Annotated in this window: 59 protein-coding genes, 2 tRNA genes, 13 pseudogenes and 2 other annotated features (1 of these 76 only partly in view); of the genes and pseudogenes, 1 reads left to right on the top strand and 73 read right to left on the bottom strand. The window is 43.3% G+C overall.

The genetic code is table 11. From position 1 onward, the window contains the following. Positions 1–429, top strand: the 3' portion of a protein-coding gene (locus tag JCM19038_RS16020; protein WP_042419950.1) for a hypothetical protein. It extends 198 nt beyond the left edge of the window; only the last 429 of its 627 coding nucleotides appear in the window; its start codon lies off the left edge, out of view; its stop codon occupies positions 427–429. Between the two features lie 130 nt (positions 430–559). Here JCM19038_RS16020 and rpsI read toward each other — a convergent pair whose 3' ends face one another. From rpsI to JCM19038_RS15665, 73 genes and pseudogenes are all read right to left on the bottom strand, one after another. Beyond that, positions 560–952, bottom strand: coding sequence for a 30S ribosomal protein S9 (gene rpsI / locus JCM19038_RS16015; RefSeq protein ID WP_042419947.1), 393 nt, complete (start codon positions 950–952; stop codon positions 560–562). A gap of 18 nt (positions 953–970) precedes the next feature. Continuing rightward, positions 971–1,408 carry a 50S ribosomal protein L13 gene (gene rplM, locus JCM19038_RS16010; protein WP_042360803.1) on the bottom strand — a complete coding sequence of 146 codons (438 nt, stop codon included), beginning with the start codon at positions 1,406–1,408 and terminating at the stop codon, positions 971–973. A gap of 193 nt (positions 1,409–1,601) precedes the next feature. Beyond that, positions 1,602–2,606 carry a phosphotriesterase gene (locus tag JCM19038_RS16005; protein ID WP_042419944.1) on the bottom strand — a complete coding sequence of 335 codons (1,005 nt, stop codon included), beginning with the start codon at positions 2,604–2,606 and terminating at the stop codon, positions 1,602–1,604. Between the two features lie 18 nt (positions 2,607–2,624). Continuing rightward, entirely contained in the window at positions 2,625–4,289 is a 1,665-nt protein-coding gene (locus JCM19038_RS16000) for a long-chain fatty acid--CoA ligase (RefSeq protein WP_042419942.1), read from the bottom strand. Between the two features lie 36 nt (positions 4,290–4,325). After that, complete coding sequence (locus tag JCM19038_RS15995; protein ID WP_042419939.1) at positions 4,326–5,096, bottom strand: SDR family NAD(P)-dependent oxidoreductase; 771 nt, start codon at positions 5,094–5,096, stop codon at positions 4,326–4,328. Between the two features lie 143 nt (positions 5,097–5,239). Continuing rightward, complete coding sequence (gene truA, locus JCM19038_RS15990; RefSeq protein ID WP_042419936.1) at positions 5,240–5,989, bottom strand: tRNA pseudouridine(38-40) synthase TruA; 750 nt, start codon at positions 5,987–5,989, stop codon at positions 5,240–5,242. Positions 5,990–6,003: 14 nt separating this feature from the next. Beyond that, the gene (locus JCM19038_RS15985; protein ID WP_042419935.1) at positions 6,004–6,804 is read right to left on the bottom strand and encodes an energy-coupling factor transporter transmembrane protein EcfT; all 801 of its coding nucleotides are present in this window, start codon (positions 6,802–6,804) and stop codon (positions 6,004–6,006) included. A gap of 1 nt (position 6,805) precedes the next feature. After that, positions 6,806–7,672: an energy-coupling factor transporter ATPase gene (locus JCM19038_RS15980; RefSeq protein WP_042419934.1), complete on the bottom strand. Its 867-nt coding sequence runs from the start codon at positions 7,670–7,672 to the stop codon at positions 6,806–6,808. Further along, positions 7,648–8,478: an energy-coupling factor transporter ATPase gene (locus JCM19038_RS15975; protein ID WP_042419932.1), complete on the bottom strand. Its 831-nt coding sequence runs from the start codon at positions 8,476–8,478 to the stop codon at positions 7,648–7,650. The genes JCM19038_RS15980 and JCM19038_RS15975 overlap by 25 nt, the downstream gene beginning before the upstream one ends. Before the next feature lie 128 nt (positions 8,479–8,606). Continuing rightward, the gene (gene rplQ / locus JCM19038_RS15970; protein WP_042360801.1) at positions 8,607–8,972 is read right to left on the bottom strand and encodes a 50S ribosomal protein L17; all 366 of its coding nucleotides are present in this window, start codon (positions 8,970–8,972) and stop codon (positions 8,607–8,609) included. A 94-nt stretch (positions 8,973–9,066) separates the two neighbouring features. Next, complete coding sequence (locus tag JCM19038_RS15965; RefSeq protein WP_042419931.1) at positions 9,067–10,011, bottom strand: DNA-directed RNA polymerase subunit alpha; 945 nt, start codon at positions 10,009–10,011, stop codon at positions 9,067–9,069. 158 nt (positions 10,012–10,169) lie between these two features. Then, complete coding sequence (gene rpsK, locus JCM19038_RS15960) at positions 10,170–10,562, bottom strand: 30S ribosomal protein S11 (protein ID WP_042360800.1); 393 nt, start codon at positions 10,560–10,562, stop codon at positions 10,170–10,172. A gap of 21 nt (positions 10,563–10,583) precedes the next feature. After that, positions 10,584–10,949, bottom strand: a complete 366-nt coding sequence (gene rpsM / locus JCM19038_RS15955) for a 30S ribosomal protein S13 (protein ID WP_042360799.1) — start codon at positions 10,947–10,949, stop codon at positions 10,584–10,586. Positions 10,950–10,970: 21 nt separating this feature from the next. After that, positions 10,971–11,084: a 50S ribosomal protein L36 gene (gene rpmJ / locus JCM19038_RS22000; RefSeq protein WP_081831858.1), complete on the bottom strand. Its 114-nt coding sequence runs from the start codon at positions 11,082–11,084 to the stop codon at positions 10,971–10,973. 62 nt (positions 11,085–11,146) lie between these two features. Further along, positions 11,147–11,365 carry a translation initiation factor IF-1 gene (gene infA, locus JCM19038_RS15950; RefSeq protein WP_042360798.1) on the bottom strand — a complete coding sequence of 73 codons (219 nt, stop codon included), beginning with the start codon at positions 11,363–11,365 and terminating at the stop codon, positions 11,147–11,149. Positions 11,366–11,368: 3 nt separating this feature from the next. Further along, complete coding sequence (locus JCM19038_RS15945; protein WP_081831857.1) at positions 11,369–11,671, bottom strand: KOW domain-containing RNA-binding protein; 303 nt, start codon at positions 11,669–11,671, stop codon at positions 11,369–11,371. A 14-nt stretch (positions 11,672–11,685) separates the two neighbouring features. Continuing rightward, a pseudogene (map, locus tag JCM19038_RS15940) lies at positions 11,686–12,431 on the bottom strand (type I methionyl aminopeptidase). Continuing rightward, positions 12,428–13,080: pseudogene (locus JCM19038_RS15935) on the bottom strand (adenylate kinase). Before JCM19038_RS15935 ends, map begins: the two co-directional pseudogenes overlap by 4 nt. Before the next feature lie 32 nt (positions 13,081–13,112). Next, positions 13,113–14,282 (bottom strand): annotated as a pseudogene (secY, locus tag JCM19038_RS15930) (preprotein translocase subunit SecY). Between the two features lie 124 nt (positions 14,283–14,406). Continuing rightward, a complete protein-coding gene (gene rplO / locus JCM19038_RS15925) occupies positions 14,407–14,847 on the bottom strand; it encodes a 50S ribosomal protein L15 (protein ID WP_042360794.1) in 441 nt (146 codons plus the stop codon). 32 nt (positions 14,848–14,879) lie between these two features. After that, positions 14,880–15,068, bottom strand: coding sequence for a 50S ribosomal protein L30 (gene rpmD, locus JCM19038_RS15920; protein ID WP_042360793.1), 189 nt, complete (start codon positions 15,066–15,068; stop codon positions 14,880–14,882). Between the two features lie 13 nt (positions 15,069–15,081). Next, positions 15,082–15,576 carry a 30S ribosomal protein S5 gene (gene rpsE, locus JCM19038_RS15915; RefSeq protein ID WP_042360792.1) on the bottom strand — a complete coding sequence of 165 codons (495 nt, stop codon included), beginning with the start codon at positions 15,574–15,576 and terminating at the stop codon, positions 15,082–15,084. Positions 15,577–15,597: 21 nt separating this feature from the next. Then, positions 15,598–15,957 carry a 50S ribosomal protein L18 gene (rplR, locus tag JCM19038_RS15910; protein WP_042419929.1) on the bottom strand — a complete coding sequence of 120 codons (360 nt, stop codon included), beginning with the start codon at positions 15,955–15,957 and terminating at the stop codon, positions 15,598–15,600. A 78-nt stretch (positions 15,958–16,035) separates the two neighbouring features. Continuing rightward, positions 16,036–16,572, bottom strand: a complete 537-nt coding sequence (rplF, locus tag JCM19038_RS15905; RefSeq protein ID WP_042419928.1) for a 50S ribosomal protein L6 — start codon at positions 16,570–16,572, stop codon at positions 16,036–16,038. Positions 16,573–16,603: 31 nt separating this feature from the next. Next, positions 16,604–17,002, bottom strand: a complete 399-nt coding sequence (rpsH, locus tag JCM19038_RS15900; protein WP_042360790.1) for a 30S ribosomal protein S8 — start codon at positions 17,000–17,002, stop codon at positions 16,604–16,606. 31 nt (positions 17,003–17,033) lie between these two features. Further along, positions 17,034–17,219, bottom strand: a complete 186-nt coding sequence (locus JCM19038_RS15895) for a type Z 30S ribosomal protein S14 (protein ID WP_042419926.1) — start codon at positions 17,217–17,219, stop codon at positions 17,034–17,036. A 39-nt stretch (positions 17,220–17,258) separates the two neighbouring features. After that, on the bottom strand, positions 17,259–17,798 hold the full coding sequence (gene rplE / locus JCM19038_RS15890) for a 50S ribosomal protein L5 (RefSeq protein WP_042419923.1): 540 nt from the start codon (positions 17,796–17,798) through the stop codon (positions 17,259–17,261). A 26-nt stretch (positions 17,799–17,824) separates the two neighbouring features. Then, positions 17,825–18,136, bottom strand: coding sequence for a 50S ribosomal protein L24 (gene rplX, locus JCM19038_RS15885; protein ID WP_042420094.1), 312 nt, complete (start codon positions 18,134–18,136; stop codon positions 17,825–17,827). Between the two features lie 53 nt (positions 18,137–18,189). Continuing rightward, positions 18,190–18,558 carry a 50S ribosomal protein L14 gene (rplN, locus tag JCM19038_RS15880; protein ID WP_042360787.1) on the bottom strand — a complete coding sequence of 123 codons (369 nt, stop codon included), beginning with the start codon at positions 18,556–18,558 and terminating at the stop codon, positions 18,190–18,192. Between the two features lie 32 nt (positions 18,559–18,590). Beyond that, the gene (gene rpsQ / locus JCM19038_RS15875; protein ID WP_042360786.1) at positions 18,591–18,854 is read right to left on the bottom strand and encodes a 30S ribosomal protein S17; all 264 of its coding nucleotides are present in this window, start codon (positions 18,852–18,854) and stop codon (positions 18,591–18,593) included. A gap of 19 nt (positions 18,855–18,873) precedes the next feature. Then, complete coding sequence (rpmC, locus tag JCM19038_RS15870; protein ID WP_042360785.1) at positions 18,874–19,077, bottom strand: 50S ribosomal protein L29; 204 nt, start codon at positions 19,075–19,077, stop codon at positions 18,874–18,876. After that, on the bottom strand, positions 19,067–19,501 hold the full coding sequence (gene rplP / locus JCM19038_RS15865) for a 50S ribosomal protein L16 (protein ID WP_042360784.1): 435 nt from the start codon (positions 19,499–19,501) through the stop codon (positions 19,067–19,069). Before rplP ends, rpmC begins: the two co-directional genes overlap by 11 nt. 2 nt (positions 19,502–19,503) lie before the next feature. Beyond that, positions 19,504–20,163, bottom strand: coding sequence for a 30S ribosomal protein S3 (rpsC, locus tag JCM19038_RS15860; protein ID WP_042360783.1), 660 nt, complete (start codon positions 20,161–20,163; stop codon positions 19,504–19,506). A 3-nt stretch (positions 20,164–20,166) separates the two neighbouring features. Then, on the bottom strand, positions 20,167–20,508 hold the full coding sequence (gene rplV, locus JCM19038_RS15855; protein ID WP_042360782.1) for a 50S ribosomal protein L22: 342 nt from the start codon (positions 20,506–20,508) through the stop codon (positions 20,167–20,169). Positions 20,509–20,527: 19 nt separating this feature from the next. Beyond that, positions 20,528–20,806 (bottom strand): 30S ribosomal protein S19, encoded by a 279-nt coding sequence (gene rpsS, locus JCM19038_RS15850; RefSeq protein WP_042419920.1) that lies wholly within the window; start codon positions 20,804–20,806, stop codon positions 20,528–20,530. Positions 20,807–20,906: 100 nt separating this feature from the next. Further along, a complete protein-coding gene (gene rplB, locus JCM19038_RS15845; protein WP_042419917.1) occupies positions 20,907–21,746 on the bottom strand; it encodes a 50S ribosomal protein L2 in 840 nt (279 codons plus the stop codon). Between the two features lie 28 nt (positions 21,747–21,774). Next, the gene (gene rplW, locus JCM19038_RS15840; protein ID WP_042419914.1) at positions 21,775–22,062 is read right to left on the bottom strand and encodes a 50S ribosomal protein L23; all 288 of its coding nucleotides are present in this window, start codon (positions 22,060–22,062) and stop codon (positions 21,775–21,777) included. Then, positions 22,062–22,681 (bottom strand): annotated as a pseudogene (gene rplD / locus JCM19038_RS15835) (50S ribosomal protein L4). The gene rplW and the pseudogene rplD overlap by 1 nt, the downstream one beginning before the upstream one ends. 27 nt (positions 22,682–22,708) lie before the next feature. Then, a complete protein-coding gene (gene rplC / locus JCM19038_RS15830; protein ID WP_042360779.1) occupies positions 22,709–23,338 on the bottom strand; it encodes a 50S ribosomal protein L3 in 630 nt (209 codons plus the stop codon). Positions 23,339–23,409: 71 nt separating this feature from the next. Continuing rightward, a complete protein-coding gene (rpsJ, locus tag JCM19038_RS15825; protein WP_042360778.1) occupies positions 23,410–23,718 on the bottom strand; it encodes a 30S ribosomal protein S10 in 309 nt (102 codons plus the stop codon). A 326-nt stretch (positions 23,719–24,044) separates the two neighbouring features. Then, positions 24,045–24,203, bottom strand: a complete 159-nt coding sequence (locus JCM19038_RS22970; RefSeq protein WP_193745157.1) for a hypothetical protein — start codon at positions 24,201–24,203, stop codon at positions 24,045–24,047. A gap of 130 nt (positions 24,204–24,333) precedes the next feature. Then, complete coding sequence (gene tuf, locus JCM19038_RS15820) at positions 24,334–25,524, bottom strand: elongation factor Tu (RefSeq protein WP_042419912.1); 1,191 nt, start codon at positions 25,522–25,524, stop codon at positions 24,334–24,336. A gap of 104 nt (positions 25,525–25,628) precedes the next feature. Continuing rightward, positions 25,629–27,707 (bottom strand): elongation factor G, encoded by a 2,079-nt coding sequence (fusA, locus tag JCM19038_RS15815; RefSeq protein ID WP_042419910.1) that lies wholly within the window; start codon positions 27,705–27,707, stop codon positions 25,629–25,631. A 45-nt stretch (positions 27,708–27,752) separates the two neighbouring features. Next, a complete protein-coding gene (rpsG, locus tag JCM19038_RS15810; protein WP_042419908.1) occupies positions 27,753–28,223 on the bottom strand; it encodes a 30S ribosomal protein S7 in 471 nt (156 codons plus the stop codon). A gap of 52 nt (positions 28,224–28,275) precedes the next feature. Continuing rightward, positions 28,276–28,689 (bottom strand): 30S ribosomal protein S12, encoded by a 414-nt coding sequence (gene rpsL, locus JCM19038_RS15805; RefSeq protein WP_042419905.1) that lies wholly within the window; start codon positions 28,687–28,689, stop codon positions 28,276–28,278. 154 nt (positions 28,690–28,843) lie between these two features. Then, on the bottom strand, positions 28,844–29,092 hold the full coding sequence (locus tag JCM19038_RS15800; RefSeq protein ID WP_042419903.1) for a ribosomal L7Ae/L30e/S12e/Gadd45 family protein: 249 nt from the start codon (positions 29,090–29,092) through the stop codon (positions 28,844–28,846). 79 nt (positions 29,093–29,171) lie between these two features. Beyond that, complete coding sequence (gene rpoC / locus JCM19038_RS15795) at positions 29,172–32,783, bottom strand: DNA-directed RNA polymerase subunit beta' (protein WP_042419900.1); 3,612 nt, start codon at positions 32,781–32,783, stop codon at positions 29,172–29,174. A 112-nt stretch (positions 32,784–32,895) separates the two neighbouring features. Then, positions 32,896–36,433 (bottom strand): annotated as a pseudogene (gene rpoB, locus JCM19038_RS15790) (DNA-directed RNA polymerase subunit beta). A 334-nt stretch (positions 36,434–36,767) separates the two neighbouring features. Further along, positions 36,768–37,369, bottom strand: a pseudogene (locus JCM19038_RS15785) (class I SAM-dependent methyltransferase). Between the two features lie 120 nt (positions 37,370–37,489). Beyond that, entirely contained in the window at positions 37,490–37,852 is a 363-nt protein-coding gene (rplL, locus tag JCM19038_RS15780) for a 50S ribosomal protein L7/L12 (RefSeq protein WP_042360774.1), read from the bottom strand. A 38-nt stretch (positions 37,853–37,890) separates the two neighbouring features. Next, positions 37,891–38,387 (bottom strand): annotated as a pseudogene (rplJ, locus tag JCM19038_RS15775) (50S ribosomal protein L10). A gap of 28 nt (positions 38,388–38,415) precedes the next feature. Further along, positions 38,416–38,562 (bottom strand) — a sequence feature (ribosomal protein L10 leader region). 49 nt (positions 38,563–38,611) lie between these two features. Next, positions 38,612–39,310 (bottom strand): 50S ribosomal protein L1, encoded by a 699-nt coding sequence (gene rplA / locus JCM19038_RS15770; RefSeq protein ID WP_042419895.1) that lies wholly within the window; start codon positions 39,308–39,310, stop codon positions 38,612–38,614. Positions 39,311–39,480: 170 nt separating this feature from the next. Then, positions 39,481–39,906 carry a 50S ribosomal protein L11 gene (gene rplK / locus JCM19038_RS15765; protein WP_042419892.1) on the bottom strand — a complete coding sequence of 142 codons (426 nt, stop codon included), beginning with the start codon at positions 39,904–39,906 and terminating at the stop codon, positions 39,481–39,483. Positions 39,907–40,046: 140 nt separating this feature from the next. Further along, entirely contained in the window at positions 40,047–40,583 is a 537-nt protein-coding gene (gene nusG, locus JCM19038_RS15760; RefSeq protein WP_042360771.1) for a transcription termination/antitermination protein NusG, read from the bottom strand. Positions 40,584–40,636: 53 nt separating this feature from the next. Next, positions 40,637–40,816 carry a preprotein translocase subunit SecE gene (gene secE / locus JCM19038_RS15755; protein WP_042360770.1) on the bottom strand — a complete coding sequence of 60 codons (180 nt, stop codon included), beginning with the start codon at positions 40,814–40,816 and terminating at the stop codon, positions 40,637–40,639. Between the two features lie 260 nt (positions 40,817–41,076). Further along, positions 41,077–41,744: pseudogene (gene sigH / locus JCM19038_RS15750) on the bottom strand (RNA polymerase sporulation sigma factor SigH). Positions 41,745–41,815: 71 nt separating this feature from the next. After that, complete coding sequence (locus JCM19038_RS15745; RefSeq protein ID WP_042420091.1) at positions 41,816–42,328, bottom strand: NYN domain-containing protein; 513 nt, start codon at positions 42,326–42,328, stop codon at positions 41,816–41,818. A 13-nt stretch (positions 42,329–42,341) separates the two neighbouring features. After that, the gene (gene rlmB, locus JCM19038_RS15740) at positions 42,342–43,085 is read right to left on the bottom strand and encodes a 23S rRNA (guanosine(2251)-2'-O)-methyltransferase RlmB (protein ID WP_042419889.1); all 744 of its coding nucleotides are present in this window, start codon (positions 43,083–43,085) and stop codon (positions 42,342–42,344) included. Next, positions 43,085–43,486, bottom strand: a complete 402-nt coding sequence (locus JCM19038_RS15735) for a Mini-ribonuclease 3 (protein WP_042360768.1) — start codon at positions 43,484–43,486, stop codon at positions 43,085–43,087. Before JCM19038_RS15735 ends, rlmB begins: the two co-directional genes overlap by 1 nt. Positions 43,487–43,489: 3 nt before the next feature. Then, positions 43,490–44,884 (bottom strand): annotated as a pseudogene (gene cysS, locus JCM19038_RS15730) (cysteine--tRNA ligase). Positions 44,885–44,889: 5 nt separating this feature from the next. After that, positions 44,890–45,539 (bottom strand): annotated as a pseudogene (cysE, locus tag JCM19038_RS15725) (serine O-acetyltransferase). 171 nt (positions 45,540–45,710) lie between these two features. Then, positions 45,711–45,932 (bottom strand) — a binding site (T-box leader). A 6-nt stretch (positions 45,933–45,938) separates the two neighbouring features. Next, a complete protein-coding gene (gltX, locus tag JCM19038_RS15720; protein ID WP_042419886.1) occupies positions 45,939–47,399 on the bottom strand; it encodes a glutamate--tRNA ligase in 1,461 nt (486 codons plus the stop codon). A gap of 63 nt (positions 47,400–47,462) precedes the next feature. Next, positions 47,463–47,936: a 2-C-methyl-D-erythritol 2,4-cyclodiphosphate synthase gene (gene ispF, locus JCM19038_RS15715; RefSeq protein WP_042360766.1), complete on the bottom strand. Its 474-nt coding sequence runs from the start codon at positions 47,934–47,936 to the stop codon at positions 47,463–47,465. Beyond that, positions 47,933–48,637, bottom strand: coding sequence for a 2-C-methyl-D-erythritol 4-phosphate cytidylyltransferase (gene ispD, locus JCM19038_RS15710; RefSeq protein ID WP_042419884.1), 705 nt, complete (start codon positions 48,635–48,637; stop codon positions 47,933–47,935). The genes ispF and ispD overlap by 4 nt, the downstream gene beginning before the upstream one ends. A gap of 129 nt (positions 48,638–48,766) precedes the next feature. Then, positions 48,767–49,869, bottom strand: a pseudogene (locus tag JCM19038_RS15705) (PIN/TRAM domain-containing protein). Positions 49,870–50,003: 134 nt separating this feature from the next. Beyond that, positions 50,004–51,072: pseudogene (disA, locus tag JCM19038_RS15700) on the bottom strand (DNA integrity scanning diadenylate cyclase DisA). Positions 51,073–51,091: 19 nt separating this feature from the next. Continuing rightward, positions 51,092–52,483, bottom strand: a complete 1,392-nt coding sequence (radA, locus tag JCM19038_RS15695; RefSeq protein WP_042419881.1) for a DNA repair protein RadA — start codon at positions 52,481–52,483, stop codon at positions 51,092–51,094. Positions 52,484–52,568: 85 nt separating this feature from the next. Beyond that, positions 52,569–55,026 (bottom strand): annotated as a pseudogene (clpC, locus tag JCM19038_RS15690) (ATP-dependent protease ATP-binding subunit ClpC). Between the two features lie 2 nt (positions 55,027–55,028). Then, the gene (locus JCM19038_RS15685) at positions 55,029–56,111 is read right to left on the bottom strand and encodes a protein arginine kinase (RefSeq protein WP_042420088.1); all 1,083 of its coding nucleotides are present in this window, start codon (positions 56,109–56,111) and stop codon (positions 55,029–55,031) included. Further along, positions 56,111–56,653: a UvrB/UvrC motif-containing protein gene (locus JCM19038_RS15680; protein WP_042419878.1), complete on the bottom strand. Its 543-nt coding sequence runs from the start codon at positions 56,651–56,653 to the stop codon at positions 56,111–56,113. The genes JCM19038_RS15685 and JCM19038_RS15680 overlap by 1 nt, the downstream gene beginning before the upstream one ends. Positions 56,654–56,670: 17 nt before the next feature. Continuing rightward, positions 56,671–57,141 carry a CtsR family transcriptional regulator gene (locus tag JCM19038_RS15675; protein WP_042419875.1) on the bottom strand — a complete coding sequence of 157 codons (471 nt, stop codon included), beginning with the start codon at positions 57,139–57,141 and terminating at the stop codon, positions 56,671–56,673. A gap of 136 nt (positions 57,142–57,277) precedes the next feature. After that, a tRNA-Ala gene (locus JCM19038_RS15670) sits at positions 57,278–57,353 on the bottom strand. Between the two features lie 19 nt (positions 57,354–57,372). Then, a tRNA-Ile gene (locus JCM19038_RS15665) sits at positions 57,373–57,449 on the bottom strand. Positions 57,450–57,546: the final 97 nt, after the last annotated feature.

The following is a 57,546-nucleotide window of genomic DNA, read 5'->3' as shown; positions in this document are numbered from 1 at the left end:
AATTACGAACATGGTTTGTTTGATCAGAACCTATACAAAAGATGGCAAGGTATGAAGACGAGGTGCTACAACTCTAAAACAAGTCAGTACAAAGACTATGGAGGTCGCGGAATTATTATTTGCGATGAATGGTTGAATGATTTCAAGTCCTTTTATAGATGGGCCATAGACAACGGATATAAGGAGAATTTACAAATAGACAGGATAGATAATGACGGAAACTATGAACCATCAAACTGTCGATGGGTTACCCTCAAGCAAAACTCTAATAAAAGAAGATCATCGCATTATGTGACAATTGATAACGAAACTAAAACTATAGCTGATTGGTGTTTGATTTACAAGATAAGTAATAACGTTGTTCGCGTAAGGATTTCGAGGGGTTGGAATGAAGAAAAAGCGATTACCACGCCAGTAAAGAAAAACTGATATAATCTTGCATACTACTCGTATACTACCTGTATACTACGCACCTAAATTTTGACCCATTTTAAAAGACTCGCATGCATAACAAAACCCCCAACCATAGTGGTTTGGGGGCTTTTGTAAAGGTAGTATCTTAACGCTTCGAGAATTGTGGTGCACGACGTGCAGCTTTAAGACCGTATTTCTTACGCTCTTTCATTCTTGAATCACGAGTTAAGAAGCCTTTTTCTTTAAGTGTTTTGCGGTATTCAGGATCAACTTCAAGAAGTGCGCGTGAAAGACCGAGTTGGATCGCTCCCGCTTGACCTGTGAATCCACCACCATGAACATTAACTTTAATGTCATATTGGTTCTCTGTTCCTGTTTCAACAAATGGTGCGCGAACAACCATCTTGAGTGTTTCGTAATCGAAGTACTCATCCATGTCACGCTTGTTGATCGTTACTTTACCGCTGCCCGGTGTGACGAATACACGAGCAGTTGAGTTCTTACGACGGCCTGTACCGTAATATTGCAAAGCTGTCAATTCAAACCCTCCTCTTAATTATCCACGTAGCTCGTAAGCTTCTGGTTTTTGTGCTTCGTGCTTATGCTCTGGTCCTGCGTATACGTGAAGCTTCTTGATCGTTTGACGACCGAGTGCGTTCTTTGGAAGCATTCCGTGTACTGCAAGTTCAATAATCTTCTCTGGCTTGCTTTGACGCATGTCGATCGCGCGAGTCGATTTAATCCCTCCGCGATAGCCACTGTGACGATAGTAAACTTTGTCTGTCCACTTCTTACCTGTAAGTTCAATTTTCTCAGCATTGATGATGATGACATTGTCACCTGTGTCAACGTGTGGAGTGAACTCAGGTTTGTTTTTACCGCGTAGGATTGAAGCAACTTCACTAGCCAAACGTCCGAGAGTTTGACCTGCAGCATCAATCACGTACCATTTACGTTCGATTTCATTTGCTTTAGCCATATAAGTTGTACGCATGGTGGAACCTCCTCGTTCAAGATCATTCATTTATTTAACAATCAGTTTGTTGTTCTCGTTTATTTCATTCTCCGGGGCAGTGGAGTTTGAAATGCCAACTAACATCATATAATAGTTCTAGCCCAAAGTCAATTAATATAAGCAAAATTGATAAAGAAAAGCCACCTCCTATGAGATGGCTCGAAACCCGCTTCTATAAAGGCTTCACGCTGATCGCCTTACCCATAAAAACGCGACTTGGGTTTCCTGTAAAGATCTGGTTTAACGTCCTGTCTGTAACACCGGACTGTTGTAACTCTGGTATGACCTTCTCAAATAGATGACCGACATGCCACTTCTGCAAAATCCTCTTCATGAAATCGCTTTCAGGCAAAGGTCTACCTCGCCAATAATTAACGGTATCATGGGAGAGAATGATCTGTTCTTCATAGCCCATCGCAAGTAACCCTAAGAGAGTCGATTTTCTTTCCTCATCACGAGGTGTACCTACTAGTCCTTCCAAGCCAAAACGGTCAAACCCAATCGTCACGCCACGCTCTAATACGCTCAGGTGATCACGAATGTTCGTCGTACCGTCCATATGACCGATCACAACCTTCGCAGGATCCGCTCCGTGCGCAAGAAGAAGCTCGATTTGCTCGATGCCCATTGTTCCTTCTTGCGTATGAGTCATAATCGGAATGCCCGTTTCCTTTTGGATCCGTGCGGCTTGCCTAAAAAACATCTGTTCATATTCTGTAATCACACCTCGACTGGAACCTACTTTAATAACTCCTGGCTTAATACCAGTCCCAGCGATGCCATCTGTGACTTCCTTATAGAACATCTCGTAAATCTCTTCTTCAGCATTGCTTAATCCCACTCGTGCTTTGAAGTAGGCTGGCGCCCCTTCACCTTCATAATAATAACCACTTGCACAGATGATGTTCATTCCTGTGCGCAGAGAAATTTCTTTAAGCATCTCTGGATCACGCCCACAATCGTTTGGCGTCGGATCCACCACGGTGTTCACCCCAAATTGTTGCAACTTCTCACATACCTCAATACCAACTCGTAATGCCTCTTCACGGTCGTAACACCCGAGCGTCACGTCACCCTCAAAGCCTGGGTAGCCAAAGATGAAATGTTCATGCATCATCGTTTTACCTAGATCTTCAATTGCCAATCGACCTGTGACCGTTTCTACATGTGAATTCATCACTACTCCCCTTTTCGATTACGACTTTGATTTTTGAAGTTCAGCGTCTTGCAGTTTTCTCCAAAGAATCTTTCCGCTTCCAGAAACGGGCAGTTCTTTTGTGAATTCAATGACTCGAGGGTACTTATAGGCTGCCATCTTTTCCTTCGCCCAATCAATGATCTCTTGCTCGGTCGTTGATTCATAACCGTCATTTAAGATAATGACCGCTTTCACGGTTTCTCCTCGTCTTGCGTCAGGTGTGCTGATGATGCAACATTGTTGCACCGCTGGATGAGCGTACATTTTGGACTCTACTTCTGCAGGCCACACTTTAAATCCCGAAGAATTAATCATTCGCTTTACACGATCAACAATATAGAAGTACCCATCTTCATCGTACGTCACAATGTCACCTGTTCTAAAAAATGTCTTGCCATCAAGTTCGACAAAGACTTGAGCGGTATCTTCTGGTCGATTCCAATACCCTTTAAACACTTGAGGGCCATTAACGAGAAGTTCGCCTTCTTGCCCTGGACCTAACTCTTGTAATGTAAGTGGTTCGACCACTCGACTATCGACATCAAAGCTCGGAATGCCGAGGCATTGTAACTTCGCTTTACCGATCGGATTCGAATGCGTCGTTGAGATTGTTTCAGTTAGACCATACCCTTCAGCATAACGTAACCCTGTTACTTCAAAGAGCTTCTCACCGACAGCTTTCGGAAGCGCTGCACCGCCTCCATTTACTGCTAACAAACTACTTAAGTTATAATTTGATAAGTTGGGATTGGCTAAAAAATCAACGACCATCGTCGAGATATTCGTCCAGTTTGTACACTCGTGTTTCTCAATTAACCTCCCAGCAACGTCTCGGTTCCAACGCGTCATCAACACGACTGTTCCTCCTAAATGAATCGGAACAAACATACAATGAACGAGTCCTGTTACGTGGAACAACGGTAGTCCACCCAGTGCCACTGCCTCTGGTGATCCATTGCCCCAATGGCTACCTGACATGACATTTGCTTGTACGGTTTTGTGTGTATGCTTACAGCCTTTTGGCAATCCCGTCGTTCCCGACGTATAAGGGAGTACTGTCAAATCATCTGCTTCACCTTTATATGCAAGAGGCGCTTGATCGTACCTCAGCACTTCTTGCCAAGAAATATGGTTCGAGTCCTTCCCAATCGGTGGTGCTTTTACAATATGAGGTAACTCATACTCGCAAGACTCTGGTAAATACTCAGAATAAGCAGCAAGAATAACATGTTTAAGAGGCGTCATGTTAAGTAATGGTTTAATACGCTCAAACAACTCCTGGCCGACAAATGCAACGGTCGCCTCACTATCTTCAATTGGAAACTTCACTTCTTCTGTTACCATCATCGGATTAATTGGCACTGCAATCGCCTCTGCACGCATAATAGCGTGGATCGCAATGACATATTGCGGGCTATTCTGCATGTAAATTAGAACACGATCACCTTTTTTCACACCGAGCTCGTGTTGCAAATAACCCGCTACTCGCTTTTGCTCTTCATACAACTGTTGATAAGTAATTTCTTGATCGTAGTAAATAATTGCTCGTTTATTCGGGTAACGCCTCGCACTAATAGCTAGATTATCCAAAAGAGTTGTTTCAGGAATGCTCAAGCGCTTTGGTGTACGTTCTGGCCAGTGATCATAGTGTCTAGTAAACATAAAATGAACCACCTCACCCTAAATTAGATTGTAATCTTAAGTAAGTAACCAACCACCATCAACGAGTAAATCGCTACCTGTCATATAAGAAGCTTCACTTGAAGCGGCAAAAGCAATGACATTCGCAATTTCATCAGCCGTTCCGACTCGCGAAAGAGCAGTGTTCTTCTCAATTGCTTTAACAAAGCGATCATTCGTTAACCCTGCACTCGTAAGGTCTGTACGAGCAAAACCTGGAGATACACTGTTCACTCGAATTTGATAAGGAGCGAGTTCATAAGCAAGTGCTCTTGAGAAATTCATGACCGCAGCTTTCGCAGCACTATAGTGTGGAATGTGCGCACCTGCTTTATGACCAGATAAAGACGCCACATTGACGATCGCACGATCTTTCTGATTATCATTGTTCTTCATAAGTTGTCCGATGCTCTTCGATACGAGGAACACACTCTTTAGGTTTACATCTTGGGATTTCACCCAATCGTCTTCACTCATTTCAAAGATGTTCGTCTTGTTTGATGATCCACCTGCATTGTTAACGAGCACATCAACTGAACCATATCGTTCTTGCAGAACGGACGTTAACGCTTCAATGTCTTCTGACTTCGTTACATCTGCTCGATGCACTACGGCACGACCCTCACCTACTTCTTCTCGAATGGCGTTGGCCACGTTCTCAAGCTTAGACTCTGTACGTCCAACTAGTACGACCGTCCCTCCGTCTCTCGCAATAATCTTAGCTAATGCTTCCCCAATTCCACTTCCTGCTCCCGTTATGACTGCAACTTTATGATTAAATCGTGACACACGGACTCTCTCCCTTCCTTGTGAGCGCTTACAATTTTATATTTATATAAGACTAAATATTCTAATATCTAAATTATATACTACAGTTCTCTACTCCACAACAGAGTCAACAAAAAACAGACTGTTCGACAGCCTGTTTTTTGCTATACATCTTTATAGTAAACATCCCATAAATAGAGACCGTGACCTGGTGCTGTCTTTCCAGCAAACCTTCGATCCCGCTCATCACGAATTGTAACCATCTCACCTGCATCTTTTTCACCAGTACCAACGGCTAACACAGTTCCGGTTATAATCCGCACCATGTTATACAAAAACCCATTGCCCCGAAAAACGAACACAAGCTGATCATCTGCAATGCGTTCAACCCTCACCTCGAAGAGGGTACGAACTTTGTCGACGACATTCGTATTGCTCGCGCAAAAAGAAGAGAAATCAAACGTCCCAACTAAATGATCCAATGCTGATTGCATCGCTCTTTCATCAAGCTGTTTGTAAACGTGGTGAGCATAGTGTCGCGAAAATACATCCCGCTCTTGACCACATCGCACAAAATATCGATATTCCTTTGCGGCCGCATCAAAACGCGCGTGAAAACCCGCAGATACCGGAACAGACTCGATGATTTGAATATCATCTGGTAAGTGGGCACCCAATGCTTTTGACCAGCGATCAGCCGGTATTTGTAACGGAGAATCAAAGTGAATGATTTGTCCTTTAGCGTGCACACCGGCATCTGTTCGTCCCGATGCCGTGACGTTCACCTGCTGACCTTGATGAATACGCGCCAATGCACTATTGATTTCCCGTTGAACTGTTCGCTTTTCAGGTTGCACCTGCCATCCAGAGAATTCAGTGCCGTCATAAGCGATTTTCACTTTCCATCTTTGCATCTTTTTCTCACCTCTTACACGTAACGAAGCATACCAAGGGTACACCCGAATAACACTATTAAAACAATGGCAACTGTATCTTTTCCTTGCCATTTGAGAATACGCAGCTTCGTGCGCCCCTCGCCACCTCGATACCCCCGGGCATCCATCGCTGTCGCCATGTCTTCTGCACGTTTGAATGAACGGACAAACAGTGGAATGATAAACGCTGTCATCGTATTTAACCGCGTTTTTAAAGAACCTTTCGTAAAATCTGCTCCTCGAGCAGATTGCGCTTTAAGGATCCGATCCGCTTCTAACAATAACGTCGGAATCAGTCTTATGCTAATCGCCATCATCAATGCGATTTCGTGCGAAGGTACCCCAAACCGTTTGAACGGTCTCAAATAAGCTTCAAAACCATCGGTCAAATCGATGGGAGACGTCGTTAATGTTAACAGTGACGCAATGACGACGAGTGCTCCTATACGAATCGCAATAAATAAACCTTGGATGACTCCCCCGCTATATACAGAAAACCCAAGTACCGTAAAGAGTACCTCTCCTTCATTCGTAAATAACGCATGCAAAATGAATGTAAAAGCTATCAATATGAAAATAGGAAGCATGCCTTTTATGAAAAATCGAAGAGGCACTTTGGATAACAACACGAGCAAACTCACAAATGTAACGAGTATCGCATTTGTCACCACATCATTGGCTAAAAAGACAACAACGGCCATGAGTAGGACCGCTAAAATCTTTGAGCGAGCATCCAACCGATGAATCGGGGACTCAACAGGAACATATTGACCAATTACGATATTTTGGAGCACACTAATGTCCCCCTTTTTCTGGCCAATTTGTCATCAACTGCTCAGCGAGTTGTTCTGACGATTGGTTCGTTACATCTATTGACCAGTTGGAACGGCGAAGCGCCATCCCAATTCGAACAGCAGGTGGTACTGCTAAGTTCATAGCTGTAAGCGATTCAACTTCTCGGAACACATCGATTGGTTTTCCTTTTAACTTTACGCTGCCTTCATTCATGACAATGACGTCATCCGCATAATTCGCTGCATCTTCCATGTCATGGGTAACGAGTACCGTCGTTAATCCGTGTTCCTCATGCCAACTTCTAAACAATTGTAATAACGCTCGGTGACCCGAAGGATCAAGCCCAGCAGCTGGCTCATCTAATATTAATACCTCAGGTTCTGTTGCGAGCACCCCTGCAATGGCTACCCGTCTCATTTGACCACCACTTAATTGAAATGGAGACTCGTGAAGATAATCTTCGTGTAATCCGACTAAGTTTAAGAGCTCGGGAAGTCGCCTTTTTACCCGCTCTACCGACATCCCATGTTGAATGGGACCGAAGAGAATATCCTCTTCAACCGTTGAACCGAACAATTGGTGTTCTGGGTATTGAAATACCATTCCGACTTTTTTTCGTAGCGGCTTAATTACTTTTCGCTTTACTCCTGGTTGCAAGACCGTAGAGCCTACGGTAACTTGTCCGCTCGTTGGGACAAGAAGACCATTGATATGTTGCATTAACGTCGACTTTCCAGATCCTGTGCTACCAACGACCGCAGTAAAGGAGCCTGAAGAAATGGAGACGTCAACGCCATTAAGTGCTCTCTTCTCAAACGGAGAGCCAAGCATATATGTATACGTTACATCCTCGAATTTGATGTGCACAGTGACTTCACCCACTCGTCTTCATCTAACAGATAGTTCGTTTGAAAGCCGTTCTCTACAAGATGCTTTTGAACTTGTAAGAAGTAAGGCAAATGAAAATCACGTTCTACGAGAAATTCTGGCTTTTGAAAGAACTCCTCTGCCTTAGAATCATTGATAATTTTCCCATGTTCCATGAAGACGACCCGGTCCGATTCGAGTGCTTCTTCAAGCTCATGAGTAATCATTAAGATCGTAATACCTCGTTCATGCAACTGCTTCATCGTTGCCATCACTTCTTTACGTCCTTTAGGATCAAGCATCGCAGTTGCTTCATCAAAGATCATAATATCCGGTTGTAAAGCAAGCACACCTGCAATAGCGGCTCGTTGCTTTTGTCCACCTGATAAACGATGAGGTTCCGCGGAAAGCAGTTCATCGACACCTACACGCTCACTAGCCGAGGCAATACGCTTAAGCATTTCATCACGATCAACTCCAGCATTCTCTAAGCCAAAAGCAATGTCATCTCGAACAGTCGCTGCAACAAATTGATGATCCGGATTTTGAAAAACCATACCGGCTTTCTGACGAATATTCCATATTTCACCTTCATCGTCTGTTGATTTACCTGCTACAGTAACCGCCCCTGAGGTAGGAGTTAAGAGAGCATTGATCAACCTAGCTAGCGTTGATTTTCCCGAACCATTCGTCCCTAAAATTGATACCCATTCTCCTTGTTTAATTGTAATGGAGAGATCTTGAATAATCCAATCTTGCTCGTCTGTATATTTGAAATAAACATTCTTACACTCAATTGTAGACAAACATTTCTCCCCCCTTTTGTAATCAATAAAGAAAGTGTATCGATAAAAACGGTGCGAAGCATCATCAGCCCAAAGTAACTAAAAAAAGGCAGTGACGAAGTGGTCCCCGTCCTGCCCCAAAACGAATGTTATACGAGTTCGATGACTGCCATCGGTGCACCGTCACCTTTACGTGGTTCCATCTTAACAATACGAGTGTAACCACCTTGACGATCTTCGTAGCGTGGACCAATTTCGCTGAACAATTTCTGAACTGCGTTTTGGCTATCACTTTCTTCGCTAACGTTCTCATTACGAATGAATGATGCCGCTTGACGACGAGCATGAAGATCTCCGCGTTTACCAAGTGTGATGACTTTCTCTACAATCGGGCGTAAAGCTTTCGCCTTCGATTCAGTCGTAACAATCTTTTCGTTGATGAGCAAATCGGTTGCAAGATCGCGGAAAAGAGCTTTACGAGCAGAGCTGTCACGTCCTAGTTTTGCGTATGCCATAATCGTTTCCCTCCTTCAACTGAGCCTATATCTTCTGTTTAGAAAGAGTTAAGCATTGCCCAATACTTTTACTCATTCTAAACAACGTGGATCCTTAATCTTCGTTACGTAAACCGAGACTAAGTTCACCAAGCTTTTCTTGTACTTCTTCTAGAGACTTACGTCCAAGGTTACGCACTTTCATCATGTCTTCTTCAGACTTCTGAGTGAGCTCTTGAACCGTATTGATGCCAGCACGCTTCAAACAATTGTATGAGCGAACAGACAAATCGAGTTCTTCGATTGTCATTTCTAGCACTTTCTCTTTTTGGTCTTCCTCTTTTTCCACCATAATCTCCGCATTCTGTGCTTGATCGGTCAAGCCAATGAAGATGTTCAGATGCTCGTTCATAATCTTCGCACCTAGAGAAACGGCTTCTTCAGGACGGATGCTACCATCTGTCCAAACATCAAGTGTCAATTTATCGTAGTTGGTAATTTGACCAACACGAGTGTTTTCAACTTGATAGTTTACACGAGATACCGGTGTAAAAATCGAATCAATCGGAAGAACTCCGATTGGTAAATCTTCATGATTGTTTCCTTCAGCAGGAACATAACCGCGTCCGCGTTTCGCTGTCATACGCATATGCAACTGTGCACCCTTTGTTAAAGTAGCAATGTGAAGATCCGAATTTAAGATATCTACGTCGCTGTCATGGTTGATGTCACGTGCAGTGACGACACCTTCTCCATTTGCGTCAATTTCAAGCACTTTTTCTTCATCCGAATGAATGTTCAGAGCTAGTTTTTTCAAGTTCAAAATGATCGTTGTGACATCTTCAACCACGCCCTCAATCGTTGAGAACTCATGAAGAACACTGTCAATTTGAACATTGGTAATCGCAGACCCTGGGAGGGAGGATAATAGGATTCGACGTAAGGAGTTCCCTAATGTCGTACCATAGCCACGTTCCAAAGGCTCCACAACGAATTTGCCGTATTTAGCATCCTCGCTGACTTCGATCGTTTCAATGCTTGGCTTTTCGATTTCAATCATATTATTTCCTCCTTAAAAACGTCGGAATCCGAAAAGGCGTGCATCGCACGTCTCTTCGCTTTTTCCTGAAAAGGCAGTGATTAACACTGTACACCATGCTTGTGGTTCCCACATCTAACCATTATAGTCACATTCCGGTTATTTAAACCTCTATGGTGTTAAACTCTCCGACGTTTCGGGGGACGACAACCGTTATGAGGTACCGGCGTCATATCACGGATGACATTAACTTCAAGTCCAGTTGCTTGTAAAGAACGAATTGCTGCTTCACGCCCAGCTCCAGGTCCTTTAACGGCAACCTCAACACTCTTCATACCGTGCTCCATCGCTGATTTCGCAGCGCTTTCTGCAGCCATTTGTGCAGCAAAAGGTGTTGATTTACGAGAACCTTTGAAACCAAGGTTACCCGCGCTTGCCCAAGAAAGTACATTTCCTTGAAGATCCGCGATCGTTACAATCGTGTTGTTAAATGTTGAACGAATGTGCGCAACTCCAGCATCTACTTGCTTACGTTGACGACGTTTGCGAGATGTTGTCTTAGGTTTAGCCATTTTAGTTTACCTCCTTATCCATTACTTCTTCTTGTTTGCGATCGTCTTACGAGGACCCTTAACCGTACGTGAGTTGTTCTTCGTTCGTTGTCCACGAGCAGGAAGACCACGACGGTGGCGGATTCCACGATAAGATCCGATCTCAATTAAACGCTTGACGTTAAGTGACTTTTCACGACGAAGGTCACCTTCTACGTTGTAGTTACCTACGACAGTACGAATACGTCCAAGCTCTTCATCAGTAAGATCACGTACACGTGTCTCAGTAGAAACTTCTGCTTCTTCAAGTACTTTTTCAGCAGTAACTTTACCGATACCGTATACATAAGTGAGTGAAATCACAACGCGTTTATCGCGAGGGATATCGACACCAGCTATACGTGCCAAATTCAAGCACCTCCTTGATATTTATCCTTGTTTTTGTTTGTGCTTCGGATTTGAACAGATCACCATAACCGAACCGTTACGGCGGATGACCTTACAGCGTTCACAGATCGGTTTGACGGACGGTCTGACTTTCATCCTGTTTCCCTCCTTCATGATCGGCATCCTTTGGGAGGCCCACGTCTGCTAAACTGTGACGTTTATTTATAACGATACGTAATTCGCCCACGTGATAAGTCATACGGAGATAACTCCACAGTGACTTTATCTCCAGGCAAGATACGAATAAAGTGCATTCGAATTTTACCAGATACGTGCGCGAGGATCTTGTGTCCATTTTCTAACTCGACACGAAACATCGCGTTTGGTAGCGGCTCAATGACTGTGCCTTCTACTTCGATAACATCATCTTTGGCCATGGATTACTCTCCTTCCTTTATTATAACAGGTTTCTCCCTGCAATACTGAATCAACCCGTGACGGATTTTGGCATTGGTCACTGAATCTGTCTGCTCGAGGCTTTTCTTAACCTCAGAAGAGATATAACCCATCTTCCGTAAATGGCGTACGTTCTTCTTCTTTGCAGTCTGAAACCTACGACCATCACCATCTGCGACACGAACAAAGTGAACATCGAGAATCGACACGACAATGTAATGATTGCCAGCATCTTTTCCTTTCAAGGCGCAAACAACCTCACCGAGATGATAAGCTGTTTCGTCCATCATGAACTCCTTTGTTAGGCTAGAGTCAATATCTCATAGCCTGTATCTGTAATAGCAATGGTGTGCTCAAAGTGTGCGCAATTCGCACCATCTGAAGTGACCACGGTCCATTGATCGTCGAGGGTATGAACATAACGTTCTTGCATGTTAATCATCGGTTCTACTGCCAACACCATACCAGCTTAAGACGAGGTCCTTTGCCTGGTGGTCCGTAGTGTGGAATTTGCGGCTCTTCATGCAAGTTTTGCCCAACACCGTGTCCCACATACTCTCTGACTACCGAGAACCCATGCTTTTCGACGTATCTTTGAATTGCATGAGAGATATTGGAGAGCCTTTCCTTGGGTTTTGCTTCTGCAAGACCCTCGTACAAGGCATCCCGGGTGACATCCAAAAGTTTTTGGTCTCGCTCATTGATCGTACCTACTGGATACGTCCAAGCAGAGTCACCATGATACCCTTGGTATTTCGCACCAATGTCGATGGAGATAATGTCTCCATCTTTCAAAACACGCTTTCCCGGAATCCCGTGAACGAGTTCTTCATTGACAGAAGTGCATATACTCCCAGTAAACCCATGATACCCTTTAAATGATGGTTCTGCATCACGTGAACGAATGTAAGAATCGGCAATTCTATCCAACTCGGCAGTGGTAATTCCAGGTTGGATATGCTCTTTCAGTACAGCATGTGTTTCAGCAACGATTTGACCAGCAATTCTCATGATGCCAATCTCACGTTCAGTCTTCGTTATAATCATGCACGAAGACCTTTCAAGAGCTTATCGATTTGTTCGTAGACAACATGAATGTCTTGATCGCCATCGATGTCCTTAAGGTAGCCCTTATCCGTGTAGAAATCTTTCAATGGTTGTTGCTGTTCAATGTTCACATCAAGACGTTTTTCAACCGTTTCCGGTTTGTCGTCTTCACGTTGAATCAATTCACTGCCGTCCACATCACAAACGCCATCGACTTTCGGTGGGTTGTAGATCACGTGATACGTTCTCCCTGAAGTAGGTGAAACACGACGACCCGCAAGACGCTCAACGAGCTTTTCTTTAGGGACATCAATGTTTAGAACGTAGTCGAGCGACCGGCCAAGGTCAGAAAGAATGTCTTCAAGCGCTTGTGCCTGTACTGGCGTACGTGGAAAGCCGTCAAGAAGAAATCCATCTTTGCAATCGTCTTGAGAAAGACGTTCTTTTACAATACCGATCGTCACATCATCGGGAACAATTCCCCAGCATCCATAAAACCTTTTGCCTTCACTCCAAGTTCAGTTTGCTCTTTAATAGCAGCACGGAACATATCACCAGTTGAAATATGAGGAATGTCATATTCACTCTTAATTCGATCGGCTTGTGTTCCTTTTCCTGCACCTGGAAGACCCATTAAAATTAAATCCATACTACCTCTCCTATCCGCTTGTCACTCTATGCTTATTTAATGAAGCCTTTATAACTTCGTTTAATAAGCTGACCTTCAATTTGCTTCATCGTATCAAGGGCAACGCCCACGACAATGAGAAGCCCTGTTCCTCCAATTTGAATCTGCTGTGGTAAACCAAGCTGATTCGTAAAGAAGATCGGTATAATCGAAACTGTGGCCAAAAATAGAGCGCCGACGAAAGTGAGACGGTACAAGATTCGACGAATCGTAAGTTCCGTAGCTTTACCAGGCCGTACTCCAGGAATATAGCCACCTTGCTTTTTCAAGTTCTCGGCCATCGTTTCAGGATTCACTTGTACAAACGTATAGAAATACGTGAATGCAATAATGAGTCCTACATAAAAGATGAGCCAATTGGGTTATTATAGTTGAAGTTTTCAACGACCCATTGTGCAGCACCATTGCTGTCTGCAAAAAAGCCAGCAACAGTAGGCGGGAAAATAAACAAAAGCCATCGCGAAGATGACCGGAATTACCCCGGCAGAGTTAACTTTTAAAGGTAAGTGGGTAGACTGAGCTCCAGCAGTATTGCCTTGCCCTACAACCCGTTTAGCATACTGAATCGGTACTTTTCGAATCGCCTGTTGTACGAACACAACACCAACGATAATGAGTAAAACGGCTAGCGCCAATAGAAGAATCGTGACGATCCCCATAAACATCTGATCGCCTTGATCTTGAATCTGCGTTGCGTATATCATGTTCACGCCATTTGGTATCCCCGCAGCAATACCTGAGAAAATAAGAATCGAGATTCCGTTTCCAACGCCTTGTGCAGTGATTTGCTCACCAAGCCACATCAAGAACGTTGTACCAGCCGTCATAATCAACGCAATCATTAAGTACGTTGTAATACTAGGATCTGGTATTAATCCAGGAAACTGTGTGTTGAAACCAATAGACATGGCCAATGCTTGGACAAAGGCTAACACAACGGTAAAATATCGTGTAAACTGCGCAAGCTTCCTACGCCCTGCTTCACCTTGCTTCGACCATTCTGTGAATTTCGGAACGACGTCCATCCTAAGAAGTTGAACGACGATCGACGCAGTGATGTATGGAAATACACCCATCGCGAAGATCGAAAAGTTCCCGAGCGCCCCGCCCCCGAACGTATCGAGGAAGCCAAAAGCACTTGCTTCGTCCTGAAACGATAACACATCACTATCTGCCCTGGTACAGGAATAAAAGTTCCCATACGATAGACGACAAGCATCAACAAGGTGAAAAGAATCTTACGGCGCAGATCAGCGACTCGAAATATATTGGCGAGCGCCTTAAACATTAGACCACCTCTGTTGTACCGCCGGCTCCTTCAATCACCTTAGTTGCAGATGCAGAGAACTTGTTGGCCTTTACGGTAAGTTTTTTATCTAGACTACCGTTACCAAGAACTTTGATCCCATCGTTAGCTTTCTTTACGATTCCTTCTTCAATAAGAAGTTCCGGAGTTACTTCCGTACCTTCAGCAAATTGATTCAGGCTTTCTACATTAACAATGCTGTAAGTTTTACGAGTAGGGTTTGTGAATCCACGTTTAGGCAAACGCTTGTAAATCGGATTCTGACCACCTTCAAAACCACGTCTTACGTTACCGCCAGAACGAGATTTTTGACCGTGCTCACCACGACCCGCTTTGTTTCCACGTTTAGCACTGTATCCGCGACCGACGCGAATGCCAGATTTACGTGAACCCTCAGCTGGTTTTAACTCATGTAGTTTCATCCATGCGCACCTCCTGTCTTATCACCTGTGATTTATTGGTTGATCTCTTTAACGCTCAAAAGGTGGGATACTTTGTTAACCATCCCTCTGATCGCTGGATTGTCTTCTTGAACGACAGTATGATTGACTTTACGAAGTCCAAGCGTCTTTACCGTTACACGTTGGTCTTCAGGACGTCCGATCAAACTACGCTTGAGGGTGATTTCTAGCTTATTTGCCATGTCATTTCCCTCCTTATCCTAGCAATTCTTCGACGCTTTTACCTCGAAGCTTCGCTACATTTTCTGCTGTTTTAAGAGAAGTTAAACCTTCTAACGTCGCACGAACCATGTTAATCGGGTTGTTAGAACCGTGTGATTTAGAAAGAATATCTCCAACTCCACCTAGCTCGAGTACCGCACGTACAGGACCCCCTGCAATGATTCCAGTACCTTCGCTCGCTGGCTTAAGAAGTACTTTACCTGCGCCAAAACGTCCGATTAATTCGTGAGGAATTGTTGTTCCAACACGTGGTACGCTTACTAAGTTTTTCTTTGCGTCTTCAATCGCTTTACGGATCGCTTCTGGTACTTCGAGAGCTTTACCCATACCAAAGCCTACGTGTCCATTACGGTCTCCGACAACAACGACAGCTGCAAAGCGAAAACGACGACCACCTTTAACAACCTTCGCTACACGATTGATCGCTACTACTTTTTCTTCAAGATCCAGTTTGTTCGGATCGATCATAAATTTTCCCTCCTTCGACCTTTAGAATTTCAGACCTGCTTCACGTGCTGCATCTGCAAGAGCAGCTACACGTCCGTGGTATACATAACCGCCGCGGTCAAAAATGACGTTTTCGTATCCTTTTTCAATGGCACGCTTTCCTACAAGTGCTCCAACTTCTGTAGCAGCTGTAACGTTTCCGCCGTGGTCAACGTTCACATCTTTATCAAGTGTAGAAGCAGCAACTATTGTTTCGCCCTTCACATCGTCGATCAATTGAGCGTAGATGTGGTTTGAAGAACGAAATACGTTTAAACGAGGACGCTCAGTCGTACCTTTGATCTTTAAGCGGATGCTTTTTTGACGACGTTGACGTGCAACGTTTTTTGATGTTTTCGCCATGAGAATGTATCCTCCTTTCGTGCCGTTCGATCCATGAGTACAAGTCTTTCCAAAAGAAAGATCAAGTACCATTTACATTTACTTACCAGTTTTACCTTCTTTACGACGCACTAGTTCGCCAGTGTAACGAATTCCTTTACCTTTGTAAGGCTCAGGCTTACGTACTGAACGAATGTCAGAAGCGATCGCTCCAACTTTTTGCTTATCGATTCCACGAACGATTACTTTGTTGTTCGCTGGAACTTCGATTTCAATACCTTCGATTGCATCGAATTCAACTGGGTGAGAGTAACCAACGTTAAGAACGAGTTTGCTACCTGACTTTGAAGCACGGTAACCAACACCGACAAGTTCTAATGACTTTTCGAAACCTTGAGTTACACCTTCAACCATGTTACCGATCAAACTACGCGTAGTACCGTGAAGTGAACGGTGTTCTTTATGATCAGAAGGACGGCTTGTTGTAAGCACATCATCTTCGATTGTAATTGCGATAGCTGGGTTAAATGTGTATGACAATTCGCCTTTAGGACCTTTAACGTTCACATGACTTCCGTCTAAAGTGATTGTTACATCTTTAGGAATTTCTAAAGGACTTACACCGATACGTGACATTCTGTCGCACCTCCATTCATGTCTAGCTTTTTTACCAAACGTAAGCGAGTACTTCGCCTCCGACTTTCTTTTGACGAGCTTCTTTGTCAGTCATAACACCGTTAGATGTTGAAATAACTGCAATACCAAGTCCGTTTAATACGCGTGGAACTTCATCTGCTTTCGCATAAACACGAAGTCCTGGCTTACTAATACGCTTCAAGCCTGTGATTACACGTTCGTTTTGCTCTCCGTACTTCAAGAAAATGCGAAGAACTCCTTGCTTTTTATCATCAACGAATTCTACGTCGCGTACGAAACCTTCACGTTTAAGAATCTCCGCTACCTCACGTTTAACGTTAGAAGCAGGAAGTTCCAATTTATCGTGGCGCACCGTGTTCGCATTGCGAATTCTTGTTAACATATCTGCAACCGGATCTGTCATTACCATAATGTTGGACCTCCTTCCTTATCTAAGGATCTTACCAGCTGGCTTTTTTCACACCAGGAATCTGGCCTTTATATGCAAGCTCTCGGAAACAAATCCGGCAAAGCTTAAATTTACGAATAACCGAATGTGGTCTTCCACAACGTTCACAACGAGTATATTCACGAACTTTATACTTCTGAGTGCGTTGTTGTTTTGCAACCATTGATTTTTTCGCCAAGAGTATTTCCCTCCTTCGACTTTTGTGACGCTATCCTCGTTACTTTTGGAAAGGCATGCCGACTTCTTTAAGAAGTGCGTGCGATTCTTCATCTGTTTGAGCAGTTGTAACGATAACGATATCCATACCACGTACTTTATCTACTTTGTCGTACTCAATCTCAGGGAAAATTAATTGTTCTTTAACGCCAAGCGTGTAGTTTCCACGTCCGTCAAACGCTTTGTTTGAGACGCCGCGGAAGTCACGTACTCGTGGTAAAGAAACGTGAACCAATTTCTCGAGGAAGTCATACATACGCTCACCGCGTAGTGTAACTTTCGTTCCGATTGGGTTTCCTTCACGAAGTTTGAAACCAGCGATTGATTTCTTAGCTTTTGTAATAACTGGCTTTTGACCAGCGATTTGAGCAAGCTCTTCAACCGCGCTATCAAGTGATTTCGGGTTGTTTACAGCTTCACCGACACCCATGTTGATGACGATTTTCTCGATCTTAGGCACAGCCATGACCGACGAATAGTTAAACTGCTCGTGTAAACGAGGCACGATTTCTTGTTTATAACGATTTCTTAAAGCGTTCATGATCAAAGACCTCCTTTCAGCAGGTGTTACTTATCGATGACTTCACCTGATTTTTTCGCAACGCGTACTTTCTTTCCGTCTTCTACTTTGTATCCAACGCGAGTTGGTTCGCCGCTTTTCGGATCGATAAGCATAACGTTTGAAACGTGAATTGCTGCTTCCTCGTTAAGAATTCCACCTTGTGGGTTTTCTTGTGTAGGCTTCGCATGCTTTTTCACAACGTTGACACCTTCGACGATTACCCGTTCTTTAGCTGGAAGAGACTTCAGGATTACGCCTTCTTTGCCTTTATCTTTACCAGAGATAACTTTGACCTTATCTCCTGCTTTTACGTTCAATTTCGCTGCGCCATTCATTCGCACCTCCTTGGTTCTAAGTGGCGATATATTATTTAAAGTACTTCTGGTGCTAGAGATACGATCTTCATATATTGCTTGTCGCGAAGTTCACGAGCAACTGGTCCGAAAATACGTGTACCTCTTGGTCCTTTGTCGTCACGGATAATAACTGCTGCGTTCTCATCAAATTTGATGTAAGAACCGTCGTTACGGCGTACTCCACTACGTGAACGTACGATTACCGCGCGAACAACCTCACCTTTTTTAACAACGCCACCTGGTGTTGCATTTTTGACGGTACACACAATTGTATCACCGATGTTTGCAGTCTTGCGTCCAGTACCACCGAGTACTTTAATGCAAAGAACTTCACGAGCACCAGAGTTGTCAGCAACTTTGAGTCTTGATTCTTGTTGGATCATTACGTTTGCCTCCCTTCAATCAAAGAAGTGTGTTAAATGATTACAGACTCTTCAACGATCTTAATGAGGCGGAAGTATTTATCTTTTGAAAGATGACGCGTCTCCATGATACGGACGATATCGCCGACTTTCGCTTCATTGTTCTCGTCATGAGCTTTGTATTTTTTAGAGTAACGTACACGCTTGCCGTATAATTTGTCACGTTTGTACGTTTCAACAACGACAGTGATTGTTTTATCCATTTTGTCTGAAACAACGCGTCCAGTTAACTCTTTACGGTTATTACGTTCAGTCATTACGTTTGCCCCTCCTTTATTATCCACGAGTAATGCCGAGTTCTCTTTCACGAAGAACTGTGTTGGCTCTAGCAATTTCTTTACGTACGTGACGGATGCGGGCAGGATTATCCAACTGTCCAGTGGCTAACTGGAAGCGAAGGTTGAACAATTCCTCTTTTAGAGTCTTTGTTTGTTGTTCGATTTCAGTTGTTGTAAGATCTCTAATCTCTTTAGCTTTCATTTGCCTCACCACCCATATCTTCACGTTTTACGAATTTACATTTGATCGGAAGTTTGTGCGACGCTAGACGCAATGCTTCACGTGCAACCTCTTCGTTCACACCTGCAATTTCAAACATGATTTTACCTGGCTTTACTACTGCTACCCAGCCTTCAGGAGCACCTTTACCGGAACCCATTCGAACTTCTAGAGGCTTTGCAGTGTAAGGCTTATCAGGGAAGATCTTAATCCATACTTTACCGCCACGTTTCATGTAACGAGTCATCGCGATACGTGCCGATTCAATTTGACGGTTTGTAACCCAAGAAGCTTCGAGAGCTTGAAGGCCATACTCGCCAAAGTTCACTTCAGTCCCGCCTTTTGCACGACCTTTCATGCGGCCGCGGAATTGACGGCGGTATTTCACGCGCTTAGGCATTAACATAATTAGTTGCCTCCTTCCTGTTTGCTCTTACCTTTCGTGGGAAGGACCTCTCCACGGTAGATCCAAATTTTAACACCGATTTTACCAAACGTAGTATCTGCTTCAGCAGTTCCGTAATCGATATCAGCACGTAGTGTGTGAAGTGGAACTGTACCTTCGCTGTAGCTTTCAGAACGAGCCATGTCAGCTCCGCCTAGACGTCCGTTAACTTCTGTACGAATTCCTTTAGCTCCAGAACGCATTGTACGTTGGATAGATTGTTTCATTGCACGACGGAATGAAACACGGTTTTCGAGTTGACGAGCGATATTTTCTGCTACGAGACGAGCATCCATATCTGCTTGCTTAATCTCTGAAATGTTGATGTGTACACGTTTGCCAGTCATATCGTTGAGCTTCTTACGAAGAGCTTCAACTTCTGAACCGCCTTTACCAATAACCATTCCTGGCTTGGCAGTGTGAATGTTAATGTTCACACGACGTGCAGCACGTTCGATTTCAATTTTAGAAAGTGACGCGTCTTTAAGACGTTCTTCTAGGAATTCACGAATCTTTACATCTTCGTGTAAAAGATCAGCGTAGTCCTTTTCTGCATACCATTTAGACTCCCAGTCACGAATGACTCCGATTCGAAGACCGACAGGATTTACTTTTTGACCCACGTTCTATCCCTCCTTCTTCTCAGAAACAATAATAGTGATATGGCTTGTGCGCTTGTTAATACGTGAAGCACGTCCTTGTGCTCTTGGACGGAAACGTTTTAAAGTAACGCCCTCATCTACGTATGCCGCACTAACATATAAGTTTTCTGCGTCGAGTTCGTAATTGTGCTCAGCGTTTGCAATAGCAGAGTTGAGGACTTTCTCAACGATCGGTGATACACCTCTTGGTGTATGACGAAGAATTGAGATCGCTTCTCCAACTTCCTTACCACGGACAAGATCAATAACCATCCGAGCTTTACGAGGAGCAACACGAACTTGTTTAGCAACTGCTTTAGCTTGCATGAGTGAACCTCCTCTCTAATTAACGGCGCTTCGTTTTTTTGTCGTCTTTATCGTGTCCACGATACGTTCTAGTTGGCGCGAATTCACCGAGTTTATGACCGACCATATCTTCTTGGATGTATACCGGCACGTGCTTACGACCATCGTATACAGCGATCGTGTGTCCGACGAATTGCGGGAAAATCGTAGAACGACGAGACCAAGTTTTAATTACTGATTTGCTGTTCTCATCCATCGCTTCTACCTTCTTAAGCAAATGACTGTCAGCAAAAGGTCCTTTTTTAAGGCTGCGTCCCATGCGAAAGCCTCCCTTCAAATGTGTAAAGTGACGATGATAGCGCCCCAGTTAAAGAAGTAGTTCTTACCACCGTCAGGCGCTTATTCGTCTTGTTCTCCGATTACTTACGCTTATGGTTGCGACGGCGAACAATATATTTATCTGAGTCTTTCTTGCCTTTACGAGTCTTGTAACCGATCGCAGGTTGTCCCCAAGGTGAAACTGGAGCCACACGTCCGATTGGTGCACGACCTTCACCACCACCGTGAGGGTGATCAGCTGGGTTCATTGCAGAACCACGAACGACTGGACGTTTGTTCATCCAACGGCTACGTCCTGCTTTACCAATGTTAATGAGCTCGTGCTCAAGGTTTCCAACTTGGCCGACTGTCGCACGGCAAGTAGAAAGAATCAAGCGGTTCTCGCCTGAACGTAGACGGATAAGAGTGTACTTACCTTCACGTCCAAGAATTTGAGCTTGCGCACCTGCAGCACGTACGAGTTGAGCACCAGCACCAGGCTTAAGCTCGATGTTGTGTACGTTCGTACCTACTGGAATGTCTTTAAGTTCAAGCGCGTTTCCTACTTTAATATCTGCATCAGAACCAGAGAAGAGTTTATCTCCTACTTTAAGTCCTTTTGGCGCGATGATATAACGCTTTTCACCATCGATGTAGTTAATCAAAGCGATGTTCGCAGAACGGTTCGGATCGTACTCAATAGTTGCTACACGACCTTCGATGTGATCCTTGTTACGCTTGAAATCGATGATACGGTATTTACGCTTATGACCGCCACCTTGATGACGAGTCGTTAAACGACCGTGGTTGTTACGTCCAGCGCGCTTTGATAAAGGAGCGAGCAATGAACGTTCCGGTTGATCCGTTGTAATCTCAGAGAAGTCTTTCCCTGTCATGAAACGACGACCGTTAGTGGTCGGTTTATAACGTTTTACTGCCATTTTGGTTTCCCTCCTTACTTATTTGATCTTAAGCTTCGCCGAAGATTTCGATCTCTTCGCTGTCTGCTGTAAGCGTAACGATCGCTTTTTTCTTCGCTGGCTTAAAGCCTTCGAAACGTCCAAAACGACGATACTTTTGCTTGTATTTAATCGTGTTGACTTTCAAAACATCAACTTCGAAGATTTCTTCGATCGCTTGTTTGATTTGAGTCTTGTTCGCTCTAACGTCAACCTCGAATGTGTACTTCTTATCTTCCATCTGCTCAGTAGAGCGTTCCGTAATGACCGGGCGCTTGATTAAATCGCGTGCATCCATTAGCTCAGCACCTCCTCTACTCTCTCAACAGCTTCCTTCGTGATAATCACTTTGTCGTAGTTGATAACGTCAAGTACGTTTACGCCAGTGGCAGTAATTGTTTTGACGTTAGGCAAGTTGTTAGCAGACTTCTCAACGTTAGCGTTACGCTCTGCTGTAACGACAAGAGTTTCTCAGCTGAAAGACTGGAAAGAATGTTGATCATATCCTTTGTCTTTGGAGCATCTAAGCTTAATTCATCTAATACGATAAGAGCATCGTTTTGAACTTTATCAGATAGAACTGATTTCAATGCAAGACGACGAACTTTCTTTGGTAACTTGTAGCTGTAGCTGCGTGGTGTTGGTGCGAAAATCACACCACCGCCCTTCCAAATTGGGGAACGGCTTGAACCGTGACGTGCACGACCAGTACCTTTTTGACGCCAAGGCTTCGCTCCTCCGCCTCGTACTTCAGAACGTGTTTTAGCTTTTTGAGTTCCTTGACGAAGAGAAGCTTGTTGCATCACAACAGCGTCGTGAACAACATTTTCGTTCGGTGTAATCCCGAAAACGGCTTCAGCGAGTTCAACGTCGCCTACTTGTGATCCGCTTTGATTAAATACCGTTACTTTCGGCATGATAAGACTCCTCCTTTCCTCAAAACATTAGTTGCCTTTAATAGCACTCTGGATTTTGACGTAGCTCTTTTTAGCTCCTGGTACGTTTCCTTTAATAAGGAGCAAGTTGCGCTCTTCATCCACTTGAACAACTTCAAGGTTCTGAACAGTAATTTGGCCGCCACCCATTTGACCTGGGCCTTCCATGCCTTTGATTACTTTTGCATCTTGCATCGTACCAAGTGAACCTGGACGACGATGGTAACGTGAACCGTGGCTCATAGGTCCGCGGGCTTGGTTATGGCGCTTAATTGCACCTTGGAAACCTTTACCCTTTGAAGTTCCAGTTACATCGATGATGTCGCCAACTTCAAATGTATTTACGCTGACCGTTTGACCGATTTCATGACTCGCAACATCGATATTGCGGAATTCACGAACGTAGCGCTTGGGCGCCGTGCTTGCTTTATCAGCATGGCCTTTTTCCGGTTTAGTAGAGCGTACAGGTTTCTTGTCGTCAGCTCCTAACTGAACCGCATCGTAACCATCATTTCCTTGTGTTTTCAACTGCATGACAACGTTTGGATCTGCTTGAACGACAGTTACTGGTACTACTTCTCCGTTCTCGCTAAAAATCTGTGTCATGCCGATTTTTCTACCCAAGATTCCTTTGGTCATCAGTCACACCTCCTGTAATAAATTACTTTAATAATTGTTTGTCCAAATAGACATCCTAACTAAAACGTTGATTAGAGTTTGATCTCAATGTCAACGCCAGATGGTAAATCTAAGCGCATAAGAGCGTCCACCGTTTGTGGTGTTGGACTGATAATATCGATAAGACGCTTGTGTGTACGCATCTCAAATTGCTCACGAGAGTCTTTGTACTTATGAGTCGCACGAAGGATCGTGTAGACAGAGCGCTCTGTTGGTAATGGGATCGGTCCGGATACGTTAGCACCTGAACGTTTCGCAGTATCAACAATCTTCTCTGACGACTGATCTAGAATGCGGTGATCATACGCCTTTAATCGAATACGAATTTTCTCTTTTGCCATGTTTAGCCCTCCTTTTTATCGCCTGATTTTCAGACCTACTCCGCAGAAATCCCACACACCCATCATGGCAAAGGGGCCGGGTGTGTCAGCAACCTTCTGCATCATCGCAATGACAACATAAAAACAGGAAATCCCGTGCGGATCTCCAACTTTGTCACACTTTTACTATTATAAAGGCTTTGCGCCTTGAATGCAAGGGGATTACGAAAGGAATTTCTTGCCTTGTTGTATCATTCAACAGACTTTGTTTGGTTTTCAATCACCAATCTTCATTATAACAAAAACAAACCACTAATGAAAGTATTAATTAGTGGTTTGTTTTTATTTCAGGATGGTGTTTCATCATCTTTAAATATCATGTCAACGAGCTGTTGGAAACCGTCAATTTGATCTGTAATTAAAAAAGCCGGCAAAAGTAAAACTGCTAACACTAACGCAGAACTAGACAACATAACTCTTGTAACCATCTTTTTCATGATCTTCAAGACTGTTCCCTCCCTTTAGGTAAACAACATTATACTCTCACTATTCGAAATAGCAAGAGTAAATGTGTCTAACTTGTGATGGGGGGATTGAATAAAAAAAGCACCCGCAAATGCGAGTGCTTTCGTAGCATTACTTAGTGATTGTAGAAACAACACCAGAACCTACAGTACGTCCACCTTCACGGATTGAGAAACGAGTACCGTCTTCAATCGCGATAGGAGAGATCAATTCAACTTCCATTTCAGTGTTATCTCCAGGCATAACCATTTCAATGCTTTCTGGAAGATTTACAACACCAGTTACGTCAGTTGTACGGAAGTAGAACTGTGGGCGGTAGTTGTTAAAGAATGGCGTGTGACGGCCACCTTCTTCTTTTGAAAGAACATAAACTTCAGCTTTGAAGTTCGTGTGTGGAGTGATTGTACCAGGCTTAGCTAGTACTTGACCACGAGTGATGTCCTCACGGTCAACACCACGAAGGAGTGCTCCAATGTTGTCACCAGCTTCAGCGTAGTCAAGAAGTTTATGGAACATCTCAACACCTGTTACTGTTGATTTTCTAGACTCTTCAGTGATACCGAGGATTTCGATCTCGTCACCTACGTTAAGAACTCCACGCTCAACACGGCCAGTCGCTACTGTACCACGACCAGTGATTGAGAATACGTCCTCAACAGGCATCATGAAAGGCTTATCTTTGTCGCGCTCAGGAGTTGGGATGTAAGCATCCACTTCATTCATAAGCTCAACAATTTTCTCTTCGTAAGAAGCGTCGCCTTCAAGTGCTTTAAGTGCAGAACCAGCAACAACTGGAATGTCGTCTCCTGGGAAGTCGTACTCAGAAAGAAGGTCACGTACTTCCATTTCTACAAGCTCAAGAAGCTCTTCGTCGTCTACCATGTCAACTTTGTTAAGGAAAACAACCATTGAAGGTACACCTACGTTACGAGAAAGTAGGATGTGCTCGCGAGTTTGTGGCATTGGGCCATCAGCCGCAGATACTACAAGAATCGCTCCGTCCATTTGTGCAGCACCAGTGATCATGTTTTTAACATAGTCAGCGTGACCTGGGCAGTCAACGTGTGCATAGTGGCGGCTTTCAGTTTCGTACTCAACGTGAGAAGTTGCGATTGTGATTCCACGCTCTTTCTCTTCTGGAGCACCGTCAATTGCGTCATACGCCATTGCAGTACCTTTACCAGATTTTTTATGAAGTACAGTTGTAATTGCAGCAGTTAGTGTTGTTTTACCGTGGTCGACGTGTCCAATTGTACCAATATTGGCATGCGTCTTGGAACGGTCAAATTTTTCTTTAGCCATTTGAGGATATCCTCCCTTAAATTAGTATATTTATAAAGCAAGAAAGGCTTAAGTACACATACTAGAGTACCCTACACCCTTCAAACTATTTAACTTATTGGTGATTACTCACCAGTGTTTTTCTTGATGATTTCTTCAGAAATACTCTTAGGAACTTCTTCATAGTGATCGAAGAACATAGAGTACGTTCCACGTCCTTGCGTGTTTGAACGAAGTGCTGTCGCATACCCGAACATTTCAGCAAGTGGAACGAACGCGCGGATTGTTTGAGCGTTACCGCGTGCTTCCATACCGTCAACACGTCCACGACGTGAAGTGACATCACCCATAACGTCTCCCATGTATTCTTCTGGAACAACAATCTCAACTTTCATGAGTGGCTCTAGAAGAACTGGAGAACATTTCGATTTAGCTTCTTTGAATGCCATTGATGCAGCAATCTTAAACGCCATCTCGTTTGAGTCAACGTCATGGTAAGAACCGTCAAAGAGACGAGCTTTAACGTCAATTACAGGATAACCTGCAAGAAGACCATTTTGCAATGATTCTTCAATTCCTTGTTCAACAGACGGAATGTATTCACGTGGAACTACACCACCAACAATGCCGTTCTCAAATTCAAAACCTGCGCCCTCTTCATTAGGAGAGAACTCAACTTTAACGTGACCATACTGTCCACGACCACCAGACTGACGTACGAACTTCCCTTCAACTTCAGCAGCTTGGCGAATTGTCTCACGGTAAGATACCTGAGGAGCACCTACAACTGCTTCAACTTTGAATTCACGCTTCATACGGTCAACGATGATGTCAAGGTGAAGCTCACCCATACCAGCGATAACAGTTTGACCTGTTTCTTCGTCAGTATACGTCTTGAATGTTGGGTCCTCTTCAGCAAGCTTACCGAGGGCAACACCCATTTTGTCTTGATCGGCTTTAGACTTAGGCTCAACAGACAATGAGATTACTGGTTCTGGGAAGTCCATTGATTCAAGAATCACTAGGTTCTTCTCATCACAAAGTGTATCTCCTGTTGTTGTATCTTTAAGACCTACACCTGCAGCGATGTCTCCAGAGTAAACCGTTTTGATTTCCTCACGAGTGTTCGCATGCATTTGAAGGATACGACCGACACGCTCACGCTTGTCTTTAGAAGCGTTCTTAACGTATGAACCAGAATCTAATGTTCCAGAGTACACACGGAAGAATGTCAACTTACCAACGTAAGGGTCTGTCATAACTTTAAATGCAAGAGCAGAGAAAGGACCGTTGTCGTCAGCTTCACGTACAACCTCTTCGTCACTGTCTACTTTGTGTCCTTTGATCGCAGGAACATCCGTAGGAGCTGGAAGGTAGTCAATAACCGCATCGATCATTGGCTGAACACCTTTGTTCTTAAATGCAGAACCACAAAGAACTGGGTAGAATTGTACAGTAAGCGTTGCTTCACGAATTGCAGATTTGAGTTCTTCGTTGCTGATTGTGTCACCATCAAGATAACGCATCATTAACTCTTCATCAAATTCTGCTACCGCTTCAACTAGCTTCTCACGGTATTCATCTGCTAATTCACGGTGATCTTCAGGGATTTCACGAGTTTCCGTGTTTTGCCCTAAATCATCAAGATAATAGTAAGCTTTCATCTCAACAAGGTCGATGATTGCTTCAAAATCATCCTCAGCACCGATTGGTAGCTGAATTGGATGCGCATTTGCATCTAGACGATCATTTAGCGTTCCTACAGAGTATAGGAAGTCTGCACCCATCTTATCCATTTTGTTTACGAATACGATTCGTGGAACGTGATAAGTGGTTGCTTGACGCCAAACTGTTTCTGTTTGTGGCTCAACGCCCGATTGAGCATCTAGAACCGCAACAGCACCGTCAAGAACACGTAGTGAACGCTCTACTTCAACAGTAAAGTCTACGTGTCCTGGTGTATCAATGATGTTAATACGATGATCTTTCCAAGAAGCAGTTGTCGCCGCAGAAGTAATTGTAATTCCACGCTCTTGCTCTTGAGACATCCAGTCCATCTGTGATGCACCTTCGTGTGTTTCACCAATTTTATGAGTACGACCTGTATAGAACAAGATACGTTCTGTAGCAGTCGTTTTACCGGCATCGATGTGAGCCATGATCCCGATATTACGTGTTTTCTCCAAGGAGAATTCTCTAGCCATGGTTTACACTTTCTCCTTTCAGCTAAATTCAGCTGATATTTATTTTTACCAGCGGTAGTGAGCGAACGCTTTGTTCGCTTCAGCCATACGGTGCGTGTCTTCACGTTTCTTAACAGCAGCACCTGTGTTGTTTGAAGCATCAAGAATTTCATTAGCTAGACGCTCTTCCATTGTCTTTTCTCCACGTAGACGAGCATAGCTTACTAACCAACGAAGACCAAGAGTCGTACGACGGTCAGGTTTTACTTCGATTGGAACTTGATAGTTTGCACCACCTACACGGCGAGCTTTAACTTCAAGTACTGGCATGATGTTCTTTAGTGCTTGATCAAAAACTTCAACTGGATCTTGACCACTGCGTTCACGAACGATGTCAAATGAAGCGTAAAGAATGTTTTGCGCTTTACCTTTTTTACCATCAATCATGATGCGGTTAATCAAACGCGTTACCAATTTAGAGTTGTAGATCGGATCGGCAAGCACTTCACGACGAGGTACAGGACCTTTACGAGGCATAACCAACCCTCCTTTCTGTCTCTATAGACGGGTTAAATCCCATTTAAATGTATTACTTCTTAGAACGTTTCGTACCATATTTAGAGCGACCTTGTTTACGGTCTTGGACACCAGCAGTATCCAATGCACCACGAACGATGTGGTAGCGTACACCTGGTAAGTCCTTAACAAGACCACCACGGATGAGCACAACGCTGTGCTCTTGTAGGTTGTGTCCGATTCCTGGAATGTAAGCCGTAACTTCAATTCCGTTCGTCAAACGTACACGAGCATATTTACGAAGAGCCGAGTTCGGTTTCTTCGGTGTCATCGTTCCAACACGAGTACAAACCCCTTGTTTATGAGGAGAAGCTAAGTCCGTTTGAACCTTCTTAAAGCTGTTGTAGCCTTTGTTCAAAGCTGGAGCATCAGACTTCTTAGTTTTGCTTTTACGTCCTTTACGAACGAGTTGATTCATAGTTGGCATGATGTTTCCTCCTTCCTTCTATACTTCTCATGCAGCTTGCAAGATGAACCCTTCTAAATCAGCATTTTATAAGACCACTGTTCCAGGTGTTCACGTATGGGCAAAAGTAATGTTCTTACTAGCGGGAAACATGCACCCGCCAGTAAAAACATCGTTACTTTTTTATCGCTACAGCCGCAGCATTGACCTCAATACCACAAGCTTTGCCGAGCTTTCTCATTGATGAAACGGTTGTTAAAGGCGTTCGCTTTCGTTTCGCTATGTCGATGACTTGCTTCGTTACTAAAACATCCGCATCAGCAGCAATGTAAACTTCATCAACCAGCTCGGCTGATATTGCTTTCACTGTTGCTTTGACACCTACATAACGCTCACTTGCGTCCGCAATTCTATGATACGACATATCTTCACCTCAACACCGGTGAAATACGCGCACTTTGACATCTTAACAAACACATCCTTAAGTGTCAACAGCAATTATATCAATCGTAACCTACTGTCTCTACTTCAGGTGCTGTTTCTTTTTCGCTATCAGGTGTCTCGCCTTTTAGGCTACGGTATCTTTGCATACCTGTACCGGCAGGAACGAGCTTACCGATAATAACATTTTCCTTAAGTCCTAGCAATGCATCTTTACGTCCTTTAATTGCAGCATCTGTAAGGACACGAGTTGTCTCTTGGAATGAAGCTGCCGATAAGAAGGAATCTGTCTCAAGGGATGCTTTCGTAATTCCGAGAATAACAGGTGTTCCAACAGCAGGACGCTTACCTTTACGAAGTACATCAATATTCGCCTTATGGAATGCGTTAACTTCAACGAGCGTTCCTGGTAATACATCTGTATCCCCAGAATCCATAACGCGGATCTTTCTAAGCATTTGACGAACCATAACCTCGACGTGCTTATCTCCGATTTCTACCCCTTGCATACGGTATACTTTCTGCACTTCTTTCAAGAGATACATTTGGACTTCATCGATACCAGTTACTTGAATTAACTCTTTCGGGTCAATTGAACCTTCAGTTAATGCTTCACCAGCTACAACTCTGTCACCCTCAGCAATACGTACACGAGCCCCATAGGCTGTCGTATAAGAACGAGTTTCGTATTCTCCACGAATAACGATCTCTTTCTTATCTCCAGCATCACGAATCTCTTCCACTGTACCACTAAGCTCAGTAATTAATGCCTGACCTTTCGGGTTACGAGCTTCAAACAACTCTTGAATACGCGGAAGACCTTGAGTAATATCGTCCCCGGCTACACCACCTGTGTGGAATGTACGCATTGTAAGCTGCGTCCCCGGCTCACCGATTGATTGGGCAGCGATGATTCCGACTGCTTCCCCAACCTCAACGTCACTACCTGTTGCAAGGTTGCGTCCGTAACACTTATTACATACTCCGTGTGACGTATCACACGTAAATACAGAGCGAATCTTAAGTTCTTCAACACCTGATTCTACAATTGTCTTCGCAAGCTCTTCATGAATTAATTCATTCGGCTTCACGAGTACATCTCCAGTTTCAGGATGCTTTACTGTTTGGAATGAGAAACGTCCAACGAGACGATCGTATAGGTTCTCAATCTCTTCTGTTCCATCACGTAATGCTGATACGACAAGTCCACGGTCTGTTCCACAATCATCTTCACGAACGATAACGTCTTGTGCAACGTCAACGAGACGACGTGTAAGATAACCTGAGTCAGCCGTTTTAAGTGCTGTATCGGCAAGTCCTTTACGGGCACCGTGCGTCGAGATAAAGTACTCGAGTACGGTTAAACCTTCACGGAAACTAGACTTGATTGGAAGTTCAATAATACGTCCAGACGGGTTTGCCATCAATCCACGCATACCTGCAAGTTGCGTAAAGTTTGAGGCGTTACCACGTGCTCCGGAATCACTCATCATGAAGATCGGGTTAGACTTATCAAGTGTCTTCATAAGACGTCCTTGAATGTCGTCTTTTGCGTCGCTCCAGATTGAGATAATCTTGTCGTAACGTTCTTCTTCAGTAATTAAACCACGGCGGAACTGCTTAACGACCTTAGATACTTGCTCTTCTGCAGCATCAAGGATCTCTTGTTTTTCAGCTAAAACAACAATGTCAGCGACACCAACAGTAAGACCTGCTTTTGTTGAATAGAAGAAACCGAGTTCCTTCATGCGGTCAAGCATTCGTGATGTTTCAGTGACTTGGAACTTCTTAAATACTTCTGCGATTACATCACCAAGGAAGCCTTTTTTAAACGGTGACACGATTGGGCGCTCTTGGAATGTTTTCTTTACATCGGTTCCTTGAGGAACAAAATACTCAAGAGGAGTCGCTTGTTCTAAGTTCTTCGCTGATGGTTCATTAATATAAGGGAACGATTCAGGAAGAATTTCGTTGAACATAAGCTTACCGATACTCGTTAAAAGCAAATGACCTTTCGCTTCTTCAGGGAACGTTGTCTTTTCAATCGCGCTGACTGGAATCGCAATACGAGAGTGTAAGTGCACATAACCGTTTTGGTATGCAGTCAATGCCTCATCACTATCTTTAAATACCGCACCTTCTCCAACCGCATTTTCACGCTCAAGAGTGAGGTAGTAGTTTCCTAGTACCATATCTTGTGATGGTGTTACTACTGGCTTACCATCTTTCGGGTTCAAGATGTTTTGAGCAGCTAGCATGAGTACACGTGCCTCAGCTTGCGCTTCTGCCGATAGTGGTACGTGGACCGCCATTTGGTCACCATCAAAGTCGGCGTTGTATGCCGTACATACGAGTGGGTGTAGTTTAATCGCACGTCCTTCTACTAACGTAGGTTCAAATGCTTGAATCCCTAGTCTATGCAGTGTAGGTGCGCGGTTTAGAAGAACTGGGTGCTCTTTAATTACTTCTTCTAATACGTCCCAAACTTCTGGTTGCACACGATCAACTTTACGCTTAGCACTCTTAATGTTGTGTGCTTGCCCTTTAGCGACGAGCTCTTTCATAACAAACGGCTTAAATAGTTCAAGCGCCATCTCTTTCGGGAGACCACACTGATACATTTTAAGGTTTGGACCTACAACAATTACCGAACGACCAGAGTAGTCAACACGTTTACCGAGAAGGTTTTGACGGAAACGTCCTTGCTTACCTTTCAACATGTGAGACAGTGATTTAAGAGGACGGTTACCCGGTCCTGTTACTGGACGTCCACGACGACCATTATCAATCAATGCATCAACAGCTTCTTGGAGCATGCGCTTCTCATTTTGTACGATGATGCTTGGTGCACCAAGGTCAAGGAGACGCTTCAAACGGTTGTTACGGTTAATTACACGACGATACAAATCGTTAAGGTCTGATGTCGCAAAACGACCACCATCTAGTTGCACCATCGGGCGAAGTTCAGGCGGAATTACTGGAAGAACATCCAGAATCATCCATGAAGGTTCATTTCCAGAGTTACGGAATGCTTCGATCACTTCAAGACGCTTAATTGCACGCGTACGACGTCGCCCTTGTGCTGTTTCTAATTCTTCTTTTAACATCTTCACTTCTTTATTTAAGTCAAGATCAGATAGAATTTTACGGATCGCTTCAGCACCCATTTGCGCTGTGAAAGAACGACCGTACTTATCGTAGTACGCTCGGTATTCTTTTTCAGAAAGCAATTGTTTGTATTCAAGTGGTGTATCACCTGTATCTGTAACCACGTAAGAAGCAAAGTAAATAACTTCTTCTAAGGAGCGCGGTGACATATCCAAGACAAGACCCATACGACTTGGAATTCCTTTAAAATACCAAATGTGTGAAACTGGAGCCGCAAGCTCAATGTGTCCCATTCGCTCACGACGAACCTTCGCACGTGTTACCTCAACACCACAACGATCACATACAACACCTTTGTAGCGAACACGCTTGTATTTCCCACAATGACATTCCCAATCTTTTTGCGGTCCGAAAATACGTTCACAAAACAAACCGTCTTTTTCAGGTTTAAGAGTACGATAGTTAATCGTCTCAGGCTTTTTAACTTCACCACGAGACCAGCTGCGGATCTTATCCGGTGATGCTAAACCTACTTTCATGTATTCAAAATTATTGACATCGATCAAAGGGTGACCCTCCCTTTCCTGCGCTCTGTTGTCAAAGGGGCTAAATGGCGATAGTAAACATCAAACGTGCAAAAGAAAGATCCAGCTTTGGAACTTTCTTTTGAACTTACCTTTAAGCGTTCTCCGTAGATTCTAACTTAAGGTTCATTCGATCGTTTGATTGTTCTTCTTCGTCGTCCAGCTCTTTCATTTCAATCTCTTCTTCATTGCTTGAAAGCATTTTTACATCCATACCTAAACTTTGAAGCTCTTTAATCAATACTTTAAATGATTCAGGAACTCCTGGCTCTGGTACGTTTTCGCCCTTAACGATGGCCTCATACGTTTTAACACGTCCGACAACATCATCTGATTTCACCGTTAAGATTTCTTGCAACGTATATGCAGCGCCGTACGCCTCAAGCGCCCATACCTCCATCTCACCAAAACGCTGACCACCAAATTGAGCTTTACCTCCAAGTGGTTGTTGCGTAACGAGAGAGTAAGGTCCAGTTGAACGAGCGTGTAGCTTATCGTCAACCATGTGTGCAAGTTTAATCATATACATGACACCGACAGATACTCGGTTATCAAAAGCATCTCCTGTACGACCATCGTAGAGGATTGTTTTGCCATCTCGAGCCATACCCGCTTCTTCTAACGTCTCCCAAACATCTTCCTCACGCGCACCATCAAATACTGGTGAAGCAACATGAATACCGAGTTGGCGCGCAGCCATTCCTAAGTGCATTTCAAGCACTTGTCCGATATTCATACGCGATGGTACCCCAAGTGGGTTAAGCATGATGTCAATTGGTGTTCCGTCAGGCATATAAGGCATATCTTCTTCTGGAAGAATTCGAGAGATAACACCTTTATTACCGTGACGACCGGCCATCTTGTCACCTTCGTTGATCTTACGCTTTTGAACGATATAGACACGAACAAGTTGGTTTACGCCTGGTGGTAATTCATCGCCATCTTCACGGTTAAAGATCTTCACGTCAAGGATGATTCCATCCCCACCGTGCGGAGCACGAAGTGACGTGTCACGTACTTCACGAGCTTTCTCACCGAAGATTGCATGAAGTAAACGCTCTTCTGCTGTTAGTTCTGTCATCCCCTTAGGAGTGACTTTACCAACGAGAATGTCGCCGTCTTTGATCTCAGCCCCGACTCTAATGATTCCTCGCTCATCAAGATTACGAAGTGCATCTTCACCGATGTTTGGTATATCACGAGTAATCTCTTCTGGTCCGAGCTTCGTATCACGTGATTCCGATTCGTATTCTTCAATGTGGATCGAAGTAAAGACATCGTCTTTAACGAGTCGTTCACTCAGGATAATGGCATCCTCATAGTTGTAACCATCCCAAGTCATAAACTACGAGTACGTTACGTCCAAGGGCCATTTCCCCTTTATCCATAGAAGGACCATCTGCTAGAACTTCACCACGATCAACAACGTCACCTTCAGCAACGATTGGACGTTGGTTATAACTCGTTCCTTGGTTAGAACGGATATATTTAGACATGCGGTACACGTCATCATCTGTTTCAACTTCTTTACCTTCAACGTCAACCAAGCGACGAATTCGAACTTCACGAGCAGTTACTCGCTTAACGACACCACGATGCCTTGAAACAACTGCTGCTCCGGAGTCTTTAGCAGAAACATATTCAATACCCGTACCAACTACTGGCGCTTCTGGCTCTAGTAACGGAACCGCTTGACGCTGCATGTTCGCTCCCATTAAGGCACGGTTCGAGTCATCATTCTCTAAGAATGGAATCGAAGCCGTTGCGGCAGAAACGACTTGCTTTGGTGATACATCCATGTAGTCGATGCGATCTTTACTTACGATCGTATTTTCTTCACGGAAACGAGCAATAATGTTATCATCCACGAACGTTCCATCATCTTGTAACTTTGCGTTCGCTTGTGCAACGACGTAATTATGCTCTTCATCAGCAGTCAGGTAATCAATTTGTGCAGTTACTCGACCAGTTTCAGGATCAACACGGCGATACGGCGTTTCCATAAAGCCAAACGCATTCACTTTCGCATAACTTGAAAGTGAGTTGATCAAGCCGATGTTCGGACCTTCCGGCGTTTCAATTGGACACATACGACCGTAGTGAGAATAGTGAACGTCTCGAACTTCCATTCCTGCACGCTCACGAGTAAGACCACCTGGTCCAAGCGCTGATAAACGACGCTTATGCGTCAACTCAGCTAATGGGTTCGTTTGATCCATAAACTGGGACAACTGTGAACTACCGAAGAACTCTTTAATTGACGCGATCACCGGACGAATGTTGATTAACGCCTGTGGTGTAATTTGACTAGGGTCTTGAATCGACATACGTTCACGTACGACACGCTCCATACGGGAAAGACCAATTCGGAATTGGTTTTGTAGTAATTCTCCAACTGAACGAAGACGACGGTTTCCTAAGTGATCGATATCATCTGTGTTTCCAACCCCATGTAAGAGGTTAAAGAAGTAACTGATTGACGCAATAATGTCTTCAGCAGTAATGTTTTTAATGCTTCGGTCAATCTCACCGTTACTGATGACCTGAATCGTTTGCTCACCTTCAGGATCATTCGGTGCATAAATCTTAATTGATTGAACGGTGATATCTGTATCTTCAACGACACCATCTGCAACAGTGTACGTTTTAAATCCTAAATCATTTTCGAAGTAAGGAAGTAGACGATCCAACGTACGACGATCGATTAATGAACCTTCCTCTGCAATCACTTCACCAGTTTCAGGATCTGCTAGTGTTTCAGCCAACACTTGATTAAAGAGACGATCTTTAATGTGAAGTTTCTTATTGATCTTGTAACGACCTACATTTGCAAAGTCATAGCGTTTCGGATCGAAGAAACGGGATTCTAATAGACTACGAGCGTTATCTACTGTTGGTGGCTCACCAGGACGTAGACGCTCATAGATTTCTAGTAAAGCTTTCTCCGTGTCTTCGGTATTGTCTTTCTCTAATGAGTTACGCAAGTATTCGTTCTCACCAATAAGATCAACAATATCTTGGTCCGCACCAAATCCGAGTGCACGCAACAATACAGTAACAGGAATCTTTCTTGTACGATCGATTCTTACGTATACGATGTCTTTTGCATCGGTTTCTAATTCAAGCCAAGCACCACGGTTCGGAATGACAGTAGCAGTGAAACCTTTCTTGCCATTCTTATCGGTCTTACGGCTATAATATACACTTGGAGAGCGGACGAGCTGGGAAACGATGACACGTTCGGCACCATTAATCACAAATGTACCTGTATCCGTCATTAATGGGAAATCGCCCATGAATACTTCTTGTTCTTTAACTTCTCCTGTTTCTTGATTCATCAAACGAACCTTTACTCTAAGTGGTGCAGAGTATGTGACATCTCGTTCTTTAGAATCCTCTACAGAATATTTCGGTTCACCTAAGCTGTAATCAATGAATTCCAGCACGAGGTTACCCGTAAAATCTTCAATTGGTGAAATGTCTTGAAACATCTCACGAATTCCTTCGTCAAGAAACCATTGATAGGAAGCTGTTTGAATCTCAATGAGATTAGGAAGGTCTAATACTTCACTAATCCGCGCGTAGCTTCTTCGCTGGCGATGGCGTCCATACTGAATGAGTTGACCTGTCAACGAATTCACCCCTCAAATCCGCGTATTTTTTAACTGAAAATATCCCTTTAGTCCCGGCATGACTGTACCATTCATTGTGAAAATGGGGGATGTAATCAAACACATCAATGTGATTGATGCCGAAGTTCATTTAAGAAACTTCGTGAATGCACAAAAAGGCTCATACTTAATAGGATAAAAATACCAACCTTTTTTTCTCGTATTCACTTATTGTTCCCGTTCATCATAACCTTTATACTTCCTTTTTTAACAACTTTTTTGTTCTAAAAAAGTACGGTTATACGCATTAGATGATATTATCACAAACCGAGTTCAAGGTCAAATATTTTTTCATTTATTTATAGCATCGATAGAGAGAGTAACCTTTGCTCTTCCCTTCCTCGACGACTTCTTTGAACAACTCTTCTAATTTCTTTTTCGTAGAAGGGGCACCTTGTTTCTTCTGAATAACAACCCAGAGTTCCCCTGCATCAACTAAACGTTTGTGAGCTTCTTCAAAAAAATGATGCACAACCTCTTTCCCTGCTCGAATAGGAGGGTTTGTAACAATCGATGCAAATAACTTCTCATCAGGAATCGCCTCGTACCCCGAACCCCGAACAATTGTGACTTGTTTATCGACGTGATTACGCATTGCATTTTCTGTCGCAAGTTCGACTGCGCGTTCATTCACATCTGTCATCCAGACTTGCCTGCCTGTATCACCCGCGATTGAAATGCCGAGGGGGCCATACCCACAACCAACATCCAAAACCGGTCCACCGACCGCCGGAGCTTGATACGCATTCGCCAAAAACGCACTGCCAAAATCGACGCCGCCTTTAGAGAAAACACCACGATCTGTATAAAATAAATACTCTTTTTCCTTGATCGTCACTCCAACCGTTTGCCGCTCACTACTTACCGTAGGTTTTTATCATAATAATGCGATGACAAAAACTTCACCTCTTCTCTTAGAAACTCCTCTTTATTATGAGCTTTAACATAGAAAATACGTTATTTAAAAGAAAAGACTTCCCCGCATATAGCAGGGAAGTCTCTTCAATAGAAGTCAAATTACTTGATTTCTACTTGTGCACCAGCTTCTTCAAGTTGGCTCTTCATGTCTTCAGCTTCGTCTTTGCTTACGCCTTCTTTAAGTGTCTCAGGGGCACCGTCAACAAGCGCTTTTGCTTCTTTAAGACCAAGACCTGTGATTCCACGAACAACTTTGATAACGCCGATCTTAGAAGAACCAGCAGAAGTAAGAACTACGTTAAATTCTGTTTGCTCTTCAGCAGCACCTGCGTCTCCTCCACCAGCTACTGCAACTGGAGCTGCAGCTGTTACACCAAACTCGTCCTCGATTGCTTTAACTAGGTCGTTCAACTCAAGAACTGTCATGCTCTTGATTTCTTCAATAATTTGCTCTTTAGCCATTGTATATTCCTCCTTCAGGAATGTTAAAAATTAGGTGCTTACGCACTTTCTTCTTTTTGATCTGCAACTGCCTTAGAAGCCAATGCAAAGTTTCTGATTGGCGCTTGTAGTACGCTGAGTAGCATAGATACAAGTCCTTCGTAAGAAGGAAGTTCAGCAATCTTCTTAATGTCTTCAACAGAAGTTACGCTACCTTGAATAACACCCGCTTTAATTTCTAAAGCTTCGTTTTCTTTCGCGAACTCGTTTAAGACTTTCGCTGCTGCTACTGCATCTGTTTTGCTCGTAGCAATCGCTGTTGGACCTACAAGTGTTTCGTCAAGCTCTGTAAGCTTGTCTCAGCTGTTGCGCGACGAGTCAATGTGTTTTTGTACACTTTGAGCTCAACGTCTGCAGCACGGAGTTTGTTACGCAATTCCGTGTCTTGACTCACGCTTAGACCACGATAATCAACAAAAATGATTGACTCACTGCTGTTAAATTTCTCAACGATCTCATCAACAACCGCTTGTTTTTGTTCGAGTACACTGCCCATTGTTCCACCTCCTGAAAAATTTGCCGTTCAGAGGATCAAAAAACTCCCCTGTCCATGAGCACACAGACAGAGGAGATTCCGAATGACACGCAGTGTCATTTTATAGGATCGATACCTCGGCAGGATTTACGCACAATCGTGCACCTACTGTCTGCGGCAGTATATTTAGCTATTAACCGTTTTTAATTATATAAAACGGTTACCCAAAAGTCAATACGGCAAAATTAGCCAGAGATTCCAGCAGTACTTACTTTAACACCAGGTCCCATAGAAGAAGAAACCGCGATGTTTTTCATGTACGTACCTTTTGCTGCAGAAGGCTTAGCTTTTGCAAGGATATCAACAATTGTCTTGAAGTTTTCGAGCAGTTGCTCTTCTGTAAATGATACTTTTCCAATTGGAACATGTACATTTCCAGCTTTTTCAACGCGGTATTCAACTTTACCCGCTTTGATTTCATTGACAGCTTGTGTAACATCCATTGTTACAGTACCCGTCTTAGGGTTTGGCATAAGGCCTTTCGGTCCAAGAACACGACCAAGCTTACCAACTTGCGCCATCATGTCTGGTGTCGCAACAACAACGTCAAAGTCCATCCAACCTTGTTGGATTTTGTTAACGAGCTCCTCTTCACCTACAACGTCTGCGCCAGCTTCTTCAGCTTCTTTAGCCTTTTCACCTTTAGCGAAAACGAGCACACGTTGAGTTTTACCAGTTCCGTTTGGAAGAACTACTGCGCCACGGATTTGTTGGTCCGCTTTACGAGGGTCTACTCCAAGACGTACTGCAACCTCAACTGTTTCATCAAAGTTTGCCGGAGCAATCTTTTTCACAAGCTCAATGGCTTCGCTTGCATTGTATTCTTTATTTACATCGACTTGTTTCTTAGCGTCTGCATATTTCTTACCGTGTTTTTTAGCCATTTCTAACAACTCCTCTTTTTGTGGTTTTAACGGTTTGACCTCCCACGCTTAATCGCTAGAGAAGATTCATTCCTTTTAGAAAGACGACTGCTTCGTAACAACAATCAAGGTTGCAAATGACCCGTTAGTAGGCTCATCGCAACCTGTCTTGATCATTTTATAAGGATTAATTATCCTTCAACAGTGATACCCATGCTGCGTGCTGTACCTTCGATCATCTTAACAGCAGCATCAATATCAGCAGCGTTTAAGTCTTCCATCTTCGTTTCAGCGATTCCACGTACTTGTTCAGCAGTTACTGATGCAACCTTCACTTTGTGCGGTTCTCCAGAACCAGACTTAACGCCAGCTGCTTCTTTAAGAAGAATTGCTGCTGGTGGAGTCTTTGTCACAAACGTAAATGAACGGTCTTCATAAACAGTAATCTCTACAGGAATGATAGTTCCTGTTTGCTCCTGTGTACGTGCGTTGAACTCTTTACAGAAGCCCATGATATTTACACCAGCCTGACCAAGGGCAGGACCGACCGGTGGTGCCGGGTTAGCTTTACCTGCAGGAATCTGTAGCTTAACTACGGTTTCAACTTTTCTAGCCACGCGACACACCTCCTTCGTTCGTAATGTGGTGTTTCGGGTTGTTACACCCTCCCACTTATTGACCAACTGTCAGCAAGACAGTTGAAGCAAACATAAAAATCTTATCACTTATGCTTGCCTTTTTCAAGTGGAAAATCCAGTTATGAAAGTTTTTCAACTTGATGGAACTCAAGTTCAACAGGAGTCTCTCGTCCAAACATATTGACATGGACTTTGACTTTTTGCTTCTCGAGACTAATCTCTTCCACTGTACCTGTAAAGTCTGTAAATGGTCCTTCTTTAACTTTCACCGACTCTTTAATTTCAAGATCTACTTCAGCTTTCGGTGCTTCAACACCCATTTGACGTAGAATCGAGTCAACTTCATCTGGCAAAAGCGCTGTCGGTTTCGAGCCAGCACCTGAAGAGCCAACAAAGCCTGTTACTCCTGGTGTGTTTCGAACGACATACCATGAGTCATCGGTCATGACCATTTCTACAAGCACGTACCCAGGGAACGTCTTACGATTTACCGTTTTTGTCTTTCCGTTCTTCGTTTCTGTTTCTTCTTCAACAGGAACGAGCACACGGAAAATCTTATCGAGCATTTCCATTGACTCGACACGTTTCTCTAGGTTTGCTTTAACTCTGTTTTCATACCCAGAGTACGTATGAACAACATACCAATTCTTCTCCATAGGTAGTCAGCCTTTCAGGCTGCCGCCCTCCTCTCTATACAACAAAAATACGCTTATAGGAACAGCCTAACAAGTTCCGAGAAAGCAAAATCAACAATGGCAAAGAAGATTGACATGAAAATTACCGTTACGAGGACAATCTTCGTATATTTAAAAAGCTCACTCGGCGTCGGCCAAGTTACTTGTTTCATTTGTTTGCCGACTTCTTTTAGAAATTGCACTGGATTGGTCACTTGCAGGACACCCCCCGAAAATATGAAAACGTAGTTTCAAGCGTATCAATATTTCTGAACATAAAAAAACAACCGTATCGACGGCGTTTTGAGTGGATTGCTTTCATCTATCATTATAGCCAAAAATCTCAATCTACTATACAGTCGCAGAATATCATAGAACGAACCAACTGTCAATGAAGCACAAGGCCACACGACCTTGCACCACAGTTAAATCTCAAAACCAATAGAAGATTCTGCTATTTTAAATTGTAAAAATATTAAGTGTGTACATATCTTTTCTCAACGTAACGTTCGAGCTTACGCTTCACTCGTTGTAATGCGTTATCAATTGATTTCACGTGACGATTCAAGTCAATCGAAATCTCTTGGTACGATTGTCCTTCCAAATATAACCTTAATACTTGTTGCTCAAGTTCACTTAGCACTTCGCTATCTTCAATTCAATGTCTGTTAGTTCTTCTTGATTAATGAGCATTTCTTCGGGGTTACTAATTAACGAACTGCAAACCACATCCATTAATGTACGATCTGACTCTTCATCATACATCGGCTTGTCCAATGAAACATATGAATTCAACGGGATGTGTTTCTGACGAGTGGCTGTCTTTATAGCCGTTATAATCTGACGTGTAATACAAAGTTCTGCAAATGCCCGGAACGATGAAAGCTTGTCCCCATTAAAATCTCGAATGGCTTTGTAGAGGCCGATCATTCCTTCTTGAACAATGTCTTCATGATCTGCACCGATTAAGAAATATGACCTTGCTTTCGCACGTACGAAATTCTTGTACTTGTTGATTAATTGTTCCAAAGCAGTGGAGTTCCCGTAACGAACAGCTTCTACGAGTCTTTCATCTTCGCTGATTACATCCTTGTTCTCTGATCTAACAACCGCCTGATTGTTTTCTAAGACGTATGCGCTCATGACAATCCCTCGCCCTCGACTTCGGTGTGTGTGAACTAAGTATATAGCAGTCCAGGACGAGAATCAATAAATCAATGACCTTTTCGACGCCATTTGTCAAAGAATTCAGCAACTTCATCACTAAGCGCAATGTTCCCTTTTTTTGAGGTTGACTCGACATCTTTTACGGCTTGTCCAATCGTACGTTCGACATCTTCAACTTGAAGTCGCAACTCTCTTGCTGAGGTACGTAACGCACCGTTAGCAAAGATGACCCGCTGTTCTACGTGATCTGACGTTGCAACATAGATTTGCGTGTTCACGTTCTTCAATTGTTTTGCTAGTCGTTCAATCCGCTCATCAGCCGTTTCTTTTTGCCTCGTATAGATGACTTCAACTCGGTAGAGGTGATCTTTCGCACCGATTCCTTTTACAAGGTGTGCGTCAAACACAATGATGACATTGCGCCCAGTAATCGCCTGATATTCAGCCATCTTTTCAATGAGCGCGTCTCTTGCATCAATCAACGATTGTTTTTTGAGTTTAACGAGTTCCGGCCAATCTCCAATAATATTATAGCCGTCAACAATCACATACTCTTTCATCATCACCGCACCCCTACGAGCGCTTTCTTTGAACTTCGTACATAAAAAGACTTCCGGCAACCGCTGCATTGAGCGAGGTAACTTGTCCCATTAGAGGGATGCTATACAAAAAATCACACGATTCTTTCACGAGACGGCTCATTCCCTTGCCTTCACTACCAATAATAAGACCGAGTGGCATGGAAGCATCCAATTGCTTAAAATCTCCATCGCCTTTTGCATCACTACCAATCATCCATAATCCACGTTCTTTAAGCTCAGCAATCGTTCTAGCCATATTCGTTACTTTGACGACGGGTACGTGAGCAATTGCTCCCGCTGAAGCTTTCGCCACAGTAGAAGTAAGCCCGCTCGCTCCACGCTTTGGAATAATCACTCCATCTGCACCTGCTGCATCTGCCGATCGAAGAATAGACCCTAAGTTTTGTGGATCTTCAATGCCATCAAGCAAAATAAAAAAAGGCGCGGTGCCTTTCGCTTCTGCACGTTGGAATAACGTTTCCATATCGGAATAGTTGTGCGCTGCAATGGAAGCGATAATGCCTTGATGGTTTTTATGACCGACAAGTGTATCGATTTTTTGTTTAGGAACAAAATTCACGACGATGTTTTGCTCTTTGGCCTTTTGAGTAATCTCATGAATGGACGCCTTTTTGACTCCTTCAGCTACCCAAACCTTTTGCACTGATTGTGAAGATCGCAACGCTTCAGTAACCGCGTTTCGTCCAGCCAACCATTCATCTTGTTGTTCTTTCATCATGATTCCTCCTCATCAGTCCTAGCAATCGCCTCGTTCATCAATTGTTCCAAACGGGTCTTGTCACACGCAAGGTGCACATAACCAATCAACGCTTCAAAGCCTGTACTATATCGGTACGTTTGAACGTCTGTGTTCTTCGGCAAACTTCCCGATTTCGCATTACGCCCTCTACGGACAATGGCTTCTTCTTCTTCGGTTAATTGCTCATTTTCTAACCAGTAATGAAGCGCACTCGCCTGTGCTTTTGCACTCACATATGACGTTGCCGCTTTGTGCAGTTCATTTGGTTTTGCCATTCCCCGTTGTACGAGGAAAGAGCGTACATGCAGCTCATAAACTGCATCGCCGATGTACGCTAATGTTAATCCGTTTAACTGTTTATACTGTGAAGATTGCATCGTTTAAACCCTCTTCCATCTCGTCCCTTGAGCTGTATCTTCCAACAGAATGCCACGCTCTTTTAAATCATCACGAATTCGGTCTGACTCTTGGAAATTACGCTCACTTCTTGCTTGAATCCTTTGTTCAATTAACGTCTCAATCTCATCATCAAGAAGTTCCGCTTCTGGTACAAACGATACGCCAAGTACTGTGCCCCACTCTTTTAGTGTTGTCATCATTAGTTCTAATACACGTTTAGAAGTGTTTGGTTCCTGTAGGTAGCGATTTCCTTCTCGAACAAACTCAAAAACATTCGTAATCGCATTCGCAGTATGGAAATCATCATCCATATCATCAATAAAACGCTTTTTAAATTGCTCAATGCGATTTTCCATCACATCTGCTTCACCTAAGTCAGCCGTTTCTTGGATTCGATGTTGAACGTTTTCAGCAAACGTGTGAATTCTTACTAGACCCGACTTCGCTGATTCAAGTAACTCATTGTTAAAGTTTAACGGATGGCGATAATGCGCTTGTAAAATGAAGAATCGAATGACACTAGGGTCATACGCTTTAATCAGATCATTTACTAACACAAAATTGCCTAGTGACTTCGACATTTTTTCGTTATCAATTTGAATGTAACCGTTGTGTAACCAATAGTTCGCCATCTTCTTTTCATTAAGGCTTCTGATTGAGCCACTTCATTTTCATGGTGTGGAAACGCAAGGTCTTGACCACCCGCATGGATGTCAATCGTGTCACCGAGGTATTTCTTAACCATTGCTGAACACTCAATATGCCAACCGGCCTCCCTGAGCTCCACGGCGCTTCCCAATTCACTTCACCATCCTTTGCCTTCTTCCACAATGCAAAGTCTAACGGATCACGCTTTTGTTCACCTACATCAATACGTGCGCCTGAACGAAGGTCATCGATCGATTGACCTGACAACTGCCCATATGAAGGGAACGCTTTTGTATGGAAGTAAACGTCTCCATCCGCTTCATAGGCATAGCCTTTATCAACTAACGCTTGAATAAACTCAATAATCTCAGGCATCGTCTTAGTTACACGCGGGTGTCATCGGCTTCTTTCACACCGAGCGCTTTCGTATCCTCATGAAATTTCTCAATAAAACGTTCCGCTAGCTTAAAAGCATCTTCTCCATTTTCTTTAGCAGCTTTAATAATTTTATCATCAACATCTGTAAAGTTTGATACGTATTCCACTTCGTACCCTTTATATTGTAAATACCTGCGCACCATATCAAATACGACGACAGGACGTGCGTTTCCAATGTGAATGTAATTGTATACCGTAGGTCCGCATACATACATTTTCACTCGCCCTTCTTCTAAAGGACGAAACTCTTCTTTACTACGAGTTAACGTATTGTACATATGAATAGCCATCGGCTTCACTCTCCTTTATGCTCTTGCTTCAACTCTTTTAACTCTCGGCGCAAGCGTTCAACCTCTTTTTCGAGTAATCGAAACGCTCGTTCTCAGGATCGGGTAATTGATGGTGATCCAAGCTATCGCTCACACGCACTCCGTCTTGGACAACAACACGTCCTGGAATCCCGACTACCGTACTGTTTTGAGGTACTTCATTTAAAACGACTGCCCCAGCTCCAATGTTAGAATTGCGACCAATTGTCATCGATCCTAACACTTTTGCGCCAGATGCAAACAAAACATGATCTTCCACTGTAGGATGTCGTTTTCCTTTTTCTTTCCCTGTTCCACCAAGAGTTACTCCTTGGTAAATCGTTACATCATTTCCAATTTCACATGTTTCCCCAATCACCACACCCATGCCGTGATCAATAAACACACGCTGACCAATTTGTGCACCTGGATGTATTTCAATTCCTGTAAAAAAGCGACTAATTTGAGATAAGACTCTTGCAAACAAAAAGAGTTTCTTTCCCCAAAACCAATGCGCAATCCGATGAAGCCAAATCGCATGAACCCCAGAATACGTTAGAATGACTTCGAATCGACTTCTTGCTGCAGGATCTCTCGTAAACACAACATCAATGTCGTTTTTGAATGTCCGCCACATGGCCTCCCCCTCATTCTTTCCAATCGTTTATGTTTATTCCTATTCCATTAGAAACACGGTCATTTTTTTCTTAGCTTACCCTAATCGGTTACGTACTAAGCTCTACTGTAACAAACATTGCTTTATCTGACGAAAGAAATGATTCCAAAATAAAACGCCCCTGTGCTAAGGCACAGAGACGCATTCCACGTGGTTCCACTCTGTTGAGGCACGTCTTTCTATACCCCACTCATTCGTTAATAACGGCTCTTCACCGCTTTTGCCTACTTTGATGTTCCTTTCAGCAAAAGACTCCGAGGTGCATTTCAGCAAGGTGACCATTCAGCCTTTCCCACCAACCGGCTGTCTCTGGAAATCGCCGCTCTTGCTTACTTTCCTCATCTACATGTTTTACATATGTTATTGTTGTGCTGCTTTTTGAACTCTCTTTAAGACCGTTTCTTTTCCAATTAGTTCAATTGCTTTTGGCAATTCTGGTCCATGTGTTTGACCACTAACAGCGACACGGATTGGCATAAACAATTGCTTGCCTTTGTAGCCTGTTTCCTTTTGAACGGCTTTAATCGATTTTTTAATTGCATCTGCTTCAAATACGTCCAGCGACTCGATTTGTGTTGCAAAAGCACTCATAACTGCTGGTACATGCTCAGAAGCAATGACTTCTTTCGCTTCTCCATCATAGTCTACGTCTTCTTTGAAAAAGAGTTCCGTTAACTCTACAATTTCTGCAGCGTAATGCATTTGCTCTTGATACATGCTTACTAGCTCAGTGACCCACTTGTGATCGTCATCAGACAACGTCTCTGAAATTTTGCCTGCTTTTTGCAAGTACGGAATACAAAGCTCCGTAACACGCTCTAAGCTTGCTGCTTTCATGTATTGATTCCCTACCCATGCAAGCTTCGCTTCATCGAAGACAGCAGGTGCTTTTGATACACGGTCTAAGCTAAACTGCTCTTTTAATTCGTCGAGAGTGAAGATCTCTTCTTCACCTACTGGAGACCAACCAAGTAACGCTAAGAAGTTCACAAGCGCTTCTGGTAAGTACCCGTAATCTTGATATTGTTCAACAAACTGCATAATTGACTCGTCACGCTTGCTCATTTTCTGACGATCTGGATTTAAAATAAGTGGTGCATGTGCGAAGGTCGGTTGATTCATTCCTAGTGCGTTAAAGACCATGACTTGTCTCGGCGTATTGGACAAGTGCTCTTCTCCACGAATGACATGAGAGATCTTCATTAAATGATCATCAATCGCAACCGCAAAGTTGTACGTTGGAACACCGTCTGTTCTTGCAATAACAAAGTCACCAATTCCATTCGCTTCAAAAGTTACTTGTCCACGGATTGCGTCATCAATGACAATCGTTTCACCTTCAGGGACTTTAAAACGTACAACAGGCTCAATACCCTTCGCCTCGTATTCCGCACGCTGCTCTTTCGTTAAGTTACGATCACGACCGCTATACTTCGGCATTTCACCGCGCGCAATTTGCTCTTCACGCTCTTTCTCAAGTTCTTCGGTCGTCATATAACAGTAGTATGCTTTGTCTTCCTCAAGAAGTTGATGTAGATACTTCGTGTACGTATCCATTCTCTCCATGCTTCGGTAAGGACCGTAAGGACCGCCTTCATCTGGACCTTCTTCCCAATTCACGCCTAGCCACTTCATACTGCGAAGAAGCTTGTCCGTGGCCACCTCGATGTTTCGAGCTTGATCTGTATCTTCGATACGGATAATAAAGTCACCATTATGTTTTTTTGCAAATAGATAATTAAACAGAGCTTGTCTTGCGCCACCAATGTGCAAATGTCCAGTTGGACTTGGTGCAAAACGTACACGTACATCTGCTGTCATTAAAAACACCGTCCTATTTAGTTCTTATCGTTAGTATAGCATGCAAATGCCTATATTCATGCATTAATCTTCAATAAGTAATACCGTCGCAAGCGAAGCGATTCCTTCTTTTCTACCTGTAAATCCAAGCTTCTCAGACGTCGTGGCTTTTACATTCACTTGACCAATTGTAACCTCTAATAGCTCACTAATTCGTGTGCGCATGTCTTGAATATGTGGTGCCATCTTCGGCTTCTCAGCAATAATCGTACAATCTAGGTTCCCAAGCTTTAAACCTTTGTCGGTAACCAGCTTGTACACTTCTTGTAGTAATTTAGCTGAGTCAGCCCCTTTATAAGCCGGGTCTGTATCAGGAAAATGCTTACCAATATCTCCTTCTGCGACCGCTCCAAGTAGTGCATCTGAAATTGCATGGAGCAATACATCTGCATCTGAATGTCCTTTTAGGCCAAACTCATAGTCAATCTTCACCCCACCTATGATGAGGTCTGTATCTCTTTCCAATGCATGAACGTCAAATCCTTGTCCTATTCTCATTCTGAATCTCCCCTTCCTTGTCGCTGACGTAAAATAACATTCGCTACTGCTAAATCAAAAGGCGTTGTTAATTTAATGTTGTCTTCATTACCAAAAACGACGGTCACTTCTTTCCCCATGTACTCAACAAGGCTTGTGTCGTCTGTTCCGACAAATTGATTCGTAAAAGCATTTTGGTAGGCTTCATGAATCATTGGATATGTAAATGCTTGTGGAGTTTGCACAGCAACAAGCGGTTTTCTCGGTACAGTTTCTACAATGTTCATATGCTCATCAATACGCTTAATCGTGTCCGTCACTGGAGTACCTAATACGGCTCCTTGCTCGGCGGTTACGTAAGTTAGCAGCTCATGTATTTGTTCAACTTCGATAAAAGGTCTCGCTCCGTCATGAATGATAACCATTCCTTCACGATCGTCTACCGCTTTAATCCCTTCAAACACACTTTCTTGTCGTTCCGCTCCGCCTTCAATGACTTTATCGACTTTCTTTAACGCATATTGTTGGAATAAAGCTTCCATTTGTTTAATCTCTTGATGATTAGCAACAACAATCACTTGCTTACACATTGGGTCTCTTTCAAACACTTGTAATGTATGAATAATTACAGGGCGATCATTTAGTTGTAGAAATTGCTTATTCTTTCCCGCTTTCATACGTTTTCCCTGACCTGCTGCGGGAATGATCACGGTATACGTCATAATCGCTCTGCCCCCTTTATTCAAAGTAAAAAGGTCGTACAAAGACGACCATTCTTAATCATACAACTAGAGAACCGCATAAGGCAACTGTCTCAAATGCCATCATGTACGGTTCTCTAGTTAATAAACTTATAATGCTTTTTCTTTCTCAACGATCTTTGGTTTTGCAAAGATCATGCGACCTGCACTCGTTTGTAAAACACTCGTCACGATGACTTCAAGATGCTCGCCAATATATGAACGACCTTCTTCAATCACGATCATCGTACCGTCATCGAGATAGCCGATGCCTTGTTTTTCTTCCTTGCCATCTTTAATGACCTGAACGTGCATTTCTTCCCCTGGTAATACTACCGGTTTCACAGCATTAGCCAGATCGTTAATATTCAGAACAGAAACACCTTGTAAATCACACACTTTATTCAAATTAAAATCATTCGTTACGACAATCCCATTTGTCTTTTGTGCCAACTTCACAAGCTTACTATCGACACCTTGAACATCATCAAAGTCAATGTCTTCAATTTTCACTTGAACTGGGAGTTCCTTTTGAATTTGATTTAGAATATCTAACCCTCGTCGACCACGATTACGCTTTAATGCATCCGAGGAATCTGCAATATGCTGTAATTCATCAAGAACGAATTTTGGAATCACAACGGTTCCTTCAAGAAACCTCGTCCGACAAACATCCGCGATTCGACCATCGATAATAACACTCGTATCAAAAATCTTAATCGGTACTGCTGTATCCGTTGAAGACTGTTCATCTCGTTTCTTCTCTTTATTACTCATCTTCCCAAAGCTTGATACTAAAGAGACGAGCTCATCCCGTTTTTGTGAGCCGATTCTGTAACCAAAATACCCAAACAAAATAGTAATAAAGATTGGGAGAACCTGACTTAAGATCGGAACTGAAAATTCACCAATCGGAATACCAATGAGGTAAGCCACCGTCAAACCTAACACTAAACCAATCGTACCGAACAATACATCGGTAATTGGAGCTTTCACAATCGCTTCTTCCACAATACTCATCGCTCTAGCAATTGGTCCTGCTAACCATAAGCTTAACAAGAAGAATATCCCGGCCCCAACTAACCCGCCACATAATCACTCGCTATCCAGCCGGGTAGCTCTAGGGATAAAATTGAAATAAGTTCGGGATAAAAAATAAAGCCGAGCGCACCGCCAAGAATAACAAAGAACTCTTGGACGATTCGTTTTAACATAACTTCCACCTCCTACCACTCATTATGGACAACGTTTAACTCTTCTAATCTTCGATCTAAGAAATTCATAGAATCATTTCTTAAAGGTGAAGATTACTATACATTGTAACCCTTACAACGGCGTATCAATCACATTAAATATGACGATCAATAAACAACTGTTCTTGAACCCTCTCTAACCTTCAACGACTAGTCTTGCACGGGTTTCGCCAATTCCTTCTACATTTTCCAAGTCTTCCAAAGTCGCCTCAGTCATCGCGCTAATCGTCTCGAAATATTGGACAATGTTGTCAATTACAGCCGATGGCAATCTCGGTATACGATGTAAAAGACGGAATCCCCTTGAATGTAAAACTGGGTCTTGTTCCCTCCGTAGCTTCAATCCGAGTAACTTACGAATGTATTCATCTGTAAAGGAATGTTTAGCACTACTCTGTTGCAACGCATGGAATGCCTCTTCAGCTGTGATCTCATCCTCATTTACATAGTCTTTAAAGAGTAGAAGAGCTTCTTTTTCAACGTTTGTGAGCAACTCATTTAATTGCATTGTAATGAGACGACCTTCATTCCCTAGTTCATGTACGTAAGTAATGAGTTCACGTTTCACACGTAAAACCATTTCGATACGGTGAATAACAGGTGCTACATCTTGGAAAGATACAAGTCCTTCAAACTCTAATGCACCAAGGTTTGTCATACTTTGGTCTAGAACTGCTTTATATTTTTCGAGTGTCTGGATCGCTTGGTTTGCTTTCGTTAAGATAACACCCATTTCTTTTAACGTATATTTAAATTCACCTTGATATAGCGTAATGACATTTCTTCGTTCAGATACGGCGATGACTAACTCCCCAGTTTGCCTTGCCACTCGTTCTGCTGTGCGGTGACGCATGCCGGTTTCATCAGAGAACACTTTATTGTCAGGGATTAACTGTACGTTTGCATAGAGGATTTTCTGGATATCTTTACTTAAGATAATAGCACCATCCATTTTTGCAAGTTCGTACAATTGGGCTGCAGTATAAGGTGCTTGGATATGAAAGCCTCCATCAACAACCTTTTTTACACTGTCGGTATATCCAACGACAATGAGCCTCCAGTCCCTGCACGCAAAACATTATCAATTCCATCTCTTAATGCTGTTCCTGGGGCTAAAAAAGGGAATACATTTTCAATAAAATGATTGCGACTAATCTCTGACATTACGATTCTCCTTTACTTGCTATCTTCTTTTTGCTCGCTCGCCTAACATAACGGCAAGTGCTTCATCTAAAGAATGTACTCCGATCACTTCAACCCCTTTCGGAACGGTCCAATCACCGAGGTTTTTAGCTGGTACAATACAACGTTTGAATCCAAGCTTTGCACACTCTTTCACACGCTCTTGAATTCTTGATACCCTTCTAATCTCTCCGGTCAAACCTACCTCACCGATGGCGACATCTGTAGGCTTTGTAATTTCATTTCGAAAGCTCGAAGCAATACTAATCGCAATCCCCAGGTCAACGGCAGGCTCATCAAGCTTCACGCCACCCGCAACGTTGATATACGCATCTTGATTTTGTAATAACATCCCCACTCGTTTTTCTAGCACAGCCATCAAGAGCGATACCCGGTTATGGTCGACGCCTGTTGCCGTTCTTTTCGGGTTAGCATAGCTTGAAGGGGCAACTAATGCTTGTAGTTCTACAAGTACTGGTCTTGTCCCTTCTAAGGAAGCAACAACAATTGCTCCTGCTACACCGTTGGTCCTCTCCTCTAAGAATATCTCAGATGGATTTAACACTTGGCGGAGTCCTTGCTCTTTCATTTCAAAAATCCCAATTTCATTCGTCGATCCGAAGCGGTTCTTTACCGCTCTTAAAATCCGATACGTATGATGACGCTCGCCTTCAAAATAAAGAACTGCATCAACCATATGTTCAAGCATTTTAGGGCCTGCAATCGCTCCTTGCTTCGTCACATGACCAACGACAAAAACAGCAATCCCTTTTGATTTTGCCATCTTCATAAACATCCCCGTTGATTCTCGTACTTGAGCTACACTTCCAGGAGCTGACGTAATGTCAGGTGTTTGCATCGTTTGTATTGAGTCAATCACAACGACTTCAGGACTCACTTGATCTACAGCTAACTCGATCGCCTGAGTATCGGTTTCAGTATAGACGTACAACTGATCTGATTGGGCATGAAGACGCTCAGCGCGCATCTTGGTTTGTTTAACGGACTCTTCACCCGATATGTAAAGAATCTTTCGCTTGTTCTCAGCAAGGATTGCCGAAAGTTGCAATAGCAGTGTTGACTTCCCAATTCCTGGGTCACCACCGACGAGTACAAGTGAACCTGGAACAATGCCACCTCCGAGTACACGGTCTAATTCTGACAAGTTCGTTGACATTCTCGGTTCATCTTCTCGCGTTACTTTTGTAATGACTTCTGGCTTCGACTTTGTGCCAGATAATCCCGCCATCTTAGCGGTTGATCTTGATTTTTTAGGAGTCTCTAATTCTTCAACTAACGTATTCCAGTTCTGACAGCCCGGGCATCTGCCCATCCATTTCATGGACTCGTAGCCACACTCTTGGCAGACGAACTTTGTTTTTGTTTTTGCCATAATTCCCTCCCTTTATTTGTCGTGTTTTATTAAATAACGTTACATGTACAGAAAGAGCCGGGAAGTGTCCCGGCTCTTCTCGCAATTACGTGGTTGCCGTTTCTTTAAGCTCGACGACAAACTCACCATCTTTATAGTCGATGACCGCTGTTTCACCTTTTTTAATGCGTCCTCTCAGAAGTTCTTCGGAGAGTCGGTCTTCCACTTGTTTTTGCAATGCACGACGAAGTGGTCTAGCCCCGTATTCTGGATCAAATCCTTCATCTGCAATCTTTTCTTTCGCTACTTCAGTTAATGAGAAGTTAATTTCTTGTTCGGCAAGACGCTTTTGTAATTCGTCTGCATGAGACCAACAATTTCTTTAATGTGTTTCTTCTCAAGACTATGGAAAACAATTGTCTCATCAATACGGTTCAAGAACTCTGGGCGGAACGTTTTCTTCAGCTCTCCCATAACCTTGCCTTTCATATCCCCGTATTTCGCATCTTCCGATTGTGTCGTAAACCCAACATATTTGTTTTCTTTTAATGCACTAGCACCAACGTTTGAGGTCATAATGATCGCGGTATTTCTAAAGTCGACTTTACGCCCTTTAGAATCCGTTAAGTGACCGTCTTCAAGTACTTGTAGCAAAATGTTAAACACATCCGGGTGTGCTTTCTCAATCTCATCAAGCAAAATGACTGAGTAAGGCTTTTGACGAACCTTCTCTGTTAATTGCCCGCCTTCATCATACCCTACGTAACCTGGAGGAGAACCAACGAGACGACTTGTCGAGTACTTCTCCATATACTCAGACATATCTACACGAAGAACTGCATCTTCGTCTCCAAATAACGTCTCAGCTACTGCTCGTGCAAGTTCAGTTTTACCAACACCTGTAGGCCCTAGGAAAATAAATGAACCAATTGGTCGCTTTGGATCTTTAAGCCCTGCGCGTGCACGGCGAACTGCTTTCGAAATAGCTACAACGGCTTCATCTTGACCAACGACACGATTGTGAAGAATATCTTCCATTCGAAGTAATCGTTCAGTCTCTTCTTCAGCCAGCTTAGCAACAGGAATTCCCGTCCAGCTCGCAACCACCTCAGCGATGTCATTCATTGTCACCTCGGTATTCTCTTGCCCTTGTTGCTCTTTCCATTCATCTTTTAATTGATCAAGCTCTTCACGCAAACGTTGTTCACTATCACGTAATGAAGCGGCTTTTTCGAATTCTTGACTTTGAACAGCTGCATCTTTTTCCTTACGTGTTTCGTCGAGCTTTTGTTCCATATCTTTTAAGTTTGGTGGTGCTGTATAAGAACGTAGTCGAACCTTTGAAGCTGCTTCATCGATTAAATCAATCGCCTTATCTGGTAAGAAGCGATCAGAGATGTAACGATCACTCATTTTAACCGCTTCTGAAATGGCTTCATCAGTAATTGTCACACGGTGATGTGCCTCATAGCGATCTCGTAATCCAAAGAGAATCTGCTCAGACTCATCAAGTGTCGGCTCATTTACATGAATCGGTTGGAAGCGGCGTTCAAGTGCTGCATCTTTCTCAATGTAACGACGATACTCATCTAATGTCGTCGCACCAATGCATTGCAGTTCACCTCGGGCAAGGGATGGCTTCAAGATATTCGAGGCATCAATCGCACCTTCTGCGCCACCTGCACCAATTAATGTATGCAACTCATCAATGAAGAGAATGACGTTTCCAGCTTGACGGATCTCTTCCATAACCTTCTTCAAACGATCTTCAAATTCACCCCGGTATTTCGTTCCGGCTACAACAGTACCCATATCAAGCGTCATCACACGCTTGCCACGAAGCGTCTCAGGAACTTCATTTGCTACGATGGCTTGCGCAAGCCTTCTGCTACTGCTGTCTTGCCAACCCCAGGCTCGCCAATTAACACTGGGTTGTTTTTCGTTCTTCTTGATAACACTTGGATTACACGTTGGATCTCTGTTCCGCGTCCAATGACAGGATCCAAGTTTTCCTCTTTAGCAACGTTTGTTAAATCTCTTGCGAGACTATCCAGTGTTGGTGTGTTGACGTTTCCACCAGCTACACCTCCGCCTTGTTGTGTACCGCTGCTTGAAGACTCGTTACTACCTAGAAGTTGTAACACTTGCTGGCGTGCTTTATTCAGACTCACCCCAAGATTATTTAGCACGCGAGCGGCTACTCCTTCACCTTCACGAATGAGACCAAGTAAAATATGCTCTGTACCTACGTAAGAGTGGCCAAGTTTTCTGGCTTCATCCATAGATAGTTCAATGACTTTTTTAGCACGTGGTGTGTAGTGAGGCGTTTCTTGTACCGTGGATTGTGAGCTTTCCGAACCGATTAGGTTCTCCACCTCCACTTGTACTTTCTCTGCACCTAAATTGAGTGCTTGCAAGGCTTTAGCAGCAATCCCGTCTCCTTCACGAAGAAGTCCAAGAAGGATGTGCTCCGTTCCTATATTCGTATGACCAAGTCGCACGGCCTCTTCCTGTGCAAGTGCGAGCACTTTTTGAGCGCGCTCTGTAAATCGGCCAAACATCATGGTCACTCACCTCCGTCTAATATGTTTTCTAGCTTTAATCTTTCGCGAATCAACGACGCACGTCGTTCATCACGTTGTTCTGTCGTTAGTGCTTTCTTCGCGTACTGTTGAAGAAACGCTGGTTGAATAAGAATCATGAGTTCATTGAGAATCTTCGCGTCGATGCCTTCAATTAAGTCAAGATCAATGCCAAGTCTTACATTCGATAAATGCGATGCCGCTTCTACTGATTCTATGATACGACTGTTCGCAAGGATACCGAAAGATCGATAAACTTGATCAATCATTTGTAATCTCTTGGACTCAAGCAGCTTTTCTCGTGCAATTCGTTCTCGCTCAATCAACTGCAAAACGACACTCCGCAAATCATCAATGATATCTGCTTCCGTTTTTCCAAGTGTCATCTGATTGGAAATTTGAAACAGATTCCCTTTAGTTTCGCTACCTTCACCGTATATTCCTCTAACGACAAGACCAATTTGATTAACTGCAGGAATAATTCTTGATAATTGTTTTGTAGTTACGAGTCCCGGAAGGTGCATCATCACTGATGCGCGAAGCCCTGTTCCTACGTTTGTAGGGCAACTCGTTAAATAACCGCGCTTTTCATCATATGCATAATCAACGTTTGCCTCAACCCAATCATCCAAAGCATTTGCAGCTTCAAATGCTTCACTAAGTTGCAACCCTGGATATAAACATTGAATGCGTAAATGATCTTCTTCGTTCACCATAATACTTATGGATTCGTCATCACTGAGTACGACCGCCGCTTCTTCGGAACCTTCCGCAAGCTGAGGACTCGTTAAATGTTTTTCAACGAGAACTTGTCGCTCAATGTCTGACATGTTCTTTACTGCAAACCAAGATAAGTTTCCGATTCCATCAAGCGTCGTTTCAGATAGGTTCTCGTGTAAATAGCTGTACACCGACTTTGCATCTTCATTAGATGCTTTAAATGGAAACGAGTAATTAGAAAGGTTCCTTGCTAAACGTACACGACTACTTAAAACGATTTCATCATTTGGACCCGGCTGATTCATCCAAGGGCTAATCGCTTCAGAAATAAATTGTTCAAGCGACATCATTCATTGCCCCCTTCATCGTTTTGTTCACGCTGTAGAGCACGAATTTCATCTCGGATGATCGCAGCTTCCTCAAACTCTTCGTTTTGGATATAGAACTGCATCTTTTCCTTTAACTTTGTAACCTTACGTTTGTGCTCAAGCTTTCCCCCTATACGCTTTGGAATTTTACCTCTATGAACATGATTGCCACCATGGACACGTTTTAGTATGGGATCGAGCTTTTCTTCAAAAGCTTGATAACAATGTGAACATCCAAATCGACTATTTTTTACAAATGCTGAATAGCTCAACTTACATTTCGGACAACTTAATTCTGCCTTTGGCTTTTTAAAATGGATTTGGCCTAACGGAGGATTAGAAGAATCTAAATTCAACATTCCAGACAATAAATCATGAATGGAATAATTGTTGTTCCCAGGTAATGCTTCACCTTGCTCTTTAGCACAATGTTCGCAGAGATGCTTCTCTGTTTTTTTGCCATTTACGATCTTCGTAAAACGAAGCGTTGCTTTTCGCTCATTGCAATGTTGACAAAGCATTTGCACACCCCCTCTACCTACACCTTATACTTCAAACTACTTAACATCGCTTTTAAAATGTTTGCACGCAATACATCTCGATGTGCCGCCTGGTTTAATGCAAGTACTTGACGATCAATCGTTGCTTTCATTAGTAGAAACTCACGTTTCGTAATAACTTTCTCATCTAGTAGACGGCTAATAACACTCATAGCTCCAACTTGGTCTACTTGCTTGCCAATCAATTTAAGAAGATGATCGATTAATTCAAGATCATCTGAATGGGACACTTTTTGAATGCGAATGTATCCGCCCCCACCTCTTTTACTTTCCACAATATAACCTTTTTCAATCGTAAATCTCGTACGAATGACATAATTTATTTGTGAAGGGACACATTCAAAGTGTTTCGCAAGCTCACTTCTCTTTATTTCTATTCGGTTACGTTCCTCTTCTGTAAGAATTGATTTAAGATATTGTTCAATAACATCTGAAATGTTATTGCTCATCATCCACACCCCTTGACCTTGACTATCTTTGACTATAATATAATACATTTATCTCTAACATGCAAGTTAAGAAGGCTTGTATTACTTTTACAAACAAAAAAAGACAAGCATAGGCTTGTCTTGAATCGTTTATGTATGGTGGAGCCTAGCGGGATCGAACCGCTGACCTCCTGCGTGCAAAGCAGGCGCTCTCCCAGCTGAGCTAAGGCCCCAAGTGCTATGATTTGAAGATGGTGGGCCTGAGTGGACTCGAACCACCGACCTCACGCTTATCAGGCGTGCGCTCTAACCAGCTGAGCTACAGGCCCATCTTGCAAATTACAACGGTTGTCCGCTGAAAACTGAATGAAAATCAAGCGTTTTCCTGCCCTCTCGAAAACGAGAGGGCGTATCTTATCTTTCCCA

The sequence above is a fragment of the Geomicrobium sp. JCM 19038 genome, assembly GCF_000698125.1.
Classification (GTDB): Bacteria; Bacillota; Bacilli; order Bacillales; family Marinococcaceae; genus Geomicrobium_A.
This window is presented reverse-complemented; position numbering and strand designations above follow the sequence as displayed.

What these genes read in the sequence shown, in the direction of transcription:
- rplL (WP_042360774.1), bottom strand. Translation starts at nt 37,852, where the DNA reads ATGGCTAAAGAGCAAATTATTGAAGAAATCAAGAGCATGACAGTTCTT.
- rpsL (WP_042419905.1), bottom strand. Translation starts at nt 28,689, where the DNA reads ATGCCAACTATGAATCAACTCGTTCGTAAAGGACGTAAAAGCAAAACT.
- rplN (WP_042360787.1), bottom strand. Translation starts at nt 18,558, where the DNA reads ATGATCCAACAAGAATCAAGACTCAAAGTTGCTGACAACTCTGGTGCT.
- rpsJ (WP_042360778.1), bottom strand. Translation starts at nt 23,718, where the DNA reads ATGGCAAAAGAGAAAATTCGTATTCGATTAAAGGCGTATGATCACCGC.
- JCM19038_RS15735 (WP_042360768.1), bottom strand. Translation starts at nt 43,486, where the DNA reads ATGCAATCTTCACAGTATAAACAGTTAAACGGATTAACATTAGCGTAC.
- rpmD (WP_042360793.1), bottom strand. Translation starts at nt 15,068, where the DNA reads ATGGCAAATAAGCTAGAAATCACCCTCAAGCGTAGTTTGATCGGACGT.
- rplW (WP_042419914.1), bottom strand. Translation starts at nt 22,062, where the DNA reads ATGGATGCACGCGATTTAATCAAGCGCCCGGTCATTACGGAACGCTCT.
- JCM19038_RS15945 (WP_081831857.1), bottom strand. Translation starts at nt 11,671, where the DNA reads ATGGACGAAACAGCTTATCATCTCGGTGAGGTTGTTTGCGCCTTGAAA.
- infA (WP_042360798.1), bottom strand. Translation starts at nt 11,365, where the DNA reads ATGGCCAAAGATGATGTTATCGAAGTAGAAGGCACAGTCATTGAGCCG.
- nusG (WP_042360771.1), bottom strand. Translation starts at nt 40,583, where the DNA reads ATGGAGAAGAATTGGTATGTTGTTCATACGTACTCTGGGTATGAAAAC.
- JCM19038_RS15745 (WP_042420091.1), bottom strand. Translation starts at nt 42,328, where the DNA reads ATGAAAGAGTATGTGATTGTTGACGGCTATAATATTATTGGAGATTGG.
- JCM19038_RS15800 (WP_042419903.1), bottom strand. Translation starts at nt 29,092, where the DNA reads ATGTCGTATCATAGAATTGCGGACGCAAGTGAGCGTTATGTAGGTGTC.
- rplR (WP_042419929.1), bottom strand. Translation starts at nt 15,957, where the DNA reads ATGGCGAAAACATCAAAAAACGTTGCACGTCAACGTCGTCAAAAAAGC.
- JCM19038_RS16005 (WP_042419944.1), bottom strand. Translation starts at nt 2,606, where the DNA reads ATGAATTCACATGTAGAAACGGTCACAGGTCGATTGGCAATTGAAGAT.
- JCM19038_RS15965 (WP_042419931.1), bottom strand. Translation starts at nt 10,011, where the DNA reads ATGATTGAAATCGAAAAGCCAAGCATTGAAACGATCGAAGTCAGCGAG.
- rpsG (WP_042419908.1), bottom strand. Translation starts at nt 28,223, where the DNA reads ATGCCTCGTAAAGGTCCTGTACCTCGTCGTGAAGTGCTTGCCGATCCG.
- gltX (WP_042419886.1), bottom strand. Translation starts at nt 47,399, where the DNA reads ATGACAGCAGATGTACGTGTACGTTTTGCACCAAGTCCAACTGGACAT.
- rplC (WP_042360779.1), bottom strand. Translation starts at nt 23,338, where the DNA reads ATGACCAAAGGAATCTTGGGTAGAAAAATCGGCATGACACAGATTTTT.
- fusA (WP_042419910.1), bottom strand. Translation starts at nt 27,707, where the DNA reads ATGGCTAGAGAATTCTCCTTGGAGAAAACACGTAATATCGGGATCATG.
- JCM19038_RS15685 (WP_042420088.1), bottom strand. Translation starts at nt 56,111, where the DNA reads ATGTCGCTTGAACAATTTATTTCTGAAGCGATTAGCCCTTGGATGAAT.
- JCM19038_RS15680 (WP_042419878.1), bottom strand. Translation starts at nt 56,653, where the DNA reads ATGCTTTGTCAACATTGCAATGAGCGAAAAGCAACGCTTCGTTTTACG.
- rpmJ (WP_081831858.1), bottom strand. Translation starts at nt 11,084, where the DNA reads ATGAAAGTCAGACCGTCCGTCAAACCGATCTGTGAACGCTGTAAGGTC.
- rpsS (WP_042419920.1), bottom strand. Translation starts at nt 20,806, where the DNA reads ATGGGACGCAGCCTTAAAAAAGGACCTTTTGCTGACAGTCATTTGCTT.
- rplP (WP_042360784.1), bottom strand. Translation starts at nt 19,501, where the DNA reads ATGTTAATGCCTAAGCGCGTGAAATACCGCCGTCAATTCCGCGGCCGC.
- JCM19038_RS16000 (WP_042419942.1), bottom strand. Translation starts at nt 4,289, where the DNA reads ATGTTTACTAGACACTATGATCACTGGCCAGAACGTACACCAAAGCGC.
- ispF (WP_042360766.1), bottom strand. Translation starts at nt 47,936, where the DNA reads ATGAGAATAGGACAAGGATTTGACGTTCATGCATTGGAAAGAGATACA.
- rpsQ (WP_042360786.1), bottom strand. Translation starts at nt 18,854, where the DNA reads ATGACTGAACGTAATAACCGTAAAGAGTTAACTGGACGCGTTGTTTCA.
- rplQ (WP_042360801.1), bottom strand. Translation starts at nt 8,972, where the DNA reads ATGGCATACGCAAAACTAGGACGTGACAGCTCTGCTCGTAAAGCTCTT.
- rplF (WP_042419928.1), bottom strand. Translation starts at nt 16,572, where the DNA reads ATGTCACGTATCGGTGTAAGTCCTTTAGAAATTCCTAAAGATGTAACA.
- rlmB (WP_042419889.1), bottom strand. Translation starts at nt 43,085, where the DNA reads ATGAAAGAACAACAAGATGAATGGTTGGCTGGACGAAACGCGGTTACT.
- ispD (WP_042419884.1), bottom strand. Translation starts at nt 48,637, where the DNA reads ATGACGTATACCGTGATCATTCCCGCAGCAGGTCAGGGAAAACGTATG.
- rpmC (WP_042360785.1), bottom strand. Translation starts at nt 19,077, where the DNA reads ATGAAAGCTAAAGAGATTAGAGATCTTACAACAACTGAAATCGAACAA.
- rplO (WP_042360794.1), bottom strand. Translation starts at nt 14,847, where the DNA reads ATGAAACTACATGAGTTAAAACCAGCTGAGGGTTCACGTAAATCTGGC.
- rpsE (WP_042360792.1), bottom strand. Translation starts at nt 15,576, where the DNA reads ATGATCGATCCGAACAAACTGGATCTTGAAGAAAAAGTAGTAGCGATC.
- rplV (WP_042360782.1), bottom strand. Translation starts at nt 20,508, where the DNA reads ATGCAAGCTAAAGCAGTTGCTAAACAAGTTCGTGTTGCTCCTCGTAAA.
- rpsH (WP_042360790.1), bottom strand. Translation starts at nt 17,002, where the DNA reads ATGGTAATGACAGATCCGGTTGCAGATATGTTAACAAGAATTCGCAAT.
- rplM (WP_042360803.1), bottom strand. Translation starts at nt 1,408, where the DNA reads ATGCGTACAACTTATATGGCTAAAGCAAATGAAATCGAACGTAAATGG.
- rplB (WP_042419917.1), bottom strand. Translation starts at nt 21,746, where the DNA reads ATGGCAGTAAAACGTTATAAACCGACCACTAACGGTCGTCGTTTCATG.
- rplA (WP_042419895.1), bottom strand. Translation starts at nt 39,310, where the DNA reads ATGGCTAAAAAACACGGTAAGAAATATGCAGACGCTAAGAAACAAGTC.
- JCM19038_RS15675 (WP_042419875.1), bottom strand. Translation starts at nt 57,141, where the DNA reads ATGAGCAATAACATTTCAGATGTTATTGAACAATATCTTAAATCAATT.
- rpsK (WP_042360800.1), bottom strand. Translation starts at nt 10,562, where the DNA reads ATGGCTAAACCTAAGACAACATCTCGCAAACGTCGTCAACGTAAGCAA.
- tuf (WP_042419912.1), bottom strand. Translation starts at nt 25,524, where the DNA reads ATGGCTAAAGAAAAATTTGACCGTTCCAAGACGCATGCCAATATTGGT.
- rplE (WP_042419923.1), bottom strand. Translation starts at nt 17,798, where the DNA reads ATGAACGCTTTAAGAAATCGTTATAAACAAGAAATCGTGCCTCGTTTA.
- truA (WP_042419936.1), bottom strand. Translation starts at nt 5,989, where the DNA reads ATGCAAAGATGGAAAGTGAAAATCGCTTATGACGGCACTGAATTCTCT.
- radA (WP_042419881.1), bottom strand. Translation starts at nt 52,483, where the DNA reads ATGGCAAAAACAAAAACAAAGTTCGTCTGCCAAGAGTGTGGCTACGAG.